Source organism: Streptomyces gilvus, from assembly GCF_022513565.1.
Classification (GTDB): domain Bacteria; phylum Actinomycetota; class Actinomycetes; order Streptomycetales; family Streptomycetaceae; genus Streptomyces; species Streptomyces gilvus.
Window position 1 is genome coordinate 1 of sequence record NZ_JAKWBE010000039.1, and the last position, 57671, is coordinate 57671.

Here is a 57671-nt window from a genome sequence, read left to right on the forward strand (position 1 = left end):
GGCATGGGAACGAAGACCGCGGTACTGGCCTACGCAGACGGTGCGGTTGCCGACGTGCTCCAGAATGCGCCGGCACCCCAGTTCGACCGGGCTACGGCACTGGTTGCCCGCCTTCACCCAGGCCACCGCATCACCACGGACAACGAAGAGGCATGGGAACTGGTGGACGCCCTCTATCCGCCCGAGGGAACCGTCTGCGCGCTGTCGGCACCAGGCCTCGACCTGGTCTGCGACCGGCAGGTCATGCTCAATCGGCCCTCGCAGCTCCCCGAGCACCTCGTCGCCGCCAGCCGGGGCCGACGCCTCTATCTCCACGCGATGCACAGCGTCGTCGACTGGCTGGCGTTCGCGGTGTGGGACGACAGCAAGCTCGTCCGCTCGTTGAGCCTGTCCCCGGACGGCGGCATCATCGAGGACATCGGCGAACGGTTCCCGTTCGAGCTGCCGTACTGGGACGGCCGACACCCCGTGGAGCTCTTTCCGCCCTTCGAAGACAACGAGCCCTACCCGCTGCCCTTCCACCCGCTCGAGCTGGGCGAGCGGGCACTGCTGGACTTCTTCGGCTTCTACGTCGAAGGCTTCTCCGTCGAGGACGACGCCCCCGAACCGGTGGTGGACATCTGGGACGTTGAACTCCATGGCTTCCGAGTAACAGCGGCATCGCAGGACGAAGCCACGGACTGACCGGAGCAGCCCTGACGGTCCTCCGGTGGCACCCAAGCAGCCGTCGATCGCCCTCGACCGGTGCAGTCTCTCCCGCCCCACACCGATCGACTCCGTCAGGGCGCGCGCAGCGTCCAAGCCGTGGTCGGCCCGACCACAGGCCGCGCCAGGGCCTTTGTGACCCCACCGTGACCATGGTCGGGGCGTTGTGGTCGGCCATCGGGTCGGGGGCGGCGGGCTGCCTCAGGGCCAGCAACAGCCCGTTCTGACCGGGGAGAGGGACGCCCGTGACCGCTGCCGCTGCCCAGACCGCTGCCCCGTACACTCCCACGCCCATCGAGCCGCTGCCCCACCAGCTCCTGTCCGCGCTCGCCCAGCACCGCATGGCCACCACCGGCCAACTCCACAATCTGCTGCGGCCGAACGCTGCGCGCCAGACCCTCTCCACCCCCTGAACAAACTGCGACGCAAGGGTCTCGTCCCGACCCCTGGCAGCGAATCCAGGCCCTCAAAGACGCGGCCTCCTTCGCCCGCCCCGGCGGCCATGTCGTCGTGGTCACCCGCTCACCGGAGGAGATCACCAAGGCCGCCGCCGACGGCGGCTGGACGGCCCACCACGACGGCTTCTGGTCCAGCCAGAGCAAGAGGACCTTCCAGCGCGGCATCGACCCGGGCGAGATCACCGCCCTCGCCCGCCGGGCCGGCCTCACCCCCGCCGCCCATGCCCCCGTGCTGCCGCTGCCCGGGGTCTGCCATGCCGTCCTGATCAAGCCCCAGACGTGAATCGCGTACGCGTGAACGCCCCAGTCGCCCGCATCCTGGCGCACGAAGCCGCGTACCAACCAACGTCCCCAGCCGCGTACACAGTTGTGCACGCAGTCGTGTACCAACCCGTCGCCGAGGACGGCCCACGGTCAGCGGTTGCCCGTCCAGACGATCCGGTCGGCGAAGCCTCCCCGCTCACCCGCCTTGGCCTCACGGATCTTCTCCAACTGATCCGCGGCAACCCCCAGGTCCGCAGCGAGCGTGCGCACGACCTCCAGCACGTCCGCGAGTTCCTCCGGCGCCGAGTCCTCATCCGCCTCAAGGAACTCGGCGACCTCCTCGCCGAGCTTGTCCCGCAGCCGACCGCGGTATTCCTCCCGGCCCGCGGTGTAGATGACCGGCTCGGCCCCGTCTTCCCGGATAATCTGCGGAATCCGGTCCCGCACCAACTTGCCGTGCCTGCTGTAGGGCTCCACCCGTGCTCTCCCGCACCTGTCTTTATGAGGCGGTCGCCGGACGCCGCCCTCTCATGCCGCCGCAGCCTAGAGAAGCCGCCTCACCACTCGCCATGCGAACCGCCAATCCCACCCGTTCGGAGGGGCCCCGTGCCGCCGCAGCGATTCGTTCAGCTCCCGCGGCGGAAGCGGGCGGCGGTGCGTCCGCCGGCAGGGGCGGCCCAGGCCGGCCGCATCCGGATGCGCCTGGACGTCGAGCGGGTCACCAACGGCGTGACCGAGTCCGTCGGCCACCGCGTCCTGCTCCTCGGCGTAGACAACGCGCCTGCCTCGCTGCCCGCTGTGTGATCGCCGCGCGCGAGAACGCGTACCGCCGGAAGCCACGGACTGACCGAAGCGGCCCGTCGATCGCCCTCGACCGGTGCAGTCTCTCCCGCCCCCAGACCGATCGACTCCGTCAGAGCGCGCGCAGCATCCAAGGCGTGGTCTGCCCAACCACAGGCCGTGCCACGGCCTTTGTGGCCCCACCGTGACCATGGTCGGGGCGTTGTGGTCGGCCATCAGGTCGGGGGCGGGGGGTTTCCTAAAAGGCCAGTAACAGCCCGTTCTGACCGGGGAGAGGGACACCCGTGACCACTGCCGCTGCCGAGACCGCTGCGTCGTTCACTCCCGGGCCCGCCGAGCCGCTGCCCCATCAGCTCCTGGCCGCGCTGGCCCAGCACCGCATGGCCACCACCAGCCAACTCCATGATCTGCTGCGGCCGACCGTTGCGCGCCAAACCGTCTCCGCCCCACTGAACAAGCTGCGGCGCAAGGGACTTGTCGACTACACGGTGCTGCCCCAGTCCAACCGCACCCGAGCCTGGTACCTCACGGGCGAGGGTGCCCGCCTGACGCGGGACTTCCCCGTGCTGCGGGGCCGGCCTCCGTATCCGATCACCTCCGCGACGGCCGCCTCGCTGCGGACGCCGCACACGCTCACCGTCGTACGCGCCCACGTGGCCTTTGCGGCAGACGCCCGCCTGCTCGGGCACGAGCACGGCCCCTGGGACTGGACCCCTGAGGTCTCTCACCCCCTCGGTGAGGGGGAACGGCTTGTCGCCGACGCCGTCCTGCACTACACCGTCACCGACGGCCAACACCGGCGGAAACTGCGCGCGTTCGTGGAGGTCGACCGCACCACCATGAGCAGCGAACGCCTCGCCGTGAAACTGATCGAGTACGCCAGGCTCTTCCAGTACGAAGCCCAGCCCGTCGGACGTCGCAGAACGACCTCCACCGGTCCGGCATGGCTGCGCTGGTACCCGGTCTTCCCCCGCGTGCTTTTCGTGCTCACCGGCGCCTCCCGGGCCAGACTCGGCGACCGCATCAGCGATCTGCAGGCGATGGTCGCCCAGCACCCGCTCGTCGCAGCCATCGCCCACGAGGTCCACCTGGGAGCCGCCGTCCTCGAAGACATCGAGAAACACGGTCCGTCCGGGCCAGTGTGGACACCGCTGGCCGGGGGCGAGCACCGCCCGTGGACCGACCTGTGATCACAGGATCCGCAGGGACCAGCCGGAAGCAAACTCTCCCACGTCGTCGCTCACACCCAGGCCGGCCACAACCTCGACCCGCCCGGCAGGCGGACGAAGCCGAGTACATCCAGGCCGGAATTGGCGCCATCAGACGCAGAAGGAAGGAAACGAATCCACCTGGATGGCCAGTCCGTAATCGAGGCCGGACAGCAGCACGGCGACGCCGCCCCGGGCTTTCGTCTGAGGTGGCGTGTCGGGTGCACCGGCTCACCGGGCGGGCAGTGCCCCGCCCGGCGCGGGGAGGCCGGGCGGGGCACACCGCAGATCCGCGACGGGGGGCGCGCGGACCTGCGGGTCTAGGGGCTGGGCCGGGGAGCGATGAACAGCCTCCGGCTCTTCCAGTCCTCGCCCAGCAGGGCGAACGACGTGCACAGGCAGGGCTGCCGGGTGGCGGCTCCCCAGCGCTCGGCCGTCTCCCGCAGGACGTTCGCGGTCGCGGGATCGATCAGATCGTCCGGGTGCTGCTGCAGGCACACGACGGACACAACGTGCACCGCGGCACGGTCTTCGCCGCGGACCACCGTGACGGCGATGCGCTCCCCGCCGTATGCCGCGATCGCCTCCGCGGCGAGCGTGCGTGCCCGTGCCACGAGGGCCGTCACGGCCGGTGCGGACAGCTGCCAGCTTCCCAGCACCACTCCCGCATCGTGGGCGGCGCGCTCGGGCGTGGCGGGATCGTTCGCCGGGTAGTGGCGGGTCTCGTGCCGCCGGGTTGCGCCGGTCACCGCTGCCCCCGCCGGCGGTGGACGGTGAGGTTGACGGCGGCGTAGACGCACAGGCCGTGCGCCAGGGGGACGTAACCCCAGGACGACGCCATGGTCGTGGCCGCCGCCCGGGGCAGGTGGATGGCGACGGGTGGTGCGGGGACCGTTGCGGGGGCCACGCTGAGCGTGGCGCGCCCGCCGTGCAGCATCGCGGTGACCGCGACGAAGGGGCTGGCCGCGGCCCCCAGGACGTCGGTGACGAAGTCAGCGGCGAGGTCGGCGAGCAGATCGGCCTGGTGCTCCGCGGCGCCCCACGCGGTGTAAGCACCGGCCACACACGCATCCACCGCCCGGGGCAGGCCCCCGGTGACGGGCAAGGTCCAGCGCACGGCGACCGGCACGACCGGGCGGAACGCGCCGCGGACGGGCATCGCCGCCCTGTCAGGCATGACCGCGGGGAGCATCGGGCCCCTCCTGAAGGTGGCGGTCGCCATCGGCGCCGTCGGGGGTGGGGGCATGCGCGGCCGGCGCGCCGTGGGTGAGCGGGCGCGGGGGCGGGAGGGTGAGGCAGGCCCACACGGCCGTGCCCCCACCGGCGGGCTGCGCTCCGTGCCGGTCGGCCAGAGCCAGCACGAGGAACAGTCCGCGGCCGTGCTCATCCTCCGCCTCGGCAACGTGCGCAGTCATCGGGCGGCGCGGGCCCTGGTCGATAACGGCCACCCCCACATCGGTGGCGGTGAGCACCACCGCCACCGTGACCTGCTCGCCCGGCGCGTGCACCACGGCATTCGTCACCAGCTCAGAAACGATCACAAGGAGGTCGTCCACGACCCGGCGCGCCACCCGCCACCGCCGGCAGATACCGCCCACCAGCGTGCGAGCCTGATGCGGTGTGTGCTCGCTGCGGCCCGGCAACTGCCACACCTGCCGCAGACACGGCCGCACCGCCCCGCCGGCCGGCGGCCCCACACAGAGGTCGGGCGCGATGTCGTGCGCCGCCACCGGCTGCAGGTCACTCCACACGACGGCCACAGCGGCGGCCTCACGGTCGGCGTGGCTGCCGCGTTCACGACGGGCACTCACGACTGCCGCCCCTCCCCTACCCCGTGACGCGGCATCGCTCCACCGGTGCACACCGCCCCACCACCCGCCATCCGGCCGATGGGGTACACGGCGAACGCCAGGAGGGCCAGCAGCCACGCCCGCAGCGCGGCGCGGTCACCGGGATGCCAGGCAATCTCCTGCTCGGCAGGCGCAAGCAGACCAGCGGCACGCCCCCGGGCCAGAACGCGCTCGACACTCAGCCATCCCACACGGCGGCGCCGCGGGACATCCAGCGGCGCAAGGTCATGCACCTCATCCACCACCACCCAGCCCGCACGCTCAGCGAACTCCCCCAGCACCGACAGCCCCCTGACCGCGGCCTGCGAGGAGAAATTGCAGGCATAGAGCATGACCGACGGCCCCTCCGGGACGGCAGCGACAGCCTCGTACGAAAACGACTCCGGCAGTGAAACCAGCGCCTTCAAGGAAGAGTTCACCGCTCCCCCGATCGACCGGCGCAGCCCTACGCTCTCCGCAGGCAACCGGGCCGCGGGGGATCTCCCGGCGACGGCCACCTCACACGGGACCTCCGCCCACACCGTCTTACCGATGACCTCCTCCGTGCTCCCCCACCGGCCATCACATAAGCAATCCACCACCACCAACCCACGCCCACGACCCGGCACAGTCATGCCAGCGGCGAGTTCGATGCCCTCGGCGAACTCACACAAAGGCGGCAGGAGCCTCGGATCGGCGTCGCGGACCCCCACGCGCACCACACGGTCCAACAGCAGGAGTGTGACGCCCACTTCGCGTCCTCTCGGCGTACGCGCGTGCACCACCGCATTCGTCACCAACTCACTGACCACCACACAGACGTTCTCGACCGCCTCCCGCTCCACACCCCAGCCGACCAGCACACGCACCGCCCGACGGCGAGCGCTCGCCACCTGCCGAGGATGCGCGGGATAACGGGACCGATCTGTGACGGCGGCTGCGGATGCTGAGCCACGATCGCCGGAGCCTGTCGACGACGATGCAGAAGTGGGGCGCTGAGTTCGAGTCGCAGGATGGCTTCGGAGATTGGTGCGCCCCCGCAGGACCTCGCCTGTTGCACTGTCCGGTCCGTCTTGTGCAAGCACATCGATGAGCATCCGGGGCCCTCCCGGTCGGCGTGTCATAGCGCGCCAATGACCCAGGTTCACCGTGGGTTGCACAGCGCGCACTGTCTGCTGGCCTCACCCACGATGCCAGCAGAACCACCGCCACGGAAACCACTTCAACAGAATTCTGTTGAGAACTTTCTGCCGTGAACTCCTATGCACGGCCGATGCACTGACGGATACTCACGGCCGGACAGAATTTTTCGCGGTGTCGCAGAAGATTCCTTGCCCCAGCAGAACGATCAACGTCAGACTGGGGCCTGGGCAGGGAGGGGATGGATGATCGAGGATGCCGGGTCGGCCGCGCCCGCGTTGTGCCGCCTTCAGCTCGCCGTGGAACTCCGGCGCCTGCGAGTCGCCCGCGGAGTGACCGCCTCGGAGGTCGCCAAGCGCCTGGTCGTCAGCCCATCAAAAATCAACCGGCTGGAAGCCGGCGAGAACGGCGTCGTCGAGCCTGCCGACGTCATCGCACTCTGCGAGATCTACGCAGCCGATCCCGAACTGCGCGCCACGCTCGTGGGATACGCCACCGTCACCAAGACCAAGAAGGACTGGTGGCAGGAGCGCGAATACGCACCGGTGATCCCTCCCGGCTTCAAGGCCTACCTGGGCCAGGAAGCCACCGCCTCCGCCCTGCACAACTACGAGGCCGAGTACGTCCCCGGGCTTCTGCAGACCGAGCCGTACATCCGCGCCCTGCACCGCCGCGCGCACGAGGGACTGAGCCCCGACGAGATCGACCGGCTCGTCGCCGTCCGCACGACGCGCCAGGAAGTCCTGCACCGCAAAGACTCACCGCTACGGCTCATCGCCATCCTCAACGAGGCGGTCCTGCGACGTCGGGTCGGCAGCGCCGACGTGATGCGCGAGCAGCTGCAGCACATCGCGGACATCGCCTCCAGCCTGCCCAACGTCCGCGTCCAAGTCGTGCCGTTCGAGGCCGGAGAGCACCCCGGCATGAACGGAGCGTTCACCATCCTGCAGTTCCGGGAGCGCGACACCTTCGCCCCGATCGTCTACCTGGAAAACCTCTCGGACGCCTGGGTCGTCCGCAAACAGGCCGACGTCGACCGCTACGAAGAAGCCTTCACGGATCTGCAGGCGTTCGCTCCGGGGCACCCAGAGTCCCTGAACATGATCAAGAAGGCAATCGAGGAGTTCTGATTCTCATGACCAACCGGGACGACGCCCTGCGCAACACGACGTGGTTCACCTCGAGCCACAGCAACGACCAGGGCGGCCAGTGCGTCCAGGCAGCACGCATCACCGGCGCCATGGCCATACGCGACTCCAAAAACCCCCACGGCCCCGCCTTCATCTTCACCACCCCCGCCTGGACACACTTCATCAACGCCCTCACCCAGAACTGACCAACACCGCCCCTGACACCCGCGCTCGGCATGGTGTGATCGGTGCAGGCGAGTACACGGGACACAGGTCTGACCGTGACCCGTACGTACACCCCCCACGCGCGGACATTTCCTGCGCCGGCCTCGGCAGCGCGGGAAGGTGACGATCAGGACCTGGGCAAAAAACATGCGCGCAACGGCCCGCAAGACTCGCACAAGCAACGCGCGGCCCCGGCCAAAGAGCCGGACGCTTCACGTCCGCATCAGAGGTTGCCGTGCATGACGCGGTTGTCGGAGACGGTGATGTCGTCGGCACGGCATCACGTACCCGCGCCGGGGCGCGCGGGCAAATCCCTGCAGCCGCTTCCCGGATGGCATACGCTGAGGGCACCGACGCGGGGTGGAGCAGCTCGGTAGCTCGCTGGGCTCATAACCCAGAGGTCGCGTGGTTCAAATCCCGCCCCCGCTACCACATCCGGCCCCCTCCCCGGCATTCCACCGGGGAGGGGGCCGAAGCCGTATCCGGCCTGGCGCGCCCGCTGCCGGCGCGGCGTGACTGCGGTGCCTGACCGCCTCAACGGGCGGCCCTCTCATCGTGCAAGAAACGTGCCCGCGCACCTGCCCGCCGAGCTGTTGGGCCGGGCCAGGGCTTCGATCCAGTCGGGTCCACGTCGCCGGGCCAGGCGGGTACGCAGCCGCGTGCGCTCGCCCGCGCTGGTAGTTCGCCACACGTTGGTGGGGGTCCGGGGTCGGCGAGCGCCCGCGGAAGCGGTTTTACTCCTCCACCAGCAGCTTTTCCCGCAGCTGGGCCAGGGTGCGGGCCAGCAGGCGGGAGACGTGCATCTGGGAGATGCCGACCTCCTGCGCGATCTGCGACTGGGTCATGTTCCCGAAGAAGCGCAGCAGCAGGATCCGCTTCTCCCGCGGCGGCAGGTCCTCCAGCAGCGGCTTGAGCGACTCGCGGTACTCCACGCCCTCCAGCGCCTCGTCCTCGGTGCCCAGGGTGTCCGCGACCGCCGGGGAGGCGTCGTCGGTGTCGGGGACGTCCAGGGACAGCGCGGCATAGGCGTTGGCCGACTCCAGGCCCTCCAGGACCTCCTCCTCCGAGATCGCCAGCTTCTCGGCGAGCTCGTGCACCGTCGGGGAACGGCCGTACTCGTGCGAGAGCTCTCCGGTGGCCATGGTGAGCGCGAGGCGCAGCTCCTGCAGGCGCCGCGGCACCCGCACCGCCCAGCCCTTGTCGCGGAAGTGGCGCTTGATCTCGCCGACGACCGTCGGGGTCGCGTAGGTCGAGAACTCCACCCCGCGGTCCGGGTCGAAGCGGTCGACGGACTTGATCAGGCCGATGGTGGCGACCTGGGTGAGATCGTCGAGCGGCTCGCCGCGGTTGCGGAAGCGGCGCGCGAGGTGCTCGACCAGCGGCAGGTGCATACGCACCAGCTGGTTGCGCAGCTGCGCGTATTCCGGGCTGCCGTCCTTCAGATCGCGCAGCTGAACGAACATCGCCCGTGTCCCGCTGCGATCAACGGAAGACACCGTACGACCCACAGACGGGGCGGTGGGCTGGGTCTTCGTTCGCCGCTTGAGCCTGGCCAGCGCCGACTCGACGTCCTGGGCTGTCGCCAGAAGGGCTCCGATGGGCCGTTCACTGGCCATCAGGGTTTCGCGCAGTGCGGCAACATTCTCCTCGTCCCGCTGGTCGACCATCACTGCCTCCCCTCACCCGTGTCGATGACTCCCAGCTCGCGCAGTTGGCTGCGGACGTCCTCCAGCGCCTGGCGGGCGCGGTGCAGATGCACGCGTGCCGTCGATTCTTGAATGGGTGCGGCTCCTCTGAAGTGATGGTCGGGATCAAGCAGTGAGGCTGTAGTTCTGCTGGTCGGGGCTGGGGTAGAGGCGTTGATGCTCGCGGGCCGTGTGGAAGATCCAGTAGTCCTCGAAGTCGCCGTTCGTGATCAGTGCGCGGAGTTGGAGGACGGCTTCGGCGCCGTCGAGTCCCCAGCGGGCACCGGTGATGTCGAGGCGGTCGGCGATCAGGTGGCGGCAGGCGCCTTCGACGGCGCCGGTGGCGATCGGCCAGCCGGCCGCGAGTGCGGTGTCGTAGTGGAGCTGGTCGAGGTGGCCGGTGAGGTAGCGGTGGCAGGTGGTGACGGCCTCGCGACGGGTGGCCGAAAGCCGTTCGGCTGCGGCTTGGACGGTCATCTCGGCGGCGACGCGGTCGGCGTGTCCGGCGAGGATCGCGGTGAGTTTGTCCGCGGCCCAGGTCTCGGCCTCGCGGCTGCCGACCGGGTGGAAGGCGTGGGCTGCCGTCCAGCAGTACTCGGCGACGTGCACGAAGTCGAGCAGAACGTGCAGGCGGATGTGGCGGCGGGAGGCTTCGTCCTGGATCAGGTCGAGTTGGTGGCGGGCGCCGTCGACGAGCACGATCCAGTCCCGCAGATGCTGCGGGTCGCGGGCCTGGGCCTGGTCGAAGGCGTCGGCGATGACGCGTTTCGGGGGACGGATCACCGAGGCGGTGCACCATTTGCGCTCCGCTTTCGGGCCCGGCCTCGGTGTCCGGCTCTCGCTGCGGCCGCCGGGCGGGTGGATGATGTCGTGCGGCCGACGCAGGGCCGGGGCGGTGTCGAAGACGCAGGCCACCGTCGCCATGCGCTTGCGGTTGGGTTTCTCTCCCGGAGCCAGCCGTCCGCGCCGTCCGGCCGCCGCGGTCTTGGCCGCGGCCCGGCGGGTGGCCTCGCGCAGGGCTTCGGGGCGCATCACCACGCCTTTGCCGTCGACCTGGATGACCAGCGGCATCTCGCGGGTGCACGGGGTGGGGATCTTCACCGTGTAGTAGGCAGCGATGTCGACGGCGGCGGCGACCACCAGTTCTTCGAGGCGGCGCTTGCCCAGTACTCTTCCGCACCGGCGCTCGATCGCGGCCTGGGCCTGGTCGAACGAGCCTCTCACGGCTTCCAGGACCGCGAGCCGGGCCAGGCCGCGGGAGTGCCGGCCAGCGGGCAGCGACAACGCTTCGTCCGCCGGGTGCACGTTGGACAGGCCCCGGCCGCGGTAGGCGATCCTGGTCACCCGCACCGGCCCGAACACGCAGGTCAGCCAGCGGGGATGGTTGCTCTCCCGCCAGGTCCGCGGCCGTCCTTCCGGCCCTCGCACCACCGGCCGTCCCGCGCTGACGCGGGCCGCGGTCTCTTCCGCCCTGGCCCGCGCATCGAGGTGATCCTGCATCAACTGCCGCAGCAGTTCGCGTCCTCGCTGTTCGAGCAACAACTCCAGCTCGTCGTGGGCCATTCCCCGCGCCGGGGCGGCGGCCAGCGTCGAGACAAGGCGTTCGAAGGCATCACGGGAGGCGGCATACCATCAGGCTCGGACAAGGCGTCATAGGGTTCCATCTGGGGCTCTTCTTCGGCTCTTCTTGCGATTCGTTTTGGTTGGCACCTTCGAATCTACGGAGAAGAGCCCCATGGTCACCGGGAGTTGACCCGACCCGCGTCCCCGTCATGGCGGGCCAGGGTGAACCGTCCCGGCGCGTCCTCTGCCAGCCAGCCCCGTTCCACCAGACGCTTCAGCTTCCCCCGCGTCCCCTCGATCTTCGCCGTGGTGGCCTCCAACCCGATCCGCGGCACGATCTGCTTGGCCTGCAACGGACCCGAAGCATCAGCGACGATCTCCACGATGTCCCGGTACACATCCGGCAGCACCCCAACGACCAGGCCCTCCCGCCACGGCGGCACCGCCATCACCCCGATGCCGTGAGGCGCCGGCGCTTCCTGGGGTTCTGGCACATCCTCCGCGGCCGACAACTCTGCCAGCACCTGCGCGACGGTCTCCCGCGTGATCTCCAACCGCGACAGATCCTCCCGGACTTTCTCCAGCCGGACGGCCAACTCCGCAGCCTCCGCCTGGAGTTCTTCCACTCGCTGTCGAGCCGCGGCCTCCCGCGCCTGGAGCTCTTCCGGCAACGACACCATCGCGCCCCACCTCCACCTCGCCACAGTAGAAGTACGACGGCACCGCCCACACGTCAATCAGCGTCTTCCCAGCTCAGCTATCCCTCGAAAGGATCCGCACCCTTCTTGAATACGCATCTCTTTCGCGGCATCCCCCAGGGACTGTCCGGCAATCGCGCAGCGTCCCATGATTTCGCGCTGCTTGTCGCTGAGGGAGACGATGCGTTCCAGCACTCTCCGGTAGGCGCCGCGGGCGTCCATCCAGGATGCCCAGTCCACCTCTGCTGCGGCCCGGTCATGGTGGTCTGCGTCGAAGCCGACGGCGCCGGCTTCTTTCTGCAGCCGCAGCACCTCACGCACGACGGTGGTGCGCAGCCAGGCCGGCCAGGTGCGCACGGGTTCCAGGTGCGGGGCGTTGAAGCGCTGCCAGCACTGCAGGAAGGCTTCTTGGACCGCGTCGTCGGCCAGGGTGCGGCGCCCGCCCGCCACGAAGATCGCCTGCGCGAGGAGGGGCCGGTACCACTGGCGGAGCAGGGCGTCGAACTCCTCATCAGGAGGGGCGGTCACTGCGGCTCCCGTTGATCCAGGCGCACGCTCCAGGCGGTGCCGTCCTGGTCGCTCACCTCCACCGTCCCTCCCCGGGCGGACAGTTCACGCGCCATCCCCGCCATGGCCCGGGCGCGTACGTGTTCTCTCAGCAGGTATCCGCAGGTCCGTACGGCAGCGCCCAGGGCCGTCGCCGCCCCGCCGCCCACTATCACCCAACTCCACTGCTCTGTCACGGTGTTGGCCTCCCGGGGCTCGGTGTGCGCTCACCAGGAAGAGGAAAACACCGCCGAAAACGTGTACACGCACCACCCACCCCGCAGGGCGGGGCGCCGGGGTGGCCGGGGGAATCTGGCGTCGGGCCCGTGGGGTGCATCGTCCGCCGGGCTGTGCTGATCACGTTCCGGGGCGTCGGCGCCGTACACCGCCGGCCCCAGCCACAGCCCGGTATGCCGGCCCTCGACGACGACGCTCCGCTCGTCGTCGATCCGAAATGCGTTCCCCGGGTAGATCTTCCGGTAGGCGGAGAAGGGAGTGCCGTCGAGCTCCAGCGTGTTCAGTCCGATCACGCTGATGAGGCGGGTCCAGCTGAGCGTCCGGCGGGCAGACCAGACAGTGCAGCGCCCCCTCCCACATCGTGATCGTGTGGCCCTGTGCCGGCGGCCCGTAGGAATTCCCCACGTACGGCCGGCTCGATTCCCCAGTCGGCAGCCACACTCAGTAGCCTCGTTGCTGGCTCGCGGCTCTTGCGCATGAGGGGGTTATTGACGTGGCTCGTACCTGGCTGTCGATCCGGGTGGAGTTGGTCTCGGGTCACGGTGCGGACCTGTGGCCGCGTCCCGGCCGGGTGTTCGCCGCTGCTCGGTCGTACTCCTTCGCGCAGCTCGCCTCGGCCATCGATCTCGCCTTCGCGCGCTGGGACTTGACTCACCTGCACTTGTTCACGTTGTCCGACGCCACCCACGTCAGCCCGCTGGACTGGTGGGAGGGCGAGGCCCCGGACGGCACCGTGGACGGCCATGTGACCCAGCTGAGCAGGCTGCAGGCCGGCGAACAGTTCGCCTATGTCTTCGACATGGGCGATAACTGGGCGCACCTGTGCACGGTGGCGGACAAGCGTATTGATCCCCTCGAGGAACTCGGCGAGGTGCCCGACCGCCCGGTTCCGTACTGGGGTTGGGGCAACCTCCCGGACCAGTACGGGCGCCGGTGGGACGGGGACGACGGGGAGTCGCCGATGCCGAAACGTCCGACCCGCGGCCTCAGGGACCTGCCTCCGGTTCTGCCGTGGTGGGGCGAGCGCCGCCGGGGGTGACCTCACGCTGCGTACACGAAGTGGCCGCCAGCGGGGAATCGAAGTGGCCGTGGTGGGAAGCCGAAGTGGCCGCAAGTGGGGAACTGGCCGCTGACAGCCCTGCTCGCCCACGTCTTCCTGGCGTTTGATCCGTGCTCGCACCGCCATCCCGGTGTCGGGGGCCGGTATGTCTCGGCGACTGCCATAAGCGCGGCAGCGATCGGGGCGGGGCCAGCTGTTGAGGGGGTTCGTCTGACGTGTGCTGGAACGGATCACCGGCGGGTTGGTACCGGCCCGGCCCCCGCTGTGCGGCCCTGACTTCCATACCGGGGATGATAGCTGGTAGGATATGTAGCATGAGTGAGCCTACTGGCAAGTACTCAATCACTATGCCGCGTGACATCGCCGAAGCCGCCAAGGCTCGCAGTGGCCCCTCCGGCCTGTCCGCCTATGTCGCCGCAGCGGTAGCCCGCCAGGTCGAGCGCGACAACCTCAACGAGCTCATCGCCGTCGCCGAGGCCGAACACGGCCCCATCACGGACGAGGAGATCCAGGTCCTGCGTGAGCAGCTCCACCAGGCCCGCGACAACCAGGCGGCGGGCGGAGCGAACGCCGCGTGAGCCGCTCCCCCGCCGTCCCCGGTGGCGCCCTCGTACTGGACAGCGAGGGACTGGCCAAGGCTGTCCTGCGCGATCGCACCGTCACCGCCTGGCTCGCCCTGGCCCGCGCCGACGATCTCCGGGTGATCACCTCCGCGGCCACCTTGGTGGAAGTCGTCCACCCGCGCATCAACCGCCCGGCCCTGGAGTGGACCCTCTCGCGCCTCGTGGTCGAACCGGTCACCGAGCCCATCGCCCGCCACGCCGCCGCCCTCCTCGCCGACGCCGGCCTGCACGGCCACAAGTACGCCATCGACGCCATGCTCAGCGCCACCGCCCTCGCCGCCCCTGGCCCCGTCACGATCCTTTCCTCGGATCCCGAGGACCTGGCGGTGCTGTGCGGCAAACGGGCCACCGTGATCAAGATCTGACCAACCCGGGTTTCTCCTCTGATTCAGGTGTATCCGGCGGGCTGAGCGGGTTGTCGAGGCCAAAACCGCACCCCCCGGATCCCGGCCCTGCGCGTCCTGCCGCACCGGCTGCTGTCCCCTGCACCTCTGCCGGCTGCGGCCGGCTGTGCGTGATGGCGCGGCATTCGACGACGCAGCGGCTGGTCAGGACGCCTCTGTTTGCCACGGTCCGGGGGGCCGCCACTGCCCTGGGTTCTGGCCTGGTCGCCGCCACCTGGTGGTGGATCCAGAGTTGACTTCTCCCCCAGCTGAAGCAGGGGGATTCTTCCCTCGCGGGTCGAGCTTTCTGCTTCTCAGACAGCAGCTGCCCCGAACTAATGGCAAGGGAGGTTGGTACGCCCAGCAGTCTTACGGGTGCATCCGGCCGATCCGCTCCATGGCGGCGAACAGCGCATCCACGGCCTGTTCGGCGGCATGCTGCTCGGCGGGCAGGCCGAGAACGGGCAGGCCGTCTCGGAACTCCCCTTGCTGCAGGTCCTGTTCGGGTCTGGTAGTGGACGACGAGCCCTCCGGTCACGACGTCTTCATACCGCGGGTTGTTCGACCTGATCTGCTGCCAGATGCGGGTGCTGCGTCCCCTCTGTTCGCCTGGATGTTCTGCCCGTTTCGCGGACGTGTGGCGCGGGCACGGCACAGGAGCCGGACCGGTTCGTCACCAGGCAGGGGAGGCTCGTGATGACGCAGGGCTGGAAGATCACGATCGTGGTGGGGGCGCTGGCCGCGGTCGGGTCAACGCCGCTGGTGTGGCTGGCTGACGGTCCCAACGCCGGGCAACTGGTCGGCGCCACGGTACAGGCGGCAGCTGGGATCGCGGCCTTGGTGTGGGCGTTGTTCCAGCACCCGGCCGGCGGCCCCGGCGACGAGGCCGTGGACACCGGTGCGGCGCTCGCGGAGGGCGGCGGGATGGCCTCGACCGGCATCAAGCGGCCCGGCGGCCGCGGCCGGTGGCCGGCCAGGGTGCAGCACACGGGGAAGGCCACCGCCAAAGGGCCCGGCAGCAAGGCCAGTTCCGGCATCGACTACAGCGGGGACTGAAACCGGCATCACGGCCGGGAAGGGTGTGGAGGTGCGGGGCAAACGCCGGCGGGCGGGTGTTGAGCGGGGCGTGCAGGTGCACAACTCGGGCGATGCCATCGTCATCGGCGGCGGGATCGCCAGCACGGGTTATCTGGCGATCGGCGCTCTCACGGTGGACCTGCGCGGCCCGCAGGAGCCGGCGCGCTGGCCGCATCAGGTCGGTGTCATCCCACCGGCCGCCCGCTCGTTCCAGCCGCGCGCCGAAGCATCCCGGCTCAGGGCCGCGCTCGGTGGCGCGGGGCAGGTGGTGCTGAGCGGGATGGGGGGCGTGGGCAAGACCCAGCTCGCCGCCGACTACGCGCGTACCGCCTGGAGCGACACCGGCGACACCGGCGGGCTGGACGTGCTGGTGTGGGCCAACGCCGGCAGCCGTGATGCGCTGGTTGCGGCCTACGCTCAGGCCGGGGTCGAACTGTGTGCGGCCGACCCCCACGATCCTGAACGGGCCGCCCAACGGTTTGTGGCCTGGCTCGCCCCCAAGGCCGGGGGCGTCGTGTGCCGGTGGCTGGTCGTCATCGACGACCTCGCCACGCCCGGCGACCTGTACGGCCTGCGGCCACCGCACAGCCCGACCGGCCGCACGGTGATCACCACGCGCCGTCGCGACGATGCCCTCAGTGGCGATGGCCGCCGCCTCCTTCCCGTCGGTCTGTTCGGCGAAGGCGAAGCCGTCGGCTACCTCTCCACCGCCGTCCGGGCCGATGCCTACTGTTGCGCGGACGCCCTGGTGGCACTCGCGGCGGACCTCGGGCACCTGCCGCTCGCCCTGTCCCAGGCCGCCGCCTACATCAACGACACCCGTCAGAGTGTCGCCGCCTACCGTGCCCTTCTGGCCGAAGGCGCCCTCGCCCTCGCCACGGCGGTCCCCGAACCGGATGCCCTGCCTGACGAGCAGGCCAAGCCGCTGGCCGCGGCGTGGAAACTGTCCGTCGACCGCGCCGACACCCTCCGCCCCACCGGCCTGGCCCGCCCCCTGCTGCAGCTGACCGCCCTGCTGGCCCCCGACGGTATCCCTCACACGGTGCTGACCAGCCAGCCTGCCCTGGACTACCTCGCCGGGCACCGCGCCGCAGGCGGCGGCACCAGCCGATCACGGCGGGTATGGCGGCGCGCGCCGTCGCCCGAGGGGCCCGGCCCGGTTCAGGCGGCCGAAGTCGAACTGGCCCTGACGGTGCTGCACCAGCTCAGCCTCATCGACTACGTTCCCGCCACCGGCCACCAGACCGTGCGGGTCCATCAGCTCATCCAGCGCGCCACCCGTGACACGCTCACCCCCGCCCAGCACCACCAGACCGCCCGCGCCGCGGCTGATGCCCTCACGGCCGCCTGGCCCGACATCGAACGCGACAGCGCCCTCGCGCTCGCCCTGCGCGCCAACACCACTGCGCTGACCGCCTGCGCCGGGGAGGCGCTGTATGACCCCGACACCCACGAGGTGCTGTACCGCATGGGCCGCAGTATCGGAGAGTCCGGCCACGCCAGCACCGCGCGCACCTACTTCGAGCATCTCGCCACGGCCACCATGCGCCGCTTCGGCCCCCGCCATGGCGACACCCTCGACGCCCGGCACCATCTGGCCCGGTGGCGGGGAGAGTCCGGGGACCCGGCCGCTGCCGCGAACGCCTTCGCCGCCCTGCTGCCCGACCGCATCCGCGTCCTGGGAGCCGGCCACCCCGACACCCTCGCCACCCGCATCAACCAGCACCGCTGGCGTGGGGAAGCAGGAGCTCCGGCCGCGGCCGCCGACGGCTTCGCCGCACTGCTGCCCGACCTCCGTGGTGTCCTGGGGCCTGACCACCCCTACACCCACGCCGCCCGGCACAACCTGGCCTACTGGCACGGCCGCATGCAACAACCGGCCAAAGCCGCCGACAGCTTCGCCGAACTGGCCGAGGACCTCACCCGCGCTCTGGGCCCCGATGCCCCCCACACCCTCGCGGTGCGGCACAACCACGCCTACTGGCTCGCGCAGTCCGGAGAGCTGGACGCAGCCCTGGCCGCCTTCACACAACTGGTCCAGGACCGCAGCCGCGTCCTGGGCCCCGACAGCCCTCACACCCTCGCCACCCGGCACAACCTCGCGCACTGGAGGGCAGAAGCGGGCGACCTGCCAGCAGCCGCAGCCGCATTCACCGAACTCCTCGAGGACCAGACCCGGCTCCTGGGCCCCGACCACCCCCTGACCCGCTCGACCCAAGAGCAACTCGCCTACTGGCAGCACCAAGCCGATCACCGACGTTGACGCCGCCACCGCTCGCCCCCGGACATGGCCCGGGCCTGTCCAGGGCAACCAGCCCCGGCCCGGATCCGGCTCTCTCGCTCTGGGCTCCACCAACACGCCGCCGGCAACACGGCCCGCCTCCTGCGACCGCCGCGGCGCTCCCGTGTCCGGACCGATCGCTGTCCCGGGGGCTGCGATCGGGCCAGGTCCGCCGTTGTCGACGCAGCGAGGGAGATCTTGCATGAACGTCATCAGCGGGGATGAGGCTGCCCAGCGCCGCACCTTGACATAACAGGGATGATATATATCGTCCATGTTATGGTGGAGCGGTACGTGGTGGAGATCGAGCCCGAGGTGCAGCAATGGCTCGATGCGCTTCCGGGCAGGCAACACGTGGCAGTAGAGGCACGCGTCGACCGCCTGGCCGACGATCCCGCACAGGCGCGGATGCCGTGGGCTCGCCCCCTGCAGGACAAGACATGGGAACTGCGCTTCAACCTCGGAGACGACTCCTGGCGCATCACGTACTGGGTGGCACCGGGACGACGCGTCGTTCTGCTCACCGTGTTCCGTAAGACCCGCGACAATGAGGCTGCCGAGGTCGCCCGAGCCAAACGGGCGCAGAAGGCCTGCGAGGGCACGCATCCGCCAGCCGATGATCACACTGTCTACAGCCGGACGTTCAAGGAAGGAGAGCTGTCATGACCAATCGCCATATGACGTGGAAGACCACGCGCTCCACCGGCGACGTGCCGGAGGGATACGAAGAGATCTATCAGGAGACACTTGCGGCGGACGATCTAGCCCAGATGGTGTACGACCGGCGTACCCAGCTCGGGCTCAGCCAGGCCCAGCTGGCCGAGCGTGCCGGCATGAAGCAGCCCGCCATTTCCCGCATCGAAGGAGGGGGCACGACACCGACCGTGCCCCTGCTGCGCCGCCTGGCGGCCGCACTCGACGCCGAACTGAATATCGAGTTCGTGCCGCACGACGACACCTCATCCGACGCAGCCGAAGAACTCCAACTGCGTGAGGCCACAGCCGAACTAACCCCGCCGGCCCACCCAGCCGCACATGCCGCGGCAACGGCGGCTCGCACACACGCCACCGCAGACAAAACAGCCCGCCAAGCCATCGCTCTCGTCCTGGTCGTCGCAGCAGGCGTCGCCTCCGGCACGGCTACACCACTGCCGTCGCACGTCTTTGACGCGCTCTCGGGCAGCGGGCACCTGGCCCCCGAGGCGTTGCGCCGGCTTCGCGGAAACGTGCAGGCCTACATGCTGCAAGAACAAAAACTGCGCGCACCGGCAGATCACCGCGAGACGGCGGCCCTACTTACCCTGGCCCTGGGAAACGAACTCGGTCTGACCACCCGCCACGACTGGCAGCGGGAACTTCCCCAACGAGTCGAAAAACTCCTCGACGACTGCCCAACCCCCTAGCCGACGTCCGTCGCTGGACTGCCAGCCTGCTCCTCACGCCTCCCGCTCCCGAACTGCCCGGCGACTGCCGATCGCTCATCTGACTGCACGGCCGGTGCCGCCGTTGTCTGCCGCCTGTCGACGACGCCGTCGCCTGCAGCCTGCGGTGGGTGCGGCGGACGCTTTCGAGGAGGAAAAGGGTGCCAGTGTCACACTGTCTGCCTTGAGGGAGAGGGGTGGGCTTCGTGGGGTTCGGTTTCCGTGTGGGGGTTCCGGGGATGAGTGTGCGCGTCTCGACGCGCGGCGTGCGTACCTCGATCGGGCCGCGTGCGGCACGGATCAGCGTCGGCAGCGGCGGTGCCCGTCTCTCCTCCGGGCTCGGCCCCTTCTACGCCTCCAGTTCCCTGCGCGGCAGCCGGGCAGGCACCACTACCCGGCGCAGCCCGCACCCGCGGACGGTGGCGCCGTCGGCCGCGCAGTTGGAACGGGCGCGCCGTCAGGCGGAGCGGGCGCAGCAGGAGGCGCAGCGCGATGCCGCGATCGCTGAACTGCGGGAGTTGCGGCGTGAGATGACCGAGGTTCATCTGCAGTCGTTTCCCGCCGCGCATCCTCCCCTGATCCCGGACGTGCCGCAGCTGGGTGGGCCATGGGCGCTCGCTGAGGCGCAGGCCTTCCACCTGCAGGGGGTGCGCCGGCTGGCGAGGGCGGAACGGGCCGCTGCCAAGCAGCGCGCCCAGCAGGACGCCCCCGCCTATCTGGCGGCAGAGACCGCCCGCCTGCACAGCGTCCGGGAGCGGATGGCCGGCGAGGCCGCACAGTGGTGGCAGGCCCTGCTCGCCAATGACGAAGGCACCGTCTGCGAGGCCGTCAACACCGCCTTCTCCGATAATCCGGCCGCCGGCTGCGCGGTCGGCGTGGACGGCTCGGTGCTGTCCGTGCTGATGCGGCACCAGGACCTCGACACCCTGCCCACCCAGACCCCCGGCCTGACCCCCAGCGGCCGGCCCACACTGAAAAACCTCACCAAACGAGACCGGCTGCTGTGGTGGCTGACCTCCATGGGCTCGAACCTGATCGCCACCCTCAAAGAGGGCTTCGCCACCGCCCCCGGTATCACCGCCATCGACCTCGCTGTCCTCACCCGCCTGCCCGACACCCAGCGCCTGGGCTTCGTCGCCTACGGCCGCTGGAGTCGCCAGGCCATCGAATCCACCGTCTGGCGGACGGCCGAGGACGCGCTGCGCTTTTTGGACCTCGGCCAGGACGTCGCCTGCGCCGTCACCACCACCGCCTCCGGAAACCTCTCCAGCAGCATCAAAGCGCTGGATGCCAGCCGGGTGCCCGGCCTGCAGGAGCTGCTGGACAACGCCCACGACGAACCCGACTCCGGCCCCGCCACCCTCGCCGACCTCGACCGCACCCTCGGCGCCACCACCCCGCCGAACGGCCCGGCTCCGGCCGGCGACCCCTACCGGCTGATCCCCTTCGCCGACTGGAAACAGGCCGCACTCACCGCCGCAGCACCGCCGCTCCCCCTGCATGCGCCGCCGGTGCCGCCGCCGCTCCCCGCGCCCGCACCAGTCGCGCTGGTGGCCGGACAGACCCTGGCACTGCCCGAGGACGCCTGGCAAGGACTGCAGATCGCGTTCCGGTTCGCCGGCGCGGACGCCGATCTCACCCTCTTCCTCACCGCAGACGACGGCCGAGTGGCCGCCGATGACGACTTCGTCTTCTACAACCAGCCCGCCACCGCCGACGGCGCAGCACGCCTGCTCGGCAAAAGTCAGGAAGGCCCGCACACCGTCGAACGCGCCACCCTCCACCTCTCCGCCCTGCCCCAGCACGTCCAGCGCATCACCGTCGCCATCACCATGGACATCGCCACCGGGCTGACCTGCGCCGCCCTCACCCACGCCGCCCTCGACATCACCAGCCACACCGACGCCGCCTGGACGTTCACCCCGCCCGCCGACCCGACCATCAAAGCCATGGTCATCGCCGAGCTCTACCGCCACCACCAGGCCGGCCGGCCCGTATGGAAACTCCGTGCCCTCGGCCAGGGCTGGGCCGACGGCCTCGACGCCCTCGCCCGCGCCCACGGCGTCGACATCACCTGACCACCCCCGCACACCCGCCACTTTCCGCCCGGACCCAACCCACACCGCCCGGGCGGCCGCGACACCGGCGGGCCCAGCCTCGGCCCGCCGCCTCCACCCCCGGCTCCCCGGTGCTGCTCGCCTCTGGCAGCACCGACTACATCCCAACCGCTGCAGGAACGCCCCCACCGTGAACGCAGAATTCTGGGTCGCCTTCGGCACCGGCCTCGTCGCCCTCGCCGCCCTGATCACCAGCTCCGCCGGCGCCGCACGCGCCCGCGTCAAAACCATCGAAGACGCCTACATCGCCCGCTACTGGCAAATCCTCGACCGCCTCCCCGCCCCGGCCCTCGTCGCCGAAAGCGGCACCGCCTGTGAACCGGACGAACTCAAAGCCGTGCGCCTGTACCTGCGATTGTGCGAAGACGAACTCGAACTACGCCAACTCGGCTGGGTCACCCACAACACCTGGCAGCAATGGCGCCCCGGCATCCAGGCCCAACTCGCCCAGTGGCCCGTCGCCGACGAATGGACCCCCCTCCGCGACGGCCAGCGCGCACCCCACCAATTCACCCTGCTGCGCCGCCTCGCCGCCCACCCCGACTACGACCCCTACCAACCCCGCGGCCTCGGCGGCCACATCACCCGGATGTGGCGCGGCCTGTAAACGGGGGTGCCCGCGTGTTGTCGGCTGGGCAGGATGCAGACGATCCACGCCGGCACCGGGACGGCCATAATGACGTCATGCCCTCCAGCCCGCAGCACCCCGCACCCACCCCGAGCCAGATCTCGGACGCGGACGCCGAGAACCTCACGCTGTACCGGAAGAAGTTCCAAAGCCGCCTGCCGCAGTCGCTGGAGCAGTTGCACGGCCCATCCCACGGAGTCGTGGAACTGCCGCTGCACATGGCCTGGTCCGGGATGACCTGCTACGACCTGGACAAGCCACGCCAGCGCATGGGCCTGTACCGCACCGTGCTGCACGAGGGCCTGCACGACGATATGCCCCGCTACCTCAACCACGACCTGCTCCTGGAGCTGTGGCCGGTCCTGCGCAGACTCGTGGGCCGCACCCTGCGCACCGTCTGGGAAGACGCCTTCCCCCAGCTCGCCTCCCGCGCCCGGGCAGCCGCGTGAGCAACATGCCGGAGCTGCACACGCGACTTCTGGCAGATGTGATCGCCCTCGGCTCCCCATATCCCCTGGTTCTCACCGGCGGCTACGCCGTGCGGGCACACCACCTCGTCAACCGCCCCAGTCAAGACCTCGACGTCGCCACCGAGAACCCGGCGCCCATGGCCGACATCGCCGCCACGCTGCGCACCGGCCTGGAAGCCCGCGGCTGGCAGGTGCACACGCTGGAGACCGCCCCGCTGTCCGCCCGAGGCATCGGCCGGCCCGCCACGCCGGCTCCGCCGCGCCGATAGTGTGGCCGTATGTCCCGCAAGCGCCGCCCCGTACGCCGTCAGCCCGACCCCGTCCAGCGGACCGACGCCCAGCAGGCCGAAGACCTGCAAGCCCTGGCCCGCACGTACCCCCAGGACCGGGAAGAGCTCCTCACCGAGGCCGCGGAGTTCTACAGCCGCGCAGGTCAGCACGAGAAGGCGCTCGCGCTCTACCAGCAGGTCCTGGACGGCGACTGCGAAGAACCCCATCTCGTCCAGGCGCTCCGCGCCAGCACCCTGTGGGATGCCGGACGCACTGACGAGGCCCGTGAAGCGGCCACGGACCTGCGCCGCCGGCACCCCGCCGACAGTGGCCCCTGGAACATCGCCGCGGAGATGTTCGAGGCCGCCGACGAACTGCATGACGCCGCCGACTGGTTCACCGCGGCAGTGACCCATCTCCTCGGCCCCGCCACTCCCCTCACCGTCGACGCCGTCCGCGAGGCGATGGACCCCACCGGCATCGAGATGCTCGTCATCGGCCGCCACCGGGTACGGCGTCGCCTCGGCCAGCCGCACGACGACCTCGACCAACTCGCCCACGCCCTCTACGACGACCGCCCGGCCCGGCTCCGCGCGACCAGCACCCTGGATGACCTTCACAACCCCGAGCTACGGGCCGCCGCGGACAGTGACCCCCAGGCCCTTATCGCCTCGATCGAGAAGCTTTCCCAGGAAGTGGAAGCCCGCCGGGCTGCCCTGTCCCGGCCCCGCATGACCTGTGCACTCTTCTGGAACCCTGACGAGTTCGCCCAGCTGCTGGACGCCTGGCCCGAGCTTGCCGGCCACTACGGCAGCGAGCACCACGAGCACGTGCGCCACATTGAACAGATGCTGCAACGGCTGTCCGGTGAAGGTGAGGTACACCTCGGCATCGCACACGGCATCGTCACCGACTTCGAATCCTTCACCCGCCAGGAGAAGCTGCCTGCGCAGGACGGGGACACCCGGGCGCACTATGCCTCCGACCTCGCAGCCCGAGGCCAGGCCACCCCGTGGCCTCCACCCCGCAACGCCCCCTGCTGGTGCGGCTCCACACGCAAGTACAAGAAGTGCTGCGGCAACCCCGCCCTCACCTGACCAAGCTCACACGGGGTCGAATTCGCGGCAGAACCTGGGAATTTCCCACATACGGCCGACTCGGTGCTCCCACTGGCAGTCACACTCAGTAGCCTCGGTGCCGGCTCGGTGAACTGACGCATGAGGGGTTGTGATCGTGGCACGTACCTGGCTGTCCATCCGGGTGGAGTTGGTCTCGGGACACGGTGCAGATCTGTGGCCTCGCCGGGCGCGTCTTCGCCGCCGCGCGCTCGCACTCCTTCGCTCAGTTCGCCACGGCCATCGATCTCGCCTTCGGCCGCTGGGATCTGGCCCATTTGCACCTGTTCACGCTGGCGGACGGTTCCCGGGTCAGCCCCCTTGACTGGTGGGACGGCGAGGCCCCGGACGGCACTGTGGATGGCCATGCCACCAAGCTGAGCAGGCTGCAGGGCGGCGAGCAGTTCGCCTATGTCTTCGACATGGGTGACGACTGGGCCCACCTGTGCACCGTGGCGGAGGGGCGCATCGATCCCCTCAACGAGGTCGGCGAGACACCCGACCGCCCGATCCCCTACTGGGGCTGGGGCAACCTCCCGGACCAATACGCACGCCGCTGGGATGGGGACGACGGGGAATCGCCGATGCCGAAGCGGCCGGCCCGCGGGCTCAGCGACCTGCCTGTGATCCTGCCGTGGTGGGGCGAGCGCCGCCGAGGATGACCTCACGCTGCGTACACGAAGTGGCCACCGGTGGCGGAATGGATGGCCGTTGGCATCCGCCCCACAACGTGAATGCCCGGATGGGGGGCCAAGCCCCGCCTCCATGTGCCGGACCCCCGTCAACGGTCACGCAGTCTGCGAGCTCAGGAAAGAGCGGATTGCTTGCGCGGCGGCGGAAGCCCCTCCAGCAACTCCCACAGCGGGCGTGCACCCGATGCCCACACCCCCAGCACCTGCCGGTCGACCACATGCAGCCGCTGCTGCGCGGCGAACGTCACGGCCGGGGCGCTCACCCGGCCGTTCGTCACGATCACCGCGACGTCTGCCCCGTGCACCTGCCGCGCCGTCCCGTTGAGTACCTGCAGCGCCGGTGTGCCCACTGCCGCGCCCCCAGCCCCGTTGCGGCGGTGCTTGCACTGGATCACCCAGCGCCGCCCGTACGGATCGGTGGCCGTGACGTCCGCCCCCAGGTCGCCGCCACCGCCGACCCGCTGGGCGTCCCGGCAGCCATCCCGCCGCATCAGGTCCCTGATCGCCTCCTCGAACCGCGCGTGGTGCACAGCATCCAGCTCAGCCAGCGCATACCGCAGACCCCTCACGCGCACGGCCTCCCACCGGGCCTGTTGCCGCCTTTGGTGAAGCCAGCCGCCGCCCGCCAGCACGGCGAGCACCAAGCCGGCGACGAGCACCCACCAGTGGGCCAGCAGCCAGTTGACCACCGTCACCCCCAGCGTGATGACGATGAGGGCCGCACCGGCAACGGTGAGCAGCTCATCCCACTCCTGCCGCGTGCTGCGTTTCCGCCCCCGCGCCGGCCGCCGCGTCACCGGCCGGCCTTCGACGACGGCAAACGGAGCGGGTACGACACCGCGGGCCGCAGGCACGGCCGGGCCGCGTTGCCCGCTGAGGCGTTCTGCTCGCCCCACCCCACGGCTGTCGCCGCGGCGGACATCGTCATCTCCCGCCGCACCCTGGGCGCCCAGCGCGAACGGCCCTGGGCCGGTGTCCCTCGTCTCCCCAGCATGCACGTCCCCCTCCCGGCACGTCCCGGCACAACCTCCATGCTGGCAGCAGGCACTGACAATGAGTCAGCACAACAGCACCCGTAGTGATCACGGAGGGTGAACAGGCCAGGTCGCGCCCACACCCGCCTCGACCCACCAGAGGGTGACGGCAGGGCGCCGCACGCGGGCACAAACACCCCCCGGCGGGCCCGACAGCCCTACCGCGACGGCCCGAAGGGCGCCTTCGGCGCATCCAGCACGCCTCCACGGCCCAGCTCCCCGCCGCACCCGCGATGAGGAGCGTCAGTCACGGTAGGGGTGGGTCAGGGTCATCGGGGTCTGCGCGATGTCCAGGGCGTCTGTGGGAAAACGGTGGCCGGCGGTGTAGTAGCGTGCGCGGGTGCGGCCGACGGGCTTCAGGATGTCGGCGGCCGTGAGATCACGCAGATCGCGCTGGGCCTGCTGCAGGCTGAGGGCTTCGCCGTGCTGGTAGCGGGAGCGGCGCACGCGTCCGGCCATGGCGACGTCATGGAGTGCGGTGACGGTGCGTTCATCCAAACCCTGCGCGGCGGCGAAGGCGGCAAGACAGTTCCAGACACGGCCCGAGCGGGCAAGGCGGCCTTGGACGGTCTGCGCCTGCTGGTGGTAAGCGGTGAGGTTGAATCTGATCCAGCCGGAGACGTCCTGATCAGGCTGGTACCGGCTGCCGCACTCGCCCAGTTCCCGGTAGTACTCCCAGGTGTTGCCCGGCCGCCCCAGCCAGCTCTCGATGGAAGAGAATTCGGGGGCAAGAACTCCTTCCCTGGCGATCATGAGGGTTTGCAGGGAGCGGGACATCCGGCCGTTGCCGTCGGCCCAGGGGTGGATGGAGACCAGGTGCAGGTGGGCCATCGCGGCTCGCACCAGGGCGTGCGTGCCATCGCTTTCATTGAGCCAGTCGATGAGTTCCTGCATCAAAGCAGCGACGAGCGGGGCGTCGGGGGCGGTGTAGGCGGCGATGCTGGGGTCGCGGGCGTCGGTGACGTAGACCGGGCCCTTGCGCCACTGGCCAGCTGGCCGGCGAACACTGTGCCGGTGTCCCTGCAGCATCCAGTGAAGGCCATTGAGCAGGCCCTTGCTGTAGGAGAAGTCCCGGGCGTCGTGGAGGGTCTGGATGTAGGTCATCATCCGCTGGTAGGCGAGGGTCTCCTCTCGGTTCTCCTCCGAGATGTCAACCTCGTTCTCTCCCTCCATGAGGTCCTCGACGTCCACGGTGGCCACCTTGAAGCCCTCGATGGAATTCGAAGCCGCCACCGCGTCAGCGGTGAGGAACTTGCGCAGGCCGGCCGTCCATTTCGTGGGATGTTGCACGGCATGCCGCAGGGCCGTGCGCATCTGGTCGATCTGGCCGATGACCTGGCGGTCTTGCGCGGCGAGATCAGGCGTAGGGAAGAGCACCACCCGAAGATATAATGACGCAATCATTACGTCAAACACGGTTGGAGTTCTCTCCTTGCGGCCTGTTCCTGAGCGAACGCCATCCGCCGCCTATGACAGCCGCCCACAGGGCCGGGGCTCTCGCCTCGCCTCGGCGGATACACCTGACGCAGCGGCAGCGCGAGGCCGTCGCCCTGCCGGGGGCTGCGCCTGCCGCATGCTCTCCGCTCACGGTTTCGCGGCCGGATGTCAGCTGGCATCCGCGGAGTTGACCGGGGGAAGCAGGCCGTCGCCGGGCCACAGGGGGGATCCTGCTTCCGCCCGGGCCAGGTGCCGGCCGACCTCGATGAGGACGGCGATCCGGTCGGCGGGCCCGTACGCCCGGTGTGTCCCGGTCGTGGGGTCGACGACGCGGACCTCGCTGCAGGGGCCCGCACACACCAGAGCGCGGGCGATTTCCGGCAGGCCCAGGTTGAGGGCGTCGCAGTCGTGGTCGCGGCTGAGCTGCAGCAGGTCTTCGGTGACCCTCTCCCAGTTGCCGACCTCGGGCCAGCGCGCGCCGCCGTCGAGTTCGTGGGTGAGCGTGGACAGCGGCACGATCTCGCCGGGCCGGCGGCCGCGGGTGAGGCGGTCGTGGATGCGGGCGCCGTCGGGCTGCCGTATGCGGGGGTGCAGCAGGGAGCCTGCGGCCGCGACGGTGGTGTTGATCTCCTGTGCGGGGGCCGGGTAGTAGGGCTCGTGCGCGAACAGGAGGTAGACGTCCAGGGTGGGGACGGCCTGGACGGGTTCGGACGGGGGCATGGGGAGGGTTCCCTTCGAAAGAGGTGGGGTTGGCGTATGACGAAGGCCCGGAGGGGGCGCCGGCCGGGGGGCAGGCGCATACGGGCTCAGGGGCCGCACGGGCACGCCGGGCCCGGTTCGTGCCGGGTCGGTTGTCGTCGGCGGTGTGTTGGAGGATCTGGGTGACCTGGTGGGCGAGTTGGAGCAGGAGCCGCTCGCGGGCGATGAGCTCGGCTGAGACCGAGCGGGGCTCGCGGGTCTGGAGCAGGCCTGTGGCGTCCCACAGCAGGTGCTGGCCGATCTCGGCCGAGCGGCGCAGTTCGTAGCGGTCGCTGCCGGCGGCGGCCTGGACGAGCGAGGTGTGCAGGGCGGCGAGGCGCCGCAGGTAGCGGCAGGCATCGTCGCCTTCGACGATGCGGACGTGTTCGCGGGCCCGGCAGTCCAGCCGGTCCGGCAGGTGCTCGGCGAGGAGCGGGGCGAGAAGCATCGCCGGGAGGGCGACGCTGACCGGGAGGCCGTTGCTCATGGCGAAGAGGCCAGCGACCAGACTGACGAGCGCGCCGGCCGCGGCGAACAACCGCAGGGACCCGGGGACGGTGTCCAGCGCGATGCGCTGCGCGGGGCGCCTGGCCAGCCAGCGCAGGGAAAGGCGCTGCATACGCGTCGCGCCGGGGGCGAGCACCGCGATCCGGTGAGGGATCTCGGGCGGACTGCCGTCGCCGGGGACGGTCCAGGCGAGCCAGCCCCACGGGGTGCGCTCGTGGACGAGTACCAGTTCGCAGGCGGCCGAACAGGAGTCGTCGCGGACATGGCCAGTCCTCAGGGCGCGGGAGCGTTCCTTCTCCCACCGTCCCGGGTCGCGGGTGAAGGGGCGCTCGTGGTGCGCAGCCGCGGTCGGGGGCGTCGGTGTGCGGAGTGTGTCCGTCACGGGCTGCTTCCTTCCAGGTGGTGGCCGGTCAGGGCGGAGGCGCACGTGGTGCAGCAGCCGTCGCCGTCGGGGTGGGCGCGCCGGGGTGTGGGGCCGGGGCAGGTGCGGCACAGCGGCCATCCGAGGCAGGCCGGGCAGAGGTCCTCGCCGGGGGCGGTTCCGGGGACCCCGCAGCCGGCGCATTCGGTCAGGGCCCGGTAGGTCAGAGCCTCGGCCACCGTGCGCGCGGCGGCGGAGCCGGTCCTCGGCTGCGCCGGCGCGGTATCCCACGCGGGTGCGTCGTGGTGGTCGGCCGCGCGGGTGGGCGGTGGGTAGGTCTGGGCGGCGCGCAGGCGGGCGGCGATGATTGCGCCGACCGTGGTCCGCACTGGGTGGGGCAGGGGCCGGTCGGCGATGACGTGCCGCAGCTGCTCAGCGTTCCAGCCGGATTCCAGCATCACGGTCACGACGCGGCCTTGGTCCCTCAGCGCCTGTCCGGTCAGCAGCAGCTCGGGGCGAGCCGCCCCGAGTTCGAGCAGCAGCCGGACCCCCGGGTGCATCTCATCCGCCGCGGGCGCTGCCGGCGGCGCCGTCGGCAGGTCCGGATGGCCCTTCCGTTCCGGTGCTTGCGGCGATTCGCCGCGGCACGGACGGAGGGGGCTGGTGTTCTGCTGGGTGGTCTTCTTGCTGTTGGTGTTCTTAGTGGCGGGATCAGCCAACGTAGGCTCAGCCAATCCTGGAAAATCCGACTCTGGCCCGGGCCTGGGGTTTTGCAGGCCGGGCAGGTCGGTGATGAAGTACAGCGCCTGGCCGAGCGTTCCGTCGGGGTTGCGCTCGCGGGTGCGGTAGAGGAATCCGTGCCGCTCCAGCTGGTGAAGCCCGGTGGTGACGGCGTCGATGCCTTCGCGGCCGCGGCGCACCAGTTCGGCGACGGTGACCTGCCAGCCGTCGCGGTGCGTGCTGACGTACCCGAAGATCCCCTTCGCCTTGAAGGACAGCCTCGAGTCGCGAAAGAGGCCGTTGGCGATCTGAGTGAACTGATCGGCCGCCATGACGCCCCGGCGGATCCCCGCCCCGAAGCCGATGTCGTGTTCGTCATCGATCGCGGGGGTGGCGGTGGCTTCGAGGAGGGCGACGTCGAGGGTGGCGGGTCGGTCGGTGATCGAGTAGACGACCTCGCCGAGCGTTCCGTTCGGGCGCCGCAGGCGTTCGCGGAGGAGGTAGCCGTACCGTTCCAGTTCCTTCAGGCCGGCGCGAACCGCCTCTCGACCGTCGGGCCCGACGGCTACCAGGTGGGCGAGGGTGACCTGCCAGCCGTCGCGGTGCGTGCTGACGTACCCGAAGATCCCCTTCGCCTTGAAGGACAGCCGCGAGTCACGGAACAGGCCGTTGGCGATCTGAGTGAACTGCTCTCCGGCCATCACGCCCCGGCGGATCCCCACCCCGAAGCGGCTCACCGCCGTGTCCCCAACGCATGCCGCGGCTGGTGCCCACGGCGGCACACCGGGCTCGTCGCGGTGGGGCGGCCGGGGGTCCTGGGCGTGGAGGCGTGCGTGTGTTCCATGGCGTCAGCTCACCGGCCGGCCCCGACCAGGCTGACGGCCACGAGCCCCGACCATCGGTCACGATCCGGCAACGGAGCCGTCTAGCTGCCGTGGTCGGGCTCATGGTCGGGCCGACCACGTGCCGTCAGCCCGGGCGCTCAGTGATTGCGCAGTCGACTGCGCAGCCTTGGAAGGGCGTCTGCGCAATCGGGCTGCGCAACCGGCCTGGGGATCCTGCGCAGTCGAGTTGCGCCGGGGCGGCTGCGCAGTCCGCCCGGACTTCCTGATCTTCTCTTGCGCACGTCCGTATCGCCCACTGCGCAGGCCTCTGACACGACCCGGCCGGCTTCCGTCTGCGCATCGATGTCCGGGCCCTGTGGCCGGGCAGCACGTGATCGCACGGCGGTCCCCGGTGCGGGCAACGTGCGCCGGACACGGTGGGCCGCTGCCAGATCGCGGCAGACCCATGGTCGGGGTCATGGTCGGCCCGACCATGACCCCGACCATGGATTTCGTGTCCCCATCGTGACCGTGGTCGGCGGTTCATGGTCGGTGGTCGGGTCGGGGTCGACGGGTTTTCTCAAGGTCAGCAACATCCCTTCTGACCTGGGAGCTTGACCATGTCCCCTGGCACGCAGGCCTCACCGAGCGAGGCCGCTGCTGCGATGGCGGCCGGCGCCCGGCTGGAGGCGATGCGCCGTCGCGTACGCCTCTCCCGCGTAGCGGTCTGGACCGTCATCGCGGCCGGCCCCATCGCCCTCTGCGTGGCCGTCGCCTCCACCCCGACCACGGTCGCGGCGGCCCCCGCGGCCAAGCCCACCGCCGTGCGCACCGCGCCATCCCCCGCCGACCCGGGCGGCTATGCGCAGGTGTTCATCGGCGCGTGGCTGCGCAGCGACGCCAACGATGAGACGAGTGCGCAGGCGCGGCTTGCGCAGTCGATGGCGCCGGACGTCGAACTGCCCGCCCCTGCCGCCGGTGCGCAGTCGGCGCCTCAGTCCGTGACGACGGTGCGCAGTGCGCAGCGCGGCACCGGCGCGTGGTCGGTGACGGTGGCTGCGCAATACGCAGACGGACGGTTGCGGTACTACGCCGTGCCGGTGGCCTCCGACCGCACGGGCTCCTCGTTCACGGTGACCGGTGCGCCCGGCGTGGTGGCCGGCCCGGCCCGGGCCGCAGTGCCGAAGTCGTCGTACGGCGTGAGCGTCCCGGAGGGGGATCTGTCCTCCGCTATCGGGCAGTTCCTCGGCGCCTACCTGACGGGCGCCGGGGAGGTCGACCGCTACCTCGCGCCCGGCGTGAAGCTCGCCGCCGTCTCCCCCGCCCCGTACACGGCGCTCGCCGTCCAGGAAGTCTCCGCCGTCGAGGAGACAGCGGCCGCCGAGCAGGTGCCGGCGGACGGCACGACAGTGCGGGTGCTCGCCTCGGTGGAAGCCCGGGACCGGGCCGGCCGGTGGCCGCTGGCGTATGAGCTCACGCTCACAGCCCGCTCGGGCCGGTGGGAGGTCGCCTCGCTTGAGTCCGGCACCGCTCAGGAAGGGGGCGGGCGATGAACACGGTGCACCACCTGATGCTCGCCGGGCAGCTGGACGACCTCGGCAACAGCTGGATCAACATGTTCAAACAGTGGGCGACGAAGGGCCTTCAGGCCGGTCTGATCTGCCTCGTCGTCGTCATCATGATCCAACGATTCTCACTCAAGGCGGGGATCGGCGCCCTGCTGCTGATGGTGATCGCGCTCGGTCTGTACAACTCGCGCAACGACTTGGCGAACATGTTCACGGACGAGGTGAAGAACCCGTCCAAGGGGGCGCCCGCCGCTCCTGGGGTCGTCCGGTCCGAACTCCCGGCCTCCCGTGACCAGTCGCCGAGCGTCGGAGGCTGGCTGTGACCGCGGCAGCCGCGGCACGGGTGGGCCGCTTCTACACCTCAGCCCGCCGCCACCCCTGGGTGCTGGGCAAGGTCGCCGACTGGAAGATCCCGCTCGGCCCCTACACGCCCGCACAGATCGCCCTCGCCGTCGGCGGCGGCTTCCTCCTGGTCAAGACGATCAGCTGGTGGTCGTGGATGGGGCCCATCCCCATCGTCGCCTGGGGCCTGGTCATCTGGATGGTGCGCCGGCCAAAGGTCCGCGGCCGCGCCCCCATGCAGGCCGTACTCGGCTGGGTGCTGCTTGGCTGGCAGCCCCGCGGTGGGCGGATCGGCGGGCGCGCCGCCCGCGACCGCGCTGCGCACCCGCTGCTCGGCGGCTTCACCATCGAGGACACGCCCGCACCCGGCTCCGCTGCGCAGGCCGCGCCCTCCCCTGCGGTGCAGCGGCATCCAGCCCGGGCGCCGCACCCGAGCCCGGCCACAGACCACCCGTCCTTCGCACCCCGCCGCACACAGCCGGTTGCTGCCGCGGTGGCGGCGGGGCCGGTGTCGGGTGTGCAGCAACTGCTCGCACTCGCCCAGCAGGGCGGAGGTGCGCGGTGAGGGTTCCGATCCGTCACATCGCCGGGCACCTGGTGTGGTCGACGCAGGGCAGCGTGTGGGCCGTCTACCGGCTCCACCCCGGCCCGGACACGCAGGGCCGGCGTGAGGAGACCGTCCAGGGCACGTACGTGCCCGCCCCGGTACGCGACGAACAGCTCGCCAAAATCACGCACTTGGTCCGCTCCTTGTCCGGGGCGCCGCGGCTGTTCGGCCTGTGCGCGCAAGTGGATCCGGGTGAGATCGCCCTCAGGATGATCGAGGGCATCGAGCCGGCCGAGCAGTCGCCCGGTGCAGGAGCGCACCCGTGGGTGGAGAACGTCGAGGCCACCCTGGACCTGCTGGACGAGCAGGAGATGCACCGCCGCACCCTGTGGCTGGCCGTGCCCCTCACGACCGAAACAGGCAGCCTGCAGGTGTCGGCGTCCCTCGGCGCGGCGTGGGCCGAGGTCGCGCCGATGCTGGGCATGCGGCCGGCGCCGGTGGCCCGGCGCGAGGTGAGCGCCTACCGGGAGCAGGCCTCGCGGGTTCAGGCGGCGCTCGCCGGCGGCATCGCCTTCCGCCCGGCCCGCCCGGCGGAGATCGTGTGGATGATCCAGCACGCCTTGCACCGCGGCCTTGCCGAGCCGCTGCTGGCCGAGGCCGAGACCAGCGACCTGTATGGCGGGCAGCTCCGGGACGGGGTGCTGTGCTCCCCCAGCTACGCCGACCTCGGCCAGGTGCGCCTGCAGGAGGGCGGCATCGATCCCGAACTCGACGACACGGGCGAGCTCAAGAGCACCGGCCGGATCACACGGCCGGGCCGGATCATGCAGTCTGGCCGCACCGCCTGGTGGCGGCTAAGCACCGGCTCGCCGCTCGGGCGGCGCTGGCTGCAGGTGGAGTCCGACCAAGGTGTCGGCTACCAGGCGCAGTTGGCGCTGGCCGAGTGCCCGCCCGCCGTCAGCCAGGATGCCGCTGATCTGTTCGCTCAGCTGGAGATGCTCGACTTTCCCGTCGACTACACCGTCGACCTCACCCTCGTGCCCGCGGAGAAGGCCCGCGAGCAGGTACGGCGCAAGAAGAACGACCTCATCGACCAGGCCGACCAGTACGACGCCCGCCCCACCGGCATGCCCGCTTCCCTCACCGAGGCCGCCCGCGATCTCGGCGAGTTGGACGCACGCCTGTCGCGCACGTCGGTTGAGGTGGAGGTGCAGTCCGTGACGGTGCTGACGGTGTGGGGGCCGACCGCCGCCGTCTGTGACGCCCGGGCCCGCGCCCTGGCCGCGCTCCTCGCCGGCGCCGACTACCGCGCCGTGCGCCCGGCCGGCCTGCAAGAGGCCCTGTTCAGCCTGGGCCTGCCCGGCACGGTGCGGCCGGGTGTTGTGCGGGAGTTCACCCAGCATCAGGTCTCCGAGGACTGGGCGCTGGGTGGGGCGTTCACTGCTGCGGAGGTCGGCGACCCCCATGGGATGTTCCTGGGCATCGACCTGGACTGCGGCACCGCCCGCCCTGTCCTGATCAACGTGGCGGATGCGCCCAAGGTCGACGCGTCCGCGTCGATGGGCATCGTCGGGGACCTCGGCGCGGGCAAGAGCGTGCTGCAGAAGCTGATCGCGGAGGCGGTGTGGGCGCGTGGCGGCTGCGCGATCTGCATCGACCGCACCCCGGTGCGCGAGTGGGCGACCTTCGCGCGCACCGCGGCCAAGGGCAGGGTGCAGATCATCGACGCCGCGCAGGCCGAGGTGTCCATCGACCCGCTGCGCATGTTCGACGGACCCGAGGGACGGCACTACGCGCTGTCCTACCTGACTTTGCAGCTCGGTATCGGTCCGATGAGCACCAGCGGCGAGGTCCTCCACCACGCCGTCGAGCAGGCCGCCCTCAGCGACGCCCCGTCCATGCACCGTGTCCTTGCCGTCCTCGAGGAGATGGCCACGCGCGAGGCGGGCAAGCGGCAGGACGCGGCCGCGACCCTGGCCGGTCTGGTCCGGGTCGTCGCCACCAACTCCCTGGCCCGGATGGTGTTCGACCCGACGCTGCCGCCGGTCAGGTTGGACGCCTCCAGTACCTCCGACATGATCGTGATCACGACGACCGGGTTGAAGCTGCCGCCGAAGGCCGCGTTCGACAAGCCGGAGGTCCTGCACCAGCAGCCGCTGGAGGCGTTGATCGGCCGTGCGGTGCTCTACCTGATCGCAGCTCTCGCCCGGCAGACCGCGTTCGAGGACCCCGAGCGGTTCACCGCGGTGGTCCTGGACGAGTTGTACTGGCTGACCTCGTCCGCCGAGGGCACGGCCCTGGTCCACGAGATCCTCCACGACGGCCGCAAGCACGGCGCCGGCCTGGTGGCGGGCTCGCACGACGCCGAGGAACTCGGCCCCGACCGCGGTCTGATGGCCTACCGGGCGCTCGCCCGCACCGCGGATCGTGAACGCGCCCGCCGGGGTCTGGAGTTCGTCGGCCTCGATCCGGATGACGGTGAGCTGCTGCGGCTGGTGACCACGGGCCTGTCCCCCGTCGGCCACAAGGGCCGGGAGGGCGAGTTTCTGCTGACCTGCCCGCGGCAGAACACCGGCCGCGTCAAGGTCTCCATCCCCCGCATCGAGCGCATCACCACGTCCATCACCACCACGCCGGGACGCCGCACGGGCGGTGTCTCCCCTTCCGTGCCGGAGCCGCTTGCCGGTGAGGCCGTACAGAACCGTACGAAGGAAGCCTTCCGATGACCACTTCGTCGTGGGACCGCTCGCGGCGCGTCGCCACCGTCGTGAGCGTCCTCACCGTGATCGCCGTCGTCGTCGCCGCGGTCGTGCTCGCCCTCGGGGTGGGCGTGCCGCAGGCGTGGTGGCCGCACACCGGACAGGCCTTCGCCGCCGACGCCCCACACCAAGATCCCTGTGCCCTGATCGTGGGCCCGGCCAAGGCCTACTGCGAGCGCGGCGCCGCGGCCAAGCCCTCAACCAGCCGGAAGGACGTGGCCGGCGGGGTGTGGAGGCTGGGGACCGCCGGTGCGGGCGTGGGGGCTCTCGTGGTGTGGCGGCTGCGCGGCAGCACTGGGCAAAGGCGGCGTTGACGTGCTGCGTCCCGACCGCGCGATGCTGCGTTCGGCCGGCTTCGTCGTGCTGCTCACCGGCGTGTTCCTCCTGGTGAACACCCAGGTCGTGTACGCGGCCGGAAGCGACAGCGAGACCGGAGATCTGCTTGCCCCGCTGAACATCTACTCGTCGGAGGGTGTGCCGATCAACGGCTACGACCTGAACGCGTCGGGCGGCTCCATCGTCGCGTTCAAGACCCAGGCCCTGGCCTTCGCCCTGTCGGGTCTGTTCACCCTGATCCGGCTGCTGGTCGGGCTGGCCGGGTGGGCCATCGAGGTGGCCTTCCGCTTCCCGCTGCTCAAGCTCCTCACCCACCCGGCACAGAAGACCGCCGACGCCTACGACCACGTCATCGTCGACACGCTCGGGATCAAAGGACTGCTACTGGCCTGGGCGTTCGTGTTCGCGGGATTCATGATCGTGCGCGGTCGGGTCGGCCGCGGTCTGGGCGAAATCTTCCTCACCCTCCTCATCGGGGCGATCGCCGCCTCCGCGCTCATCCGCCCCGACACCCTCCTCGGCCCGGACGGCCCTTTGGGGCAGTCTCAGCAGGTGGCCGCCGAGGTCGCCCAGCGATCCGTCAACTCCTACGACTGGGGCGGCAAACTCGCCAGCAAGAGCCCGTGCGACGGCATGGCCGGCCACGCCGAGCTCACATGCGAGCAGCGGGAAGGCGAGGGACCGGTCTCCTCAGCCGAGGTGGCCCGGCCCATCCAGGATTCGATCACCAACGCCTTGATCGTGAAGCCGTACATGCTGCTGGAGTACGGACGCGTCCTGGATCCGGCCAAGACTGCCGACCGCAAGGCATATGCCGTCCATCTGAAGTGGGTCACCGGCGGGTACATGCCGAGCTCGACTCCGTCGGACAAGGCGAACGACCCCTGCAGGCTGATCCACGGGCCGGGCAAGCAGTACTGCGAGCGCGACGTCGACGACAAGGCCGCCAGTCACGATCTCCCATCGCTCACGCCGGGCGGCGAACTCCTCGATGCCTCCACTGCGATCGTCACCGACGAGGACCAGGCCTTCGCCGCATTCCTCGCCGACATGAAGAGGGCCGGCCCGGTCGGCACGTCGTGCGCCGCCTATGCCGAAAAGCCCACCTGGTGGCGGGTAGGCGGCGCGTTCCTGCTGCTGATCGCCGCGCTGTTCATCTGCGGCATGCTGCTGTCGTCCGCGATCGTTCTGCTCGGCACCCAGGGCGTGTGCGCGGCCGCGGCGGCCGTCGGCGGCGTCACGTTCGTCGCGGGCATGCTGCCCGGACCCGCTCGCCAGAGCGTGTGGAAGTGGCTGTCCCTATGGGGGATCGCGGTCCTGGCGGTAGTCGGGACCTGCGCGTTCATCCCCTTCTTCGGCATCGCGATCGACGCCACCATCACCAACGGCCCCAACCTGATGGTCGAGCGGATCCTCCTCATCGACGTCCTGGCCATCGCCGGCGCGGCCGGGCACCGCAGACTGCTGACCGGGATCGCTTCCTTCGGCCGGCGCACGGCCATGCGGATGCGCTACGCCAAGGTCGGCGGTACCCACCTGCCCGGCGACACCTCCGAGCTCGGCGCCGCACTCGCCCTCAACTCCCCCGCCGCCTTGGGCGGATACAGCTTGGGGCTGCGCGCGTTCACCGGCACAGGTGGCGGCCGGTTCGGGATGCTCGGCACCCGGCAGCGGCTGATGGGCGCGCTCACCTCCCTTTTCGACGGTGCGGGCATGCCGGTCGACACCGGCCGCGTCCTCGCCGATGCCACCGCCGAAGCCGGGCGGGGGCTTGCCCCGTTGACGGCGGCCGCGGCCGTGGGCGGGCTGGGCGCACGACTCGGCGTCAAGGGCGCATACGGGCTGCTGATCGGACGCCGTCCGGACAAGGAACAGTTGGCCAAGTGGCGCAAGCCCACCGCCGACGGCGACCCGGACACGGGCGGCCCGCCGGACGGCGGGGGCGGCGGCCCTGGCGGCACGGGTCCGCGCCGGCCCTCGGGCCCGCCCGACCGGTACCGCAACGCAGAGGGACGCGTCGTCGACCGCAACACCGGCCAGGTGCTGCACGACCAGAACAGCGACCGCACCCTGCTGTCGACCCGGGCACACAACCGGCTGGTCCGATTCCGCGGATACCGCATCCTCCACCGGGGCGGCCGGACCGCGTACGGGGCGACGGTCGGTCTGCCGGCCACTGTGCGCCGCGCCCGGTCGGGGGGCTCGCGCTACTCCCAAGACGCCCGCCAGCAAGTGCGGGTATGGGCCAACACCGTCCGTGAAGACGGCCGAGCCTGGGGCGACACGGGGCGTCACGTGGCCCGGGTCATCCGCGAGCACACCGACGACCACGGTGGAACCGGCCCCTTCACCAGCCGGCGTGTGCCAACCGCAGCCATGCCGACCGCTGCTCCCCGCCCGGAACCCCGTCCGCGGCCTGCACCCTCAGGTCGTCCTTCCCCTGCCCCCACACGGCCGGCCGCGCCTGCGGGCCCTCCCGCAGCAACTCCGCCCCCGGCACCGCTCCCCCGCCAAAACGGCCCCGCACCGGTGCCCGGGTCCGATCTCGGCGCGCCCGGGCGTGCGGCTCGTCCCGGCGACGGTGACACGGGCGGTTCCGCAGGCAGCAGCAACCAGGCCCGGATGCAGGAGTCGATGCGGCAGGCCGAAGCTCTGCGCGACATGCGCGAGCGGTGGAGGCGCGAGGACGGTGAGGAGGAGTGACACCGCCGGGACGCCGCATCCGCCGGTGGGGATGCACGGTGGGTCTGCTGATGTTTGCCGCCGTGTGCTGCGCCGCACCGGTCGGAAACGCGATCAGCGCCTACGTCGCGCTGACAACGGGCCAGCAGGACGACGGCGGGATCGCCGAGGGCGGCAGCGCCGCGGACATCCCGCCGCGGATGCTGACCGCCTACAAGAAGGCCGTCCAGCAGGTCGGGACATACGTGCCCAAGTGCCAGGGCATGCGCTGGCCGATCCTCGCCGGCATCGCCAAGGTCGAGTCCAACCACGCAGTGGGCCGCACCATCACCGCAGGCGGCGACATCCGCCCGAAAATCTACGGGGTGCTCCTCAACGGCTCCGGCCAGGGAGGCAACACCACCGCCGTCCCCGACACCGACAACGGCACGTGGGACGGCACCTCCCAGGGGGAGCGCGCGGTCGGCCCGTTTCAGTTCATGCCCTCCACCTGGGAGTCGGTCGGCAAGGACGCAGGCGGCGACCACATCGCCGACCCGCACAACGCCGACGACGCCGCGCTCGGCGCCGCCGTCTACCTCTGCGGAGACGACCGTGACCTGACCAAGCGTGCCCAGCTGAAGACCGCGATCTGGCAGTACAACCACTCGGCCGCGTACGTCGCAGACGTGCTGGGCTGGATCGACCAGTACACCGCGGCCGCCAAAGACCCAGACCTGAAGAACGTCTCGGGCAAGGCCCGCACCGTCATCGACGCGGCGCTCTCCCAGCGAGGGGTGCCCTACTCCTGGGGCGGCGGCACCCCGAGCGGCCCGTCGTACGGCATCTGCTGCTCCCCCAGCGGCACAAGCGGAGCGAACATCCAAGGCTTCGACTGCTCGGGCCTGACCCTGTACGCGTACGCCACAGCCGGCATCCGCCTGCCCCGCACCGCCGCCGCGCAGGCCGGTGTCGGCCAGCGCATCCCCTCACGCCTCGGCACCGGCGCCCTCAAGCCGGGCGACCTCGTCTTCTACGCCTACGCCCCCGGCCGCGACTCCACGATCTACCACGTCGGCATCTACGCCGGCAGCGGCCAGATGATCAACGCCGCCCGCCCGGGCACCGTCGTCCGGCTGGACGCGGTCAACGCCATGCCCGGCTACGCGGGGGGAGCACGCCTGCTGTGACCACCACCCCACGCTCACCCCGTCTGCTGGTGCTGAGCACCGTCCTGCTCGCCGTCGCCGGCGTCGCCCTGCTGGGCCTGCCGAAGGGGCATCAGGAACAAACGACCGGGGCACCGTCGCCGACCGCGAGCGCGACCACTGATCCGTCCCCTGCGGCCAGTAGACATCCCACAGGAAAGACGACCGTCAGTCCGGCTTCCTCCACGACGTCCGCCGTATCACCGCCGTCAGTCCTGCAGTCGGCTCTGCCGCCGCACGGCGAGGGCGTGGCCGGTGACCGGGCCATCCAGCGCTCGCTTCAGACGGCCTGGCCCGCCGACCTTCCCGCCGCCGACGAGCGAGAGCTGCTCAGCGCCGGGCGCGCGCTGCTGCGCGCGGACGCCACCGGCGTCGGCCGCGCGAAGTGGCCCACGGTCTTTCCCGACGCGGTCCAGGAGGTGGCCCCGGCGTTCGCCACCGCCCGCTTCCGCATCCAGGCCGCGATCGCCCGCCGCAACCACAGCCCCGACAAGGCAGTGGTCCACCTGGTGTGGGCCGGCATGGACCGCGGCGGCACCTTCACCGATCTGCGCATCACCGACTGGCACTTCACCCGCACCACTTCGAAGAAGGGAGCAATCACGTGGACTCCGCAGCCCCGTCCCTGACCGGCGGGCTCGATGTCACGGCTGCCGGTCAGGTACTCGGCCTGGTCACCAGCCTGGCCCGTGCCGCCGACTGGCTCTACACCCACTGGTACCTGCTCGCCCTGGCCATCGCCGTGTTCTGGGGCGTGGGCGAGTGGGTCGTACGCCGGCTCGCGGCCAAGGCGTCGGCCGAGCGGATGGCCCTGGAACTCGTTCCCAACCGGCACTTCGACCCGAGCCTGGAGGAGATCTTCCGGCGTGGTGTCCAGCTCGCCCGCGCGTCCACCAGCATGCCCTGGTGGGCACCCCGCCGCGCGAAGGCCGTGCAGATCAGGCTGCGCGCGGACGGCAGTGCGCCGTTGCGCTACCGCGTCGAGGGCCCGGCGGGCGGTGAACGGCTGCTGTCCATCACCCCGTTCGGACCGGACATCACCGTCAACCGGGCCCGGCCGATCGCCGATAAGCCGCGGACGCACACCGTGCGCGCCGAGTTCATCCTGCGCGGCAAGCCCACGGCCCCGCTGCGCGAGGTGCCCCTCAGCCCCGACCCGCTGCAGCCGCTGGTCGACGCCGTGGCCGATCTGCGCGCCGAGCTCGGCGACCTCGCCGAGATCCGGCTCGACATCCAGCGCGCCCCGAAGTGGGCCCTGCGGGCGCGCCGCCTGCAGCTGATGAGCGCCGCGCGCCGCTCCGAGCGTCGGGAGTCCCAGCGGGCCGCGCGCTGGCTGCGGCAGGATGCCAGCGGCGTCGAGGACTCCCTGGGCTTTCAGCTGCAGCAGCTGCTCCGTGACAACCCCGGCTCGGGCACCAGCCGGAGGCTGGTGATGCCGCCGGTCCCGCGCCGGGTGGAGCCGGTCGAGGCGCTGGGCAAGCTCGCCGAGGACGACCACCTCGTGAGAGCGCAGCTGCTGGTGATGTGCGCCTCGAACACCGAGGGCCGCGCCGAGGCGCGACTGGCCCAGTTGCAGGCCGCGTTCGACGTGTTCGGCGGACGCTCGCGGTGGGCCATGCGCGGCTGGAGGGTGGGCCCCTGGCGGTTCGGCGCCGACCGCTGGCCCACCCGGCGTGGCTTCGAGCGCCGTTGGAATCTGGGGCAGTGCCAGCCGCCCCGCGCGAACTGGGTCCGGCTGGATGAACTGTGCGGCCTGCTCAAGCCCCCCACCATCCATTGCCGCCTGCCGGTGCTCGCCGGGGATCTGCCGACCTTCGCCTTCGGCGAGCCCGGGTTGCTGCTGCAGGGCATCTATCGCAGCCCCGATGGCCGCTCCCGGCTGGTCGCCACCTACGCCGAAGAAACCCTCTTCGAGGTCGGCATCGGCAAAGCCGGCGGCGGCAAGACCGAACGGGCCCTGGCCCAGGCCATCGGCTGGGCCCACGCCGGAGGCGGCCTGCTGTTCATCGACCCCCACCGCGACTCCTGGCCGCGCGCTCTGCCCTTCCTCGCCCACGACCACCTCATGCCGCGGATCGCGCTCATCGACCTGGGCGGCCTGGGCACCAACCCGCGCATCAGTTGCTGGAATCCGCTCGGCATGCACCACGGGCAGGCCGCCCACGAGGTCGTCGAAGCCATCACCGACGCCTACGCCTCCGCACTCGCCTGGGACGACACGACCGCGCCGCGCGCACTGACCATCCTCACCGCCGCGCTCACTGTCCTGGTCGCCGTGAACGAGACGGCATGCCAGGCCGGCCAGCCCGAGGACCAGGCCACGATCTTCCACGTGCGGGCCCTGCTCACCGACCGCGCCTTTCGTCGAACAGCACTCGCCGCGGTGGCCGACCGTCTCGATCCCGAGACCCGCTCCTGGTGGAAGACCGTCTTCCCCACCCTGCCCGCGGACGCCTTCCCCGTCGTCCTCAACCCCATCGCCCGCCTGGCCGCCAACCCCATCACCCGCGCCTTCCTCGGCCAGCCCGTCGGCGCCTACAACATCCGCACCGCCATGGACACCCGCATGATCGTGTGGGTGTGCCCGGGCGGCAATGGACCCACCGACCGCCTGATCACCGCCCTGCTCGCCCGCGACCTGCTGCGGGCCGTGCGCTCCCGGCGTGACACCCCCGAAGCCAGGCGGGTGCCCTTCCGCCCGTACTTCGATGAACTGATCACGCTCACTGGCGCCGCGCCGGAGACCATCGCTGCCATGTTCGAGGACTTCCGCAAGTACAAATGCCACGTCCACGGCATGACCCAACTCCTGTCCCGGCTACCCGGCCCCGTACGCCAGTCCCTGGTGCAGAACGCCTCCACGCTGGCTACCACCGCCGGCTCCACCTCCGCGATCGCCGCGATCACCGCTGAGTGGGGCGATGAGCCCAGCCCCCACCGAGTGGCCACCCTGCAGCGCTTCGAGCACTACATCTCCCTGACCGTGCACGGCCGACGCATCGGCCCCATCCAGCTGCAAGGACCCCACCTCGATGCGGTCTTCGCCGACTGGGCCCGCCCCCAACAGGTCTCCGCCCTGCACCGCACCGCCCTCACCAACGCCGAAGCACTCCCGCTCGACCAGCTCACCCACCGCGTAGCCCAGCAGACCAGACACGTCACCGCATTCCTCACCACGCACGCACCCGCTGCCGCTACCGCAGTGCGCCTGTCGAAGGAAGAAAACGAATGGGATTGACCACTACCCAGCCGAAGGACCGTACGGCGGCGGGCTTCACACCCAGCCCGTGGAACCCCTCGCGCATCAGCTCCTCGCCACCCTCGCCCAGCACCGCACGGCCTCCACCGCCCAGCTGCACGTCCCGCCCCGGCCGACCACTCCTGCCAAGGCCGCCCCCTCGGAACGCGATCTGCCCAGCACATGCCCGGCCACGCATCCGCCGTCCCATCGGCGGCGGGCCCACGGGCCGGGACCGCCGTGACGCCCCGTCAGCCGCGGAAATGTCACAGCCTTGCCACGGCACTCAAACCCCCTTGGATTTGCTCAGGCGAATCATTACTTTACTTCTGCATACATGCGTAGGGGTCGACAACCCCTTTGCTGTGCAGTGAGGTTAGGAGTTCCAGCATGCCGCATCCTGGCGACCAGGTTCGCACAATGAAAGCTCTTGGCGAGGAGGGGTGGCCCGCCCGGGCCCAGCACGTCGCCTACATCGGGGACGCGTGCGTGGTGCGCGGGAGCGACGACTTCGACCACGCCGACCTGACCGCGGTGCGCGGCCGCTTCCCCGGCCGGCACGTCACCCTCGACGGCGACGTCATCACCGTCTGGCCGCAGGCCCGATCACAGTGAACCGCCCTACGGCCCGTGCCGTCCCGCCACACCCTGACCGGCTCCAGATCACTCAACCGAAAGGACGTAACCCCATGACCTGGCACATGGCAGCGCTCGGCCGAAGCCTCGCCGCGGCGGCGGCCACGGCCGGCCTGGCCCTGGGCGCCGCCGCCTGCTCACACGGCAACCAGGAACAGCACCGGCCCGCGGCGGCATCCTCGCCAACCGGCAATGCCCTCGCGCCGCGTGCACAGCTGGAGACGGGCCGGCCGCTTGCCGAACTCCAGGGCCAGGGCGGCCTGTCCCTCACCCTCACCTCGGCCGAGAAGGCCCCCGCCGGGTACGTCACTGTCCGCGGGGAGTTGAAGAACAACACGTCCACCGTGACCGTCATCCCCGCCGAACTGCGCGGCGAGGAACTGAAGGTCCTGCGGACCGGCCCGTCGCTGGCCGGAGCCACCCTCACCGACTTCACCCACCGCAAGCGCTACTACGTCCTGCGCGACACCGAAGGCCGCCCCCTGACCACCACCGGCCTGTCCACCCTCAGAGGCGGCGAGAGTGCGCGCGTCTTCATGCAGTTCCCCTCCCCCGCGGCGAGGGCGGTCGGATTCCAGCTGCCACTGTTCGAGACCGCCACCATCAGGATCGGTGAATGAGGTGAGCGCCCGCATGACGACCACCCGAGCACGGGTCACCGCCTGGGCCCTCGCCCTGGCCGTGCTGGACGGTGCGTGGGCAGCCGGCTCGGCCGGGCAGGCGGCCGCCGCACCCCGTCGGCACGCGGCCGCATGGGAGGGCCCAACGGCGCGCGCCATCAGCCAGGACAGTCCCGGGCTTGCGCTGCAGGCCGGAGCACGGCTCGCCGCAGCCAAGGTGCTCAGCTTCGGCTCGCAGCCTGCCGGCATCGGCCAGGTGGTCGCAGACCAAGAAGGGGGCGAGCGTCGCGAGGAGACCGGCACGCAGGTGACCGTCGACCTGCAGGCAGAGGTGCTCTTCGCCAAGGACAGCGTGCACCTGAGCACATCGGCGCGCTCCCGCATCACCTCCATCGCCCGCGAGATCGAGCCGCAGGCAGGCACGACGATCCGGGTGTATGGCTACACCGACGACCTCGGCTCCGCCTCCCACGGCCTGATCCTCTCCCGGCAGCGCGCTGCTGCTGTCCAGGCAGTACTGGCCCGCGAACTACACGGCTCGGGGGCCGCCTTCGACACGCGCGGATTCGGCGAGAGACACCCGGTGGCCGCCAACACCACCGAAACCGGCCGGGAAAAGAACCGGCGGGTCGAGATCTCCTTCCCCGCACCCGCACGCAACGTCAGCACCAAGAGAAAACCGGACGCCCACCCGAATTCACCGCCACAACAAGCACGCACAAGCGGCTACATGTCGACACCCGGCTACGGAAGTGACCGGATACGTCCCAAGTTGCGCACGTGAACTCAAATATGACACTGGGAAGTTGGCTGGCATATGCGTAATCTCACGGTCACGCAAACGCACCACCGCAGCCGGCAGGCCGCGGTTCTGGGTCGTCGCATGGCGAAGGCCGGGGGCAGCGGTCAACCACACCGCGCCGTACGGGGAGACCACGTGACCCAGCAACACCACACGCCATCGCCCACTGCCGCCCGCGCCCGGAATCGACGCGCAGTGATCTCGGCTCTGCTGACACTTGCCGCGATCACAACCGGAGCCGGCTGCTCCTCAAGCGACGGCAACAAGACCGACACCTCCCCCACCCCCAGCACGGTCGCACCCACCACGACCGTATCCGCTGAAGAGGAACAGGCCCGCAAGGCCGTCGTCGCCGCATACAAGGGCATGACCAATGAGCGGGTCAAGGCTTATGCGAGGTCATCCCTCGCCGGGAGCCAGATCACCAGCTATGCGACGGGCAAGGCTCTACGCGATGTGAAGAACACGGTTTTCGTCAACATGCGAAACGGGATCGTATTCAAGGGCGAGCCCAAAGTGACTGCGCATGAGGACGACGTCGCGCTCAAGTCCGCCAACAAGCCTTCTCGCGCTTCCTTGTTGGTGTGCTTTGACACAAACACCTGGGATCCCATCAACAAGAAGACGGGCAAGAGCGTCGCCGTGCCCAACCAGGTCAAGCGGTACACCATCACCGCTGACCTGCAACGGGTGGGCTCCCGGTGGCTAGTCATCGAGCAGGACGCGAACCTGGAGAAGACATGCTGAGCCGGCGAGGACTCGCAAGTGCTCTTCTGGGCACGCTCACGGCCTTAGCCCTGGCAGATGTTCCCGCGAAGGCGGGTGATGGCAAGGTCATCTGTGAGGCAGGAATCTGCTGGACGGTCGCGGACGACACCACAACCACACCCGGCAAAAGCGGCAACAGCGAGCAGACATCGGATGGCGGCTCGGGCAAGGCCAAGTGCCAGGACAGCAACATGGTGGGTGACACGGAAGTCCCCTGCTACGTCAAGGGCTACGGGTACTGGGTCAACGGCCGCAACTGCTACTTCCAAAAGGCAGATCCCCAGCCCGCCGCTGGCGACCCCCGATGGGAGGGACACGATCCCGCGGAGGGGGCCGTGTACGACGCGTACTGCCCCGACAACCCGAACATGACCAGCCAGTGGTTCGCCCAGCCGCCCAATGGCGTCGCGGCTGTCGACCCGGAGGTGCTGGCGCGTGAGGCGGTGAAGAAGATGCGGCTGCTCGGTCCGGACATCGCCAGTCCGCGGGCGGCCGGGAAGTACACGGTGGGCGTGCCGATGTGGATGTGGGTCAACCAGAGCGCGACAACGTACGGGCCTCAGTCCGCGTCGGCGTCTGCCGGCGGCGTCACCGTGACGGCCACGGCCAAGGTCTCCCGGATCGTCTGGCGGATGGGCGACGGTGCCATCGTGACGTGCCACGGGCCGGGGACGGCGTACCAGGCCTCCGTTGGCATGGCGGAGTCCCCTACCTGCGGCCACGTGTACGCCAGGACGTCGGCTGCCGCTCCGGGCGGCAGGTACCAACTGACCGCGACGTCGACGTGGACGATCAACTGGGCGGTCACCGCCGGCGGAGGCGGGCAGACCGGCCAGCTCACCCAGACTCAGCAATCCCCGATGCAGGTGGCGATCGGCGAAGTCCAGGTCGTCAGGTAACGCCACCGGGAGGACAGAGAGTTGAGCAGGACCCAAGCACTTGCAGAGGCATCCTCGAACCATGCGTCCCAGCCGGGGCGGGTGGCCGGACCGGTGGCGCCACCCCGGGTGTCGGCCCGCAGGAGACGACCAGGTGTCATCGCCTTGTCGCTGGCGCTGATCGCCGCGGGTGGCGCCGGAGTCGCCGTGCTTTTGCTCCAGGTCGGCAACCGCACAGACGTGGTGACGGTGGTCCGGGACGTGCAGGTCGGCCAGGTCCTGACCGAGGACGACCTGGGCCGAGCGTCTGTTGCCCTGGATCCGGCCGTCAAGGCGGTGCGCGCCGACACCCTGAGGTCGGTGGTGGGCAAGCGGGCCGCCGTCGAGCTCAAGCCCGGCTCCCTGCTCGCGCCGTCGCAGGTGACGAGGGACAACCTGGTGAAGGCCGGTGAGCAGCTGGTGCCGATCGGTCTGGAGCCCAAGCAGATCCCGGCCACGGTTCTGGTGCCGGGCCAGAAGGTCGAGCTGGTGCACGTCCCGGCCCAGGGCACCACGGAAACGGACACGGGCAAGACGTCCGACACCGCGCCGCAGACCATCGACGGCCGGGTCGTGAAGGCCTCCGGCGCCGCCCCCGGTACCGGGATCGTGGTCGTCGACGTGGCCACCGCTGCCACCGACGGTCCCACGGCCGTCGCGTGGGAGGCGGCCGGCACCCTGCGCCTGGTCCTCGCTGCCCCGGACGGTAACTGATGGCTGTCATCGCGCTCACCGGGTGCAGCGGCGCGCCCGGCGTGACCACGAGCGCTCTCGCCCTGTTGCTGTCGTGGCCGCTGGAGGCGGGCCGGCGGATGATCCTTGCCGAGTGCGACCCGGACGGCGGGGCGGTGCTGCACGGGCTGCTGCAGGGCACGCTCGGCGACCGGTACGGGCTGCGCAACCTCAGTGTTGCTGCCCGCAAGGGCGAGTTCAGCGACGCCTTCTGGCGGCAGCTGATCGACCTCAGCGGTGAGGACGGCAAGCAGGACTCCCCGCGCGACCGGCTGCTGCTGCCCGGCATCACCGACCCCTCGCAGGCGGCGAGCCTGGGCCAGGTGTGGAAGATCCTGGCGCAGATGTTCCGCGGCATCGAGGCCGAGAGCGGCCACGACGTCCTCATCGACCTGGGCCGCCGCGGGGCCTACGGCCCCTCTGGGGTGCTGGCCGAGCAGGCCGACGCCACGTTCGTGGTCGTCCGCAACACCCTGCGCTGCCTGCAGGCAGCAGAGGGCCGGGTGCGCGCACTGGAGGAGCGTGTCGGCGACGTCAGCGTGCTGATGATCAATGAGGGTCCGTATCCCGCGGGTGAGGTGCAGCGGGTGCTGCAGGTGCCGGTGATCGCCACGCTGCCGTACGCGCCGAAGGACGCCCGCGTGCTGTCCGACGGCGGTGAACAGCCGCGCCACTTCCCAAGGTCGCCGCTGATGAAGGCCGCGCGCACGGGCAGCACGCTGCTGGTGCAGCGGGCAGCCCTGCGCCGGGCCCGCCTCGATCCACGCGGTGCCCGTGCTGCAGGCGGGGAGGTGACCCGTGCGCGCTAGGCCGTTGCACCACGACCCCACGGTGGCACCGGTCCCCCAGGAGTGGAGGCACCAGGCCAACGGAACGCCGGCAGTCGCCGGTGCTGCCTCCAGTACGCAGGTGCTCGGCACGGCGGCTCCGCACGTCACCGTCGACTACCGGGTCGCGAGGGACATCGCCTCGCAGGTCGCCAAGCAGCGCGAGGAACTGATCAAGACCAAGCCCGGCATGGACCGGGCCAGCGAGGAGCAGCGCTGCCTGAACTGGATCGCCGAGGCCGTCGCGTTGTGGTCGGACGCCCAGGCGATGACGCCGCACGAGGATGAGGCGCTGCGCCGCGCCGTGTATGACCTGCTCTTTCGGGCGGGCCGGCTCCAGCCGTACCTGGACGATGACCGGGTCGAGGACATCATCATCCAGGGCCCGCACGAGGCGTGGCTCGACTACGGTGACGGCGAACGCCGCCGGGTCGGGCCGATCGCGGACTCGGAAGAGGAACTGCTGGAGCTGCTACGGGAGTTGGCCCGGGGTTCCGGGCACAGCGAGCGCACCATCTCCACCGCGAACCCCACCCTCGCCCTGTCCCTGCAGGACGGCTCCCGTCTCCAGGCCATCACCGGGCTCGGGCCGATGACCTATGCGGTCATCCGCCGCCACCGCATCTCCCACGCAAATCTCGACGACCTGGTCCGGCTGGGCACCATCGACCCGATCCTGCGCCAATTCCTCGGCGCCGCCGTACGCGCCGAGAAGAACATCATGATCGCGGGGAAGCAGAAGGCCGGGAAGACGACCTTGCTGCGGGCGATGCTCAAGGAGTTCGACCCGGAGTGCCGGTTTGCGACCATCCAGACCGAGGACGAACTGTTCGCCCACCAAAACGGCTACCACCAGCAGGTCGTCTCCCTGGTCGGGCGGGAGTCCAACGGCGAGAAGGACGTCACCGGCCGCGGTGCCGGTGAGGTCACGCTGCTGGATTTGATGCATCCCGCGCTGCGGATGTCGCTGGAGCGGATCGTGGTCGGCGAGGTCCGCGGACCGGAAGTCGTCGCCATGATGCAGGCGTTGACCAACGGCTCGGGCGGCAACCTGTGCACCATCCACGCCCGGCGCCCGGACATCGTCTTCGACCGGATCGCCGAGCTGTACGCGCTCGCCCAGGACAACCTCTCCGAGCAGCTCGCCTACCGGCAGACCGCCAACGGCCTGGACTTCGTCGTCTACGTCGACATGACGGACGAGACGCAGATCGGCGGCCGCCGCCACCGCTACGTCTCCCACGTCCTGGAGCTCACCGGGATCGGCGAGAACGGCCGGCCCGCCACCAACGAGGTCTTCTCCCCCGGGCTTGAGTGGGGAGAGCTACGGGCGGTGCCGAGGATGGACCCGGGGTGCATCGACGACCTGCGCCGCGTCGGCTTCGACTCCTCGTGGCTGCAGCAGCCCTACGGAGCCTGGCCGGCGCCGCTGCCGCTGAAGGTGGGGGCCGGCCAATGATCCTTCTGTTCGGGCTGCTGTCCGGGATGGCCATGGTCGGCGGGCTGATCGGCGTCGTGGTGGGTGTCGTGGGCACGACCGCGCCGCGCCGGGCCCCGCTGCTCAAGCGCTGGCGGGCAGGCCTGGGCGGCAGGGAGAACCAAAGCGAGGACGCCCGGATGCGGCAGCGGACTCTCATGGCCGCGGCCGTCGTGGTCTTCGTGGTCGTGTGGCTGGTCTCGGGGAACTTCGTCGGGGGTGCGCTGCTGGGCGCGGCCGTCATCGGCGTGCCCTGGCTGGTCAGCCCGGCGCAGATGGCGGCCGAGCGCATCGGTCAGCTGGAGGGCTTAAGCGAGTGGACGCAGCGGCTGGCGGGGCTGCTGCGTCTGGGCATGGGCCTGGAGCAGGCGATGATCACCAGCCGTCAGGGGGCGCCGGACGAACTCGCCGGTCAGATCATCAACCTGTCCGACCGGCTGCGCCTGGGGTGGCGGCCGGAGCAGGCGCTGCGCGCGTTCGCCGAGGAACTGGACGATGTCACCGCGGACAAGGTGGTCGCCGCGCTCATCCTGTCGGCGGGTGACCGCGGCCCGGGCCTGGCTCAGGCACTGGAGGACCTGTCAGGCACCGTCCGCGAAGAGGTCGCCAAGAAGCGCGCCATCGAGGCGGACCGCGCCAAGCCCCGCACCACGGTGCGGTGGATGACCATCATCACCGTGGGCGTCGTGGTGGCCGGGTTCTTCGTGCCCTCCTACACCAAGCCCTACTCGACGCTGCTGGGACAGCTCGTGCTGGCCTTCCTGACGGCCGGGTTCATCGGCGTCCTCGCCCTGATGCGGCAGCTGGGCAGTTTCCGGCGCGTCCCGCGCTTCCTGGTCACCGACCCAGCCAGCACCGTCCGGCTGCCCGCGCCCGCCCCGGAGCCGGAGGCGCCGATCACCGCACGGGAACCGGAAGGGGCCGCCTCGTGAACCTGCTCCCCGTTGTGTTGAGCGGCGGCACGGTCGGTGCCGGCGTCGCCTTGCTGATCCGGGAACTCCTGCAGCCCCAGCCCGCGTTGGCACCGGCCCTCCAGCGCAGTGCCCCGGCCACCTTGACGATGCCCGAGCCGGAGCTGGACCGCGAGGAGGTGTGGGGCCGGTGGCTGCTGACCCGCCTCGAGCGGCTCCCGGGAGTCCGGGTTCCCACCACGAATTTGGCCCTGCTCGGGCAGGGGCCGGGCCAGTTCATGCTGAAAAAGGTCGCGTTTGCCGGTCTGGGGCTGCTCTGCCCGGTCATCGCGACGATTCCGTGGATCATCGCCGGGGTGGGCCTGCCGTTCTACGTGCCCGCCGTCGTCGGACTCATCATCGCCGCCCTGCTGTTCCTCACCCCCGATCTCGCCGTGCGCGACCAGGCCAAGCGGGCCCGGGAGGAGTTCGCCCACGCCCTGTCCGCCTACCTCGACCTGGTCGCCCTCAAGCGGGCCGCCGACGCCGGCCCCGCCGAAGCCCTCGAAAAAGCCGCCGAGGTCGGCGAAGGCTGGCCCTTCCTCTATCTCCAAGGCGCGCTGCGCCGGGCCCGGCTGGAGAAAATCCCGCCCTACCAAGCGCTCACGGACCTCGCCCACACCTACGACCTGCCCGTCCTTACCGACGTCGCCGACATCATGCGCGGCAGCGCCACCGACGGCGCCGCCGTCTACAAGGCCCTTCGGGCCCGTACCGCGGCGCTCAACGCCGAACTGCTGGCCGATCAGGCCGCGGAAGCGAACACGGCCAGCGAGAAGATGACCGCGCCCGGAGCCCTGCTCGCCGTCCTGGTCATGCTCTTGATGGCCTTCCCCGCGGTGATCCGCATGCTGACCGTCTGACCACACCGACTCGTTCAACGCTGAAGAAAGGTAAGGAACATGAAGGACACCGCAGCCCGCACCCGCCGCGCTGTGACCCGGGCGACCACCCACCCGCACGCCCGCCCGGACAGCACGTCCCGCAGGCACGGCCACGGCAGCCGAGGGTCCCGCGTCATCGGCCGCGCCAACCGTGCAGCGATCCGTTTATCCACGCAGCTGCAGGAGGGCCTTGAGGAGGCCACCCGCCGTCCGGACCGCGGCGACATCTCCACCACGACCGTCATCATCTGGGTCGCCGCCGTCACCGGCGCCGTCCTGATCGCCGGCACTATCGCCGTCGTGATCGCCAAGTACAACGGCAAGCTCAACGGGCTGTGATGTCTGCTCACCAGCGGCTGACGGACTGGTGGCAGGGGCGAAGGTGGCGCGAGGACCGCGGTGACACGGCCATCCAGATGGCGATCATCTTCCCGTTCGTGCTGCTCGCCACGGTTGCCGTGATCCAGGCCTCCCTGTGGTACTACGCCCGGCAGATCGCCCTGACCGCCGCCCGCGAAGGCGCCACCGCGGCCCGCGCCTACCAGGCGAGCCCCGCCGACGGTGCGGCCCAGGCACGGGATGTGCTGGGCCGCACCGCGGGTGACAGCCTCAGCGGCTACAGCGTCTCGGCCACCAGCAACGGACAGCGTGTGCAGGTGCAGGTGTCCGGCACTGCCATGTCGATGATCCCGGGCATTTCGGGCCTTCACGTCACGCAGTCCGCGTCCGGCCCGGTGGAGAAATGGACAACCGTCCCGGGAGGGTGAACCAGATGCGCAACACGGCCCGGCGGGCTCCAAGGCTCCGCAGTGACGAGGGCAGCGCGGCGATCGAGGCTGCCATTGTCCTCCCCGCCCTGATCATGTTCCTCTGCATGGCCCTCGCCGGCGGACGCATCGTCACCTCCGGCGCGAAGATCGACGCCGCGGCCGAGGACGCGGCACGGGAGGCCTCCATTCACCGCACCGCGGCATCCGCGCAGAGCGCCGCGCAGGCGGCGGCCGCGCAGTCCCTCAACGACCAGGGCATCACCTGCTCATCCACCAGCGTCCACATCAACACGGGCGGTCTCAACGTGCCGGTGGGGCAGGTCGGCACCGTCACCGCGACCGTGACCTGCACCGTCAACCTCTCCGACCTGCTCCTCCCGGGCGTGCCGGGAGCCAAAACGCTCACATCGACCGCCACCTCGGTCGTGGACCAGTACCGCCAGAGAGCTCTTGGGTTCGCAGATTCTGACGTGCCGTGGACTACGAACCGAGGCGTGGGGGCCGAGCAGTGAGCGCGCGAGGGTATGTGGGTTCATGCTTCGTCCGTCGAGCGTGCTCGCGCTCTTGCCTGGCAGGTTGCCCGTGCAGTGCGCCAGACGGTCTCGAATTCTGCGGCGGTGAGGTCTTGCGGTTCGTGGGCGTCCCACTCGTGGACGGGCGCCTGCGCCGTGGCGCCGAACGCCGCCTCGTACTCTGCCAGGGCTCCGGCCTGCTGGGCGGCTTCCCATTCAGCCAACGAGGCTGCGGCAACGGGCTTTTGGAGCGGTCCTTGGAGTTCAACCTGGCGGGTGACCCAGCCGTCGGCGTCGGCCTCGAAGTAGAACCAGGTATCTTCCTCGGCCCAGTAGCTGCACAACCAGCGCGTCATGGGCTCATTGTCCGCGACGCCCTTGCGGAGGCCGCCTCACAGATCCTGTGTCCAGACCCCGACGGGGTGCTCTTCAGGCGGCAGCGACAGCCGGGGCTGGCGGCCCAGCAGGTCTTCACCACCCGGCTGCCCGGGGAAATCTCCCTCACGATCGGGCCACAGGACCTGCAGGAACGGTACCGGCGGCCTGCGGTAGAAGCCGATCGCGGTGCCGAAGAAGGCTTTGTACCAGCGGTAGTCGACGGCTGTGAGTACGACCGGGACGCTGGCGACGTCGTGCCACTCCTGGCCGGCCCGCACAGTGGCTCCTTCGACGGCCCGCCGGCCGATGTCGTTGAGAATGCTCTGCATCACGTGGATGTCCAGGCCGAACATCGCCAGCTCGGATATGCGGTGAGAGTGCCACAGGCCGATGGTGTAGGCCCAGCCCGGTCCCTGGCCGTCGGCGGGGACCATCACGACCTGCCAGCCATGCCGGCCGATGATGCCCACACTCGCCAGGGTGCGCTCATCCAGGTCGGGCACAGCCTGGCAGATGACACAGTGGCAGTCGGTGCAATCAACGGGCACACCGGAAAGGGTATGCGGACCGGTACGCCTGCCCCACAGCGGGAGGGGACCCAGCGAGTTGGATCGTCCGGCCCTCGCGTCCGCCGGCCGCCGGACCGACGGGCAGGCACAGCAGACGCCGTGCCGGCCGAGGGCAGCGCTGCCACACCATCCCGCGGTGGCCAACCGGACGTGCGCGCCGCACAGGCGCCAGGCGCAGGCACGAGGGGCCATGGCGGTGGCCGCGATGCGGTGCGCGCGCACCGAGCACGGCCTGCGGGGCCCGTGCGGGAGAGCACAGCCGACTGTGCCCTTTCCGGCACCAGCAAGGTGATCGCCCATCGGATACGGCAGGCCCGCCAGGACCGCGGTGGCGTCACCGTGTTCGTCGCCGTGTGCGTCGTCGCGCTGATCGGCATCATCGGCGTCGCCGTCGACGGCGGCAGCACCATGCGCGCCACCGAACGCGCCGACTACCTCGCCGGTGAGGCCGCCCGGGCCGGCGGGCAGGCCATCGACGCGGCCGATGCCATCAACGGCCGGGCCATCGTGGCCGATCCGCAGGCGGCCACCGCCGCGGCCCAGGCCTACCTGCGCACGGCCGGCGCCGCCGGCACCGTCAGCGTCTCAGGGGACGGTAAGACCCTGACCGTCACGGTCACCGGCTCCTACGACACGACGTTCTTGTCGGTGGCCGGTGTCGACTCGCTGCCGGTGACCGGCCATGGCACGGCCACCCTCCTGCACGGTGTCACCGCACCCGATCAAGGACCCTGATGCCCGCCACTGCCCGCATCCCCGCCCCCACCGCCGCCCGCACGCTGGCACGCGTGCTCAAGGCCGCGGTCAGCCTGCTTGTGCTGGCGGCCGCGACCTGCGGGCTGCCGGTGCTGCTGGCCTGGGCCACCCCCGCCATCTGGGCGGCCACCCACGACGACCTCACCCACCTGCTTCACCGGCAGGACACCGGCAGCGTCTTTTTGCTGTTCCTGGCCTGCGTGGGCTGGATCGGGTGGGCGCAGTTCGCCTTCTGCGCGGTGCGCGAGCTGATCGCGCAGCTGAGGGGCCGTACCTGGCACGCCCCGCGGGGGATGGGCGCCACCCAGCGCGCCGCGGCCCTGCTGATCGGCAGCATCCTGGTGCTCCTGCCGACGAGCTCGGCCCTGGCCTCCGACGCCCAGGCCGCCCCCGCCACCACGGCGGCCCCCATTCCGGGCAAGCCCCAGGCCCGGCAGGCCGCCGAGACCGAGCAGGCCTCCACGTCCTCGGCGACCACCACAGCGTCCAGCCCGTCGTACACGGTGCGCGAGATGCGGCCGGCGCAGAGCCTGTGGGGCATCGCCGAGAGGGAGTTGGGCGACGGCGAGCGGTGGCGGGAGATCGCCGACCTCAACGAGGGCCACACCATGGCCGACGGCACCATCTTCCGCGCGAACAGCTTTCTGCAGCCCGGCTGGCAGCTTCAGATGCCCGCCACGCCAACGGAAGTAGGGGGCCTGCGTACGCAGTTGGGTGAGGCCGCACCCACGGCCGGCGAGGAGAGCGAGCACGTCGTCACGGTCCGCTCGGGCGACTACCTGTCGAAGATCGCGGAAAAGGAGCTCGGCGACGGCGACGACTGGCCGCAGCTGTTCGAGGCCAGCCGGGACACGCCGCAGCCGCACGGCCTGCCCGCAATCACCGACCCGAACATCATCTACGCGGGACAGCAGGTCACCGTGCCCGCAGCCCACACCGGTCAGCCGCCCCAAGGCCAGGGCCACGATGGAGAGTCCGGCGGCCAGGAGAGCCCTCCCCCAGCCACCCAGAACCCCAACCCCACGCAGCCCCCGGGCGACAGCACGGGGAATGCACCAGCGCCCGCACCCGGCCAGACCACTACGCCTGCACCCCGGTCGTCGGCGGCCACCGCGCCGTCCCGTCGCCCGGCCGAGCAGCCCGGACAGGATCAGTCCTCACCGCCGGCTGCGGCGTCCGCGAGGCCCGAGCCCCCCGCCAGCGCCTCGGCTTCTTCTGCCGCCACGCCGCCGGCGTCGGCCGAGCCGTCCGGCTCCGCTGCCTCCCCCGCGCCCGGATCACCACCGGCGCCGGCTCCGGCCACCAGCCCGCTCAACCTGCGGATCGTGCTCGGCGCCGGCGCGCTGCTCGCCGCCGCCGTCACCGGTGCGCTCGCCCTGCGCCGCACCCTGCAGCGCCGCCGCCGCAAGCCCGGCGAGACGATCGCCATCGCAGCCGAACCCTCCCCAGCGGAGGCCCAGTTGGCGGCGGCCGCCGAGCCGGGCGGTGCTGCGCGTCTGGACGTGGCGCTGCAGACCCTGGCTCACCACGTGGCCCAGCAGGAGGAGCACGGCGCGGTTCTGCCGCCGCTGCGGGCCGCCCGGATCGCCACCCGCGCGGTTCAGGTGCTGCCCGAGGACCTCGCCCAACAACCGGTGGCGCCGTTCACCGCCGGGCGGGCCGGCTGGTGGGTCCTTCCCGCTGAGGCCGCCCTCCTGGACGAGGAGGCCGCCTGCGCGGTGTCGGCGCCGTATCCGGGGCTGGTCACCATCGGCCACACCGCGGCGGGCGAGTTGCTGCTGCTCAACCTCGCCGCCCTGCCCGCGCTGCTGCTGGACGGCAACCCCGTCCACATCACCGAGGTGTGCACCTCCCTCGCGCTGGAACTCGCCATGAGCCCGTGGGCCACGGACGTCGAGGTCGTCACCGTGGGATTCGGCGAGGACCTGCCGCAGCTGCTGCCCACCACGCGGATCGCCCACATGCGGCAGGCCGCGCACGCCCTGCGCGATCTGAGCGAACGCCTGCTGGAAGCACACCAGATGCCCGAGAGCCGGCACCAGCCGTATCTGCTGCTGTGCGCGTCGGCCCTGGACGAGGACACCGCCTGGCAGTTCGCGGATGTGATCTCCCGGGCGGGGGCGGTACCCGTCACGCTGATCGCCCCCGCGAGCACGGCGGCCGCCCGCTTCCCCGAGGCGGAGATCCTCAACGCCTCCCTCAACCAGCCGCAGACCCTCAACTATGTCGGCACCGACATCACGGTGCAGCGCCTGCAGCACGCCGCCTACCTGCAGATCACCACCGCATTGAAGGTGTCCGGGCAGCCGTCCCACCCCGCCGAGGACCCCTGGGAGGACGTCCCGGACGAGCCCGACCGCATGCCCCAGACCGGGCAGGCATCGCGGGAAAAGCCGTTCCCCGCACCCATGGCCGGCTCGATCCCGTCACCGGCGGCGGAAACGGACGCCAGCGGCGAGGTCTTCCCGGCCCTGCTCGCCGCCGGCACCGATCCCTCCGGGCTCCGTCTCCTCTCCCCCACCCCATCGCCGCCCCCACTCGACGACGCAACCGGACCGGACACCGAAGCAGCGGTGTTACCGGCCCCGGCCTACCCGACTACTGGGGAAGCCACCGACACGGCGAAAACGGCGAAGGCTCACACACCGGGGGCCGCCCTGGAGGAGCCCGCAGCGGCGAAGGGAGACGCGTACGAGACGCCAGACCTCAACGCGCCGGAGATCCGGGTGCTCGGGCCGGTCGAGGTGACGGGCGTGGACAACACCGGCCACGGCCCCAGAACGGCGCAGCTCGCGGCCTTGCTGTACTTGCGGCCCGGCCGCACCGCGGACGTGCTGTGTGCCGACATGGACCCCGTCAGCCCGTGGTCGACCAGCACCCTCAACGCCCGGATGCAGGGCCTGCGCAGCGCCCTGGGCAGCGACTCCTCCGGCACCCTCTACGTACCGCGCCGCAAAACCGGCGAGGACCCCTACCGACTCGCCCCCGCAGTGCGCTGCGACTGGACCCGCTTCCTCCACCTCGTCGAACACGCCCTGCCCCAGGGCCCCTCCGGCCTGACCGGCCTGGAGAAGGCACTGGCCCTGGTCCGCGGCAAGCCGTTCGGCGGCCGGCCACTGCCCTGGGCCGAACCCTACGCACAGGACATGACCACCCGGATCACCGAC

60 protein-coding genes, 1 tRNA gene and 2 pseudogenes (1 of these 63 running past the window's edge) are annotated in these 57671 nt (G+C 70.8%); 46 read left to right on the plus strand and 17 right to left on the minus strand.

Annotation, left to right across the window (positions count from 1 at the left end; genetic code table 11):
* From MKW14_RS36715 to MKW14_RS36725, 3 genes are all read left to right on the plus strand, one after another.
* Positions 1-684 (plus strand): DUF6928 family protein (locus MKW14_RS36715; RefSeq protein WP_308314671.1); only part of this gene is annotated, 684 nt, incomplete at its 5' end.
* Positions 685-950: 266 nt separating this feature from the next.
* Positions 951-1118: a hypothetical protein gene (locus MKW14_RS36720; RefSeq protein WP_240870498.1), complete on the plus strand. Its 168-nt coding sequence runs from the start codon at positions 951-953 to the stop codon at positions 1116-1118.
* Positions 1119-1215: 97 nt separating this feature from the next.
* Positions 1216-1446 carry a hypothetical protein gene (locus MKW14_RS36725; RefSeq protein ID WP_240870499.1) on the plus strand — a complete coding sequence of 77 codons (231 nt, stop codon included), beginning with the start codon at positions 1216-1218 and terminating at the stop codon, positions 1444-1446.
* Positions 1447-1577: 131 nt separating this feature from the next.
* On the opposite strand, the gene MKW14_RS36730 is transcribed toward MKW14_RS36725, so the two are convergent.
* Positions 1578-1904, minus strand: a complete 327-nt coding sequence (locus MKW14_RS36730) for a nucleoside triphosphate pyrophosphohydrolase (RefSeq protein WP_240870500.1) — start codon at positions 1902-1904, stop codon at positions 1578-1580.
* A 177-nt stretch (positions 1905-2081) separates the two neighbouring features.
* Here MKW14_RS36730 and MKW14_RS36735 point away from each other — a divergent pair, with 177 nt between their 5' ends.
* Both MKW14_RS36735 and MKW14_RS36740 read left to right on the plus strand, forming a co-directional pair.
* Complete coding sequence (locus tag MKW14_RS36735; protein ID WP_240870501.1) at positions 2082-2231, plus strand: hypothetical protein; 150 nt, start codon at positions 2082-2084, stop codon at positions 2229-2231.
* Between the two features lie 281 nt (positions 2232-2512).
* Entirely contained in the window at positions 2513-3418 is a 906-nt protein-coding gene (locus MKW14_RS36740; protein ID WP_240870503.1) for a replication-relaxation family protein, read from the plus strand.
* 338 nt (positions 3419-3756) lie between these two features.
* Here the strand turns inward: MKW14_RS36740 and MKW14_RS36745 are convergent, their stop codons facing one another.
* From MKW14_RS36745 to MKW14_RS36760, 4 genes are read right to left on the minus strand one after another with little or no spacing between them, the layout of a single operon-like run.
* Positions 3757-4185, minus strand: coding sequence for a hypothetical protein (locus tag MKW14_RS36745; protein ID WP_240870505.1), 429 nt, complete (start codon positions 4183-4185; stop codon positions 3757-3759).
* Positions 4182-4613, minus strand: coding sequence for a hypothetical protein (locus tag MKW14_RS36750; protein WP_240870507.1), 432 nt, complete (start codon positions 4611-4613; stop codon positions 4182-4184). The genes MKW14_RS36745 and MKW14_RS36750 overlap by 4 nt, the downstream gene beginning before the upstream one ends.
* Positions 4606-5247, minus strand: coding sequence for an ATP-binding protein (locus MKW14_RS36755; protein WP_240870508.1), 642 nt, complete (start codon positions 5245-5247; stop codon positions 4606-4608). Before MKW14_RS36755 ends, MKW14_RS36750 begins: the two co-directional genes overlap by 8 nt.
* Complete coding sequence (locus MKW14_RS36760; RefSeq protein WP_308314674.1) at positions 5244-6389, minus strand: ATP-binding protein; 1146 nt, start codon at positions 6387-6389, stop codon at positions 5244-5246. The genes MKW14_RS36755 and MKW14_RS36760 overlap by 4 nt, the downstream gene beginning before the upstream one ends.
* 261 nt (positions 6390-6650) lie before the next feature.
* Here MKW14_RS36760 and MKW14_RS36765 point away from each other — a divergent pair, with 261 nt between their 5' ends.
* The 3 genes from MKW14_RS36765 (at position 6651) to MKW14_RS36775 (ending at position 8192) form a co-directional block, all read left to right on the plus strand.
* On the plus strand, positions 6651-7535 hold the full coding sequence (locus tag MKW14_RS36765) for a helix-turn-helix domain-containing protein (protein ID WP_240870510.1): 885 nt from the start codon (positions 6651-6653) through the stop codon (positions 7533-7535).
* Positions 7536-7540: 5 nt separating this feature from the next.
* Positions 7541-7741, plus strand: coding sequence for a DUF397 domain-containing protein (locus MKW14_RS36770; protein WP_240870512.1), 201 nt, complete (start codon positions 7541-7543; stop codon positions 7739-7741).
* A gap of 373 nt (positions 7742-8114) precedes the next feature.
* Positions 8115-8192, plus strand: a tRNA-Met gene (locus tag MKW14_RS36775).
* Positions 8193-8494: 302 nt separating this feature from the next.
* Here the strand turns inward: MKW14_RS36775 and MKW14_RS36780 are convergent.
* From MKW14_RS36780 to MKW14_RS36805, 6 genes and pseudogenes are all read right to left on the minus strand, one after another.
* Complete coding sequence (locus MKW14_RS36780; RefSeq protein WP_240870514.1) at positions 8495-9427, minus strand: RNA polymerase sigma factor SigF; 933 nt, start codon at positions 9425-9427, stop codon at positions 8495-8497.
* A gap of 144 nt (positions 9428-9571) precedes the next feature.
* Positions 9572-11109 (minus strand): annotated as a pseudogene (locus MKW14_RS36785) (ISKra4 family transposase).
* Positions 11110-11184: 75 nt separating this feature from the next.
* Complete coding sequence (locus MKW14_RS36790; RefSeq protein ID WP_240870515.1) at positions 11185-11688, minus strand: hypothetical protein; 504 nt, start codon at positions 11686-11688, stop codon at positions 11185-11187.
* Positions 11689-11745: 57 nt separating this feature from the next.
* The gene (locus MKW14_RS36795) at positions 11746-12234 is read right to left on the minus strand and encodes an RNA polymerase sigma factor (RefSeq protein WP_240870516.1); all 489 of its coding nucleotides are present in this window, start codon (positions 12232-12234) and stop codon (positions 11746-11748) included.
* Positions 12231-12449 (minus strand): hypothetical protein, encoded by a 219-nt coding sequence (locus tag MKW14_RS36800; protein ID WP_240870517.1) that lies wholly within the window; start codon positions 12447-12449, stop codon positions 12231-12233. Before MKW14_RS36800 ends, MKW14_RS36795 begins: the two co-directional genes overlap by 4 nt.
* A 30-nt stretch (positions 12450-12479) precedes the next feature.
* Entirely contained in the window at positions 12480-12782 is a 303-nt protein-coding gene (locus MKW14_RS36805; RefSeq protein WP_240870518.1) for a hypothetical protein, read from the minus strand.
* Positions 12783-12982: 200 nt separating this feature from the next.
* Between MKW14_RS36805 and MKW14_RS36810 the strand changes: the two genes are divergently transcribed.
* From MKW14_RS36810 to MKW14_RS36870, 13 genes and pseudogenes are all read left to right on the plus strand, one after another.
* Positions 12983-13528 (plus strand): IS1096 element passenger TnpR family protein, encoded by a 546-nt coding sequence (locus tag MKW14_RS36810; protein WP_240870519.1) that lies wholly within the window; start codon positions 12983-12985, stop codon positions 13526-13528.
* Between the two features lie 335 nt (positions 13529-13863).
* A complete protein-coding gene (locus tag MKW14_RS36815; protein WP_240870522.1) occupies positions 13864-14127 on the plus strand; it encodes a CopG family transcriptional regulator in 264 nt (87 codons plus the stop codon).
* Positions 14124-14537, plus strand: coding sequence for a PIN domain-containing protein (locus MKW14_RS36820; RefSeq protein ID WP_240870523.1), 414 nt, complete (start codon positions 14124-14126; stop codon positions 14535-14537). The genes MKW14_RS36815 and MKW14_RS36820 overlap by 4 nt, the downstream gene beginning before the upstream one ends.
* Positions 14538-15251: 714 nt before the next feature.
* Positions 15252-15611, plus strand: a complete 360-nt coding sequence (locus tag MKW14_RS36825; protein ID WP_240870525.1) for a hypothetical protein — start codon at positions 15252-15254, stop codon at positions 15609-15611.
* A 70-nt stretch (positions 15612-15681) separates the two neighbouring features.
* Positions 15682-17895, plus strand: a complete 2214-nt coding sequence (locus MKW14_RS41410; protein WP_240870528.1) for a tetratricopeptide repeat protein — start codon at positions 15682-15684, stop codon at positions 17893-17895.
* Between the two features lie 297 nt (positions 17896-18192).
* Positions 18193-18579 carry a type II toxin-antitoxin system RelE/ParE family toxin gene (locus MKW14_RS36835; protein ID WP_240870530.1) on the plus strand — a complete coding sequence of 129 codons (387 nt, stop codon included), beginning with the start codon at positions 18193-18195 and terminating at the stop codon, positions 18577-18579.
* Positions 18576-19316, plus strand: coding sequence for a helix-turn-helix domain-containing protein (locus MKW14_RS41415; protein ID WP_308314672.1), 741 nt, complete (start codon positions 18576-18578; stop codon positions 19314-19316). Before MKW14_RS36835 ends, MKW14_RS41415 begins: the two co-directional genes overlap by 4 nt.
* Before the next feature lie 257 nt (positions 19317-19573).
* Positions 19574-21412, plus strand: a complete 1839-nt coding sequence (locus MKW14_RS36845; protein ID WP_240870532.1) for a TerD family protein — start codon at positions 19574-19576, stop codon at positions 21410-21412.
* Positions 21413-21581: 169 nt separating this feature from the next.
* Entirely contained in the window at positions 21582-22058 is a 477-nt protein-coding gene (locus MKW14_RS36850; RefSeq protein WP_240870534.1) for a hypothetical protein, read from the plus strand.
* A gap of 77 nt (positions 22059-22135) precedes the next feature.
* A complete protein-coding gene (locus MKW14_RS36855) occupies positions 22136-22528 on the plus strand; it encodes a hypothetical protein (protein ID WP_240870536.1) in 393 nt (130 codons plus the stop codon).
* A 5-nt stretch (positions 22529-22533) separates the two neighbouring features.
* A pseudogene (locus tag MKW14_RS36860) lies at positions 22534-22797 on the plus strand (nucleotidyl transferase AbiEii/AbiGii toxin family protein); the annotation flags it as partial.
* Positions 22798-22827: 30 nt separating this feature from the next.
* Positions 22828-23916, plus strand: coding sequence for a DUF8829 domain-containing protein (locus MKW14_RS36865; RefSeq protein WP_240870538.1), 1089 nt, complete (start codon positions 22828-22830; stop codon positions 23914-23916).
* A gap of 185 nt (positions 23917-24101) precedes the next feature.
* Positions 24102-24596 (plus strand): IS1096 element passenger TnpR family protein, encoded by a 495-nt coding sequence (locus MKW14_RS36870; RefSeq protein ID WP_240870539.1) that lies wholly within the window; start codon positions 24102-24104, stop codon positions 24594-24596.
* Between the two features lie 143 nt (positions 24597-24739).
* On the opposite strand, the gene MKW14_RS36875 is transcribed toward MKW14_RS36870, so the two are convergent.
* From MKW14_RS36875 to MKW14_RS36890, 4 genes are all read right to left on the minus strand, one after another.
* Entirely contained in the window at positions 24740-25366 is a 627-nt protein-coding gene (locus MKW14_RS36875; RefSeq protein WP_240870580.1) for a restriction endonuclease, read from the minus strand.
* 537 nt (positions 25367-25903) lie between these two features.
* The gene (locus tag MKW14_RS36880; protein ID WP_240870581.1) at positions 25904-27037 is read right to left on the minus strand and encodes a Fic family protein; all 1134 of its coding nucleotides are present in this window, start codon (positions 27035-27037) and stop codon (positions 25904-25906) included.
* Positions 27038-27265: 228 nt separating this feature from the next.
* Entirely contained in the window at positions 27266-27817 is a 552-nt protein-coding gene (locus tag MKW14_RS36885) for a hypothetical protein (protein ID WP_240870540.1), read from the minus strand.
* Between the two features lie 903 nt (positions 27818-28720).
* The gene (locus MKW14_RS36890; protein ID WP_276622967.1) at positions 28721-30124 is read right to left on the minus strand and encodes a hypothetical protein; all 1404 of its coding nucleotides are present in this window, start codon (positions 30122-30124) and stop codon (positions 28721-28723) included.
* Between the two features lie 743 nt (positions 30125-30867).
* Here MKW14_RS36890 and MKW14_RS36895 point away from each other — a divergent pair.
* The 23 genes from MKW14_RS36895 (at position 30868) to MKW14_RS37005 (ending at position 52801) form a co-directional block, all read left to right on the plus strand.
* The gene (locus MKW14_RS36895) at positions 30868-31800 is read left to right on the plus strand and encodes a conjugal transfer protein (protein WP_240870541.1); all 933 of its coding nucleotides are present in this window, start codon (positions 30868-30870) and stop codon (positions 31798-31800) included.
* Complete coding sequence (locus MKW14_RS36900; protein ID WP_240870542.1) at positions 31797-32138, plus strand: hypothetical protein; 342 nt, start codon at positions 31797-31799, stop codon at positions 32136-32138. The genes MKW14_RS36895 and MKW14_RS36900 overlap by 4 nt, the downstream gene beginning before the upstream one ends.
* A complete protein-coding gene (locus MKW14_RS36905; protein ID WP_240870543.1) occupies positions 32135-32722 on the plus strand; it encodes a hypothetical protein in 588 nt (195 codons plus the stop codon). The genes MKW14_RS36900 and MKW14_RS36905 overlap by 4 nt, the downstream gene beginning before the upstream one ends.
* Positions 32719-35430: an ATP-binding protein gene (locus MKW14_RS36910; RefSeq protein WP_240870544.1), complete on the plus strand. Its 2712-nt coding sequence runs from the start codon at positions 32719-32721 to the stop codon at positions 35428-35430. The genes MKW14_RS36905 and MKW14_RS36910 overlap by 4 nt, the downstream gene beginning before the upstream one ends.
* Positions 35427-35777, plus strand: a complete 351-nt coding sequence (locus tag MKW14_RS36915) for a hypothetical protein (RefSeq protein ID WP_240870545.1) — start codon at positions 35427-35429, stop codon at positions 35775-35777. Before MKW14_RS36910 ends, MKW14_RS36915 begins: the two co-directional genes overlap by 4 nt.
* 1 nt (position 35778) lies before the next feature.
* Complete coding sequence (locus tag MKW14_RS36920; RefSeq protein WP_240870546.1) at positions 35779-38502, plus strand: hypothetical protein; 2724 nt, start codon at positions 35779-35781, stop codon at positions 38500-38502.
* A 38-nt stretch (positions 38503-38540) separates the two neighbouring features.
* Positions 38541-39650, plus strand: a complete 1110-nt coding sequence (locus MKW14_RS36925) for a C40 family peptidase (protein ID WP_240870548.1) — start codon at positions 38541-38543, stop codon at positions 39648-39650.
* The gene (locus MKW14_RS36930; protein ID WP_240870550.1) at positions 39647-40297 is read left to right on the plus strand and encodes a hypothetical protein; all 651 of its coding nucleotides are present in this window, start codon (positions 39647-39649) and stop codon (positions 40295-40297) included. Before MKW14_RS36925 ends, MKW14_RS36930 begins: the two co-directional genes overlap by 4 nt.
* Complete coding sequence (locus tag MKW14_RS36935; RefSeq protein ID WP_240870552.1) at positions 40273-42906, plus strand: ATP/GTP-binding protein; 2634 nt, start codon at positions 40273-40275, stop codon at positions 42904-42906. The genes MKW14_RS36930 and MKW14_RS36935 overlap by 25 nt, the downstream gene beginning before the upstream one ends.
* Positions 42907-42955: 49 nt before the next feature.
* Complete coding sequence (locus MKW14_RS36940) at positions 42956-43150, plus strand: hypothetical protein (protein WP_240870554.1); 195 nt, start codon at positions 42956-42958, stop codon at positions 43148-43150.
* 176 nt (positions 43151-43326) lie between these two features.
* Complete coding sequence (locus tag MKW14_RS36945) at positions 43327-43521, plus strand: hypothetical protein (protein ID WP_240870556.1); 195 nt, start codon at positions 43327-43329, stop codon at positions 43519-43521.
* Positions 43522-43595: 74 nt separating this feature from the next.
* Positions 43596-44162: a hypothetical protein gene (locus MKW14_RS36950; protein WP_240870559.1), complete on the plus strand. Its 567-nt coding sequence runs from the start codon at positions 43596-43598 to the stop codon at positions 44160-44162.
* 13 nt (positions 44163-44175) lie between these two features.
* A complete protein-coding gene (locus MKW14_RS36955; protein ID WP_240870561.1) occupies positions 44176-44946 on the plus strand; it encodes an OmpA family protein in 771 nt (256 codons plus the stop codon).
* A 153-nt stretch (positions 44947-45099) separates the two neighbouring features.
* Positions 45100-45711 (plus strand): hypothetical protein, encoded by a 612-nt coding sequence (locus tag MKW14_RS36960; RefSeq protein ID WP_240870562.1) that lies wholly within the window; start codon positions 45100-45102, stop codon positions 45709-45711.
* Positions 45705-46631, plus strand: a complete 927-nt coding sequence (locus MKW14_RS36965) for an ATP/GTP-binding protein (protein ID WP_240870563.1) — start codon at positions 45705-45707, stop codon at positions 46629-46631. The genes MKW14_RS36960 and MKW14_RS36965 overlap by 7 nt, the downstream gene beginning before the upstream one ends.
* Positions 46632-46712: 81 nt before the next feature.
* Positions 46713-47363 (plus strand): SAF domain-containing protein, encoded by a 651-nt coding sequence (locus MKW14_RS36970; protein ID WP_240870564.1) that lies wholly within the window; start codon positions 46713-46715, stop codon positions 47361-47363.
* The gene (locus tag MKW14_RS36975; RefSeq protein ID WP_240870565.1) at positions 47363-48190 is read left to right on the plus strand and encodes a CpaE/TadZ family protein; all 828 of its coding nucleotides are present in this window, start codon (positions 47363-47365) and stop codon (positions 48188-48190) included. Before MKW14_RS36970 ends, MKW14_RS36975 begins: the two co-directional genes overlap by 1 nt.
* Positions 48191-48290: 100 nt before the next feature.
* A complete protein-coding gene (locus tag MKW14_RS36980; protein ID WP_374116652.1) occupies positions 48291-49667 on the plus strand; it encodes a TadA family conjugal transfer-associated ATPase in 1377 nt (458 codons plus the stop codon).
* Positions 49664-50617: a type II secretion system F family protein gene (locus tag MKW14_RS36985; RefSeq protein ID WP_240870568.1), complete on the plus strand. Its 954-nt coding sequence runs from the start codon at positions 49664-49666 to the stop codon at positions 50615-50617. The genes MKW14_RS36980 and MKW14_RS36985 overlap by 4 nt, the downstream gene beginning before the upstream one ends.
* Complete coding sequence (locus MKW14_RS36990) at positions 50614-51498, plus strand: type II secretion system F family protein (RefSeq protein ID WP_240870569.1); 885 nt, start codon at positions 50614-50616, stop codon at positions 51496-51498. Before MKW14_RS36985 ends, MKW14_RS36990 begins: the two co-directional genes overlap by 4 nt.
* A gap of 39 nt (positions 51499-51537) precedes the next feature.
* Positions 51538-51858, plus strand: coding sequence for a hypothetical protein (locus MKW14_RS41110; protein ID WP_276622990.1), 321 nt, complete (start codon positions 51538-51540; stop codon positions 51856-51858).
* Positions 51858-52286: a TadE/TadG family type IV pilus assembly protein gene (locus MKW14_RS37000; RefSeq protein ID WP_240870571.1), complete on the plus strand. Its 429-nt coding sequence runs from the start codon at positions 51858-51860 to the stop codon at positions 52284-52286. Before MKW14_RS41110 ends, MKW14_RS37000 begins: the two co-directional genes overlap by 1 nt.
* Positions 52287-52291: 5 nt before the next feature.
* Positions 52292-52801 (plus strand): TadE family protein, encoded by a 510-nt coding sequence (locus MKW14_RS37005; RefSeq protein WP_240870573.1) that lies wholly within the window; start codon positions 52292-52294, stop codon positions 52799-52801.
* A gap of 20 nt (positions 52802-52821) precedes the next feature.
* Here the strand turns inward: MKW14_RS37005 and MKW14_RS37010 are convergent, their stop codons facing one another.
* Together MKW14_RS37010 and MKW14_RS37015 are read right to left on the minus strand one after the other, a co-directional pair.
* A complete protein-coding gene (locus tag MKW14_RS37010; protein WP_240870574.1) occupies positions 52822-53157 on the minus strand; it encodes a hypothetical protein in 336 nt (111 codons plus the stop codon).
* Positions 53158-53193: 36 nt separating this feature from the next.
* Entirely contained in the window at positions 53194-53649 is a 456-nt protein-coding gene (locus tag MKW14_RS37015; protein ID WP_240870575.1) for a DUF4262 domain-containing protein, read from the minus strand.
* A gap of 387 nt (positions 53650-54036) precedes the next feature.
* Between MKW14_RS37015 and MKW14_RS37020 the strand changes: the two genes are divergently transcribed.
* Positions 54037-54483, plus strand: coding sequence for a pilus assembly protein TadG-related protein (locus MKW14_RS37020; RefSeq protein ID WP_240870586.1), 447 nt, complete (start codon positions 54037-54039; stop codon positions 54481-54483).
* Positions 54483-57671: the 5' portion of a LysM peptidoglycan-binding domain-containing protein gene (locus MKW14_RS37025; RefSeq protein ID WP_240870576.1), read on the plus strand. The gene runs 291 nt beyond the window's last position; the window shows 3189 of its 3480 coding nt (coding positions 1-3189); it begins with the start codon at positions 54483-54485; its stop codon lies beyond the right edge, outside the window. The genes MKW14_RS37020 and MKW14_RS37025 overlap by 1 nt, the downstream gene beginning before the upstream one ends.

Excerpts from the sequence above, each read along its gene's own strand:
- MKW14_RS36750 (WP_240870507.1), bottom strand. The coding sequence starts at position 4,613 with ATGCCTGACAGGGCGGCGATGCCCGTCCGCGGCGCGTTCCGCCCGGTC.
- MKW14_RS36760 (WP_308314674.1), bottom strand. The coding sequence starts at position 6,389 with ATGACACGCCGACCGGGAGGGCCCCGGATGCTCATCGATGTGCTTGCA.
- MKW14_RS36765 (WP_240870510.1), top strand. The coding sequence starts at position 6,651 with ATGATCGAGGATGCCGGGTCGGCCGCGCCCGCGTTGTGCCGCCTTCAG.
- MKW14_RS36770 (WP_240870512.1), top strand. The coding sequence starts at position 7,541 with ATGACCAACCGGGACGACGCCCTGCGCAACACGACGTGGTTCACCTCG.
- MKW14_RS36780 (WP_240870514.1), bottom strand. The coding sequence starts at position 9,427 with ATGGTCGACCAGCGGGACGAGGAGAATGTTGCCGCACTGCGCGAAACC.
- MKW14_RS36790 (WP_240870515.1), bottom strand. The coding sequence starts at position 11,688 with ATGGTGTCGTTGCCGGAAGAGCTCCAGGCGCGGGAGGCCGCGGCTCGA.
- MKW14_RS36815 (WP_240870522.1), top strand. The coding sequence starts at position 13,864 with ATGAGTGAGCCTACTGGCAAGTACTCAATCACTATGCCGCGTGACATC.
- MKW14_RS36825 (WP_240870525.1), top strand. The coding sequence starts at position 15,252 with ATGACGCAGGGCTGGAAGATCACGATCGTGGTGGGGGCGCTGGCCGCG.
- MKW14_RS36835 (WP_240870530.1), top strand. The coding sequence starts at position 18,193 with ATGGTGGAGCGGTACGTGGTGGAGATCGAGCCCGAGGTGCAGCAATGG.
- MKW14_RS41415 (WP_308314672.1), top strand. The coding sequence starts at position 18,576 with ATGACCAATCGCCATATGACGTGGAAGACCACGCGCTCCACCGGCGAC.
- MKW14_RS36845 (WP_240870532.1), top strand. The coding sequence starts at position 19,574 with ATGAGTGTGCGCGTCTCGACGCGCGGCGTGCGTACCTCGATCGGGCCG.
- MKW14_RS36855 (WP_240870536.1), top strand. The coding sequence starts at position 22,136 with ATGCCCTCCAGCCCGCAGCACCCCGCACCCACCCCGAGCCAGATCTCG.
- MKW14_RS36865 (WP_240870538.1), top strand. The coding sequence starts at position 22,828 with ATGTCCCGCAAGCGCCGCCCCGTACGCCGTCAGCCCGACCCCGTCCAG.
- MKW14_RS36885 (WP_240870540.1), bottom strand. The coding sequence starts at position 27,817 with ATGCCCCCGTCCGAACCCGTCCAGGCCGTCCCCACCCTGGACGTCTAC.
- MKW14_RS36890 (WP_276622967.1), bottom strand. The coding sequence starts at position 30,124 with ATGGCCGGAGAGCAGTTCACTCAGATCGCCAACGGCCTGTTCCGTGAC.
- MKW14_RS36895 (WP_240870541.1), top strand. The coding sequence starts at position 30,868 with ATGTCCCCTGGCACGCAGGCCTCACCGAGCGAGGCCGCTGCTGCGATG.
- MKW14_RS36900 (WP_240870542.1), top strand. The coding sequence starts at position 31,797 with ATGAACACGGTGCACCACCTGATGCTCGCCGGGCAGCTGGACGACCTC.
- MKW14_RS36915 (WP_240870545.1), top strand. The coding sequence starts at position 35,427 with ATGACCACTTCGTCGTGGGACCGCTCGCGGCGCGTCGCCACCGTCGTG.
- MKW14_RS36945 (WP_240870556.1), top strand. The coding sequence starts at position 43,327 with ATGAAAGCTCTTGGCGAGGAGGGGTGGCCCGCCCGGGCCCAGCACGTC.
- MKW14_RS36950 (WP_240870559.1), top strand. The coding sequence starts at position 43,596 with ATGACCTGGCACATGGCAGCGCTCGGCCGAAGCCTCGCCGCGGCGGCG.
- MKW14_RS36955 (WP_240870561.1), top strand. The coding sequence starts at position 44,176 with ATGACGACCACCCGAGCACGGGTCACCGCCTGGGCCCTCGCCCTGGCC.
- MKW14_RS36965 (WP_240870563.1), top strand. The coding sequence starts at position 45,705 with ATGCTGAGCCGGCGAGGACTCGCAAGTGCTCTTCTGGGCACGCTCACG.
- MKW14_RS36975 (WP_240870565.1), top strand. The coding sequence starts at position 47,363 with ATGGCTGTCATCGCGCTCACCGGGTGCAGCGGCGCGCCCGGCGTGACC.
- MKW14_RS36985 (WP_240870568.1), top strand. The coding sequence starts at position 49,664 with ATGATCCTTCTGTTCGGGCTGCTGTCCGGGATGGCCATGGTCGGCGGG.
- MKW14_RS41110 (WP_276622990.1), top strand. The coding sequence starts at position 51,538 with ATGAAGGACACCGCAGCCCGCACCCGCCGCGCTGTGACCCGGGCGACC.
- MKW14_RS37000 (WP_240870571.1), top strand. The coding sequence starts at position 51,858 with ATGTCTGCTCACCAGCGGCTGACGGACTGGTGGCAGGGGCGAAGGTGG.
- MKW14_RS37005 (WP_240870573.1), top strand. The coding sequence starts at position 52,292 with ATGCGCAACACGGCCCGGCGGGCTCCAAGGCTCCGCAGTGACGAGGGC.
- MKW14_RS37010 (WP_240870574.1), bottom strand. The coding sequence starts at position 53,157 with ATGACGCGCTGGTTGTGCAGCTACTGGGCCGAGGAAGATACCTGGTTC.